Source organism: Rhizobium sp. CNPSo 3670 (assembly GCF_057784555.1).
Map to the genome: position 1 here is coordinate 1 of NZ_JBXSOL010000009.1, position 56,706 is coordinate 56,706.

Sequence of the window (56,706 nt, forward strand, 5' to 3'; positions counted from 1 at the left end):
TGAGCCTGGCAGGACCAAGAGCCGGGGCAGGACGCGATGGCAGCACCATTATCGTGAGGTCGTGAAGGAGGCAGAGCGGCAAATCCAAAGCTGATCACGTCGCTCGCATCGCAGATGAACCGCATTGAAGATCGATGCCTGCTTGGCCTCATGATGGCCGCGGGCGCGGCGACGCAACCAGTCCTCGACAAGGGCGGAAACAGATTTGGCACGCCGGTATAGGCTTGTCAGTGCCGTTCCGGAGGGTCCGTCCATCTCACGAAGCTTATGGCCGTAGTGCATTCCCCTCTGTGTTTCGGCGTGCAAATTTGGCTCTGACTCAGTTTTGATGCAGTTGTAACGATGCTGCCTTGCTGGTTTCCACAAAGGAATCAGCATGATGAGCACTAAGTTTCGCCCCTCTGATTTGGTACCGGCAGGCTTCATCGCCGAACGCATCACCCACATTGACGATGAAACCTGCATCTTGCTTTCCCGAGCCAGCGCTACCGCGGCTTGACCGGCATGCGGACGGATGTCGCAAACGGTTCGAAGTCGCTATTGCCGCCAAGTAGCGGACCTTCCCCTCTCTGGGAGACGCGTCAGGCTGCTCGTGCAGACACGAAGGTTCGCTTGTGATGCCGTGCTCTGCGGGAGGCAGATATTTACCGAGCGGTTTGGCGATGTGCTGCCGCCCTATGCCAGACGAACTGGGCGTCTTGAGCATGTCGTCCACCATTTGGCGCTCGCGCTTGGAGGACGCCCGGCGGCGCGTTTTGCCCAGCGGCTGATGCTTCCCGTCAGCAACGACACTTTGCTGCGCGTCATCCGCAGGCAAGGACTACCAACGTCGACCCCGCCCTCGGTGATTGGCGTCGACGACTGGGCCTGACGGCGCAATCATCGCTACGGCACGATCTTGTGTGACCTAGAACGTCGGCGGCCGGTTCGTCTGTTGCCGGATCGTGAGCCGTCGACGGCGGAAGCTTGGCTGCGGCAGAACCCCCAAGTCCAGATCATTGCCCGCGACCGTGGCGGTGCTTACGGGCTCGCAGTGGCAAAGGCGCTGCCGGATGCGTTGCAGGTCGCTGATCGATGGCATTTGATGGAGAATGCCAGCCGTGCGTTCCTGGACGCTGTCTGCAAATGGATGCGGAAATCCGCAAGACACTCGGAGCAACGCGCATCAATCCCAAGCTGCTGACCGCGGCCGAACGAATACGAAGGCTATCTTCGGCGCGAACAGACGAACGCGGCCGTCATTGCACTGGCGAAGGATGATGTCACGATCAAGGAAATCGTGCGCCGTACCGGTCATAGTCGCGGCTTGGTCCGCCAGGTGCCCAGAGGGCAACGAAACGATGTCTTTCGGCCCAGAAAAAGCTCGTTGGAGCCCTATCTCGAATGGCTCGACTTGCAATGGGCTGCCGGCAAGAGGAACGGCACTGAGCTATGGCGGCGTTTGAGAACACAGGGCTTTCGTGGTTCGTGCCGGGTCGCCAGTGAATGGGCCACACGACGGAAGCGAGCCGACAAGGCGGATGCGGACTCGTTGACCCGCATTCCCTCCGCCCGAACGATTGCCCGCCCTTTGTCAACCAGCAGAGACAACCTGACGAAATCCGAGACCGTCGCAATCGCCGCTATCGAAAGTGGTGTTCCCTTGCTCGTTACGGCTCGCGATATCATCGCCGAAGTCTATCTTATGATCCGGTGCAAGGCGGAAAACCATCTCGCGCCGTGGATCGACCGCGCCCATAACAGTGTGATTTCCTCCTTTGTCAATGGCGTGGCGAAAGACATACATGCAGTCCGGGCAGTGATCGTCTCACCATGGTCCAATGGACAAACCGAGGGGCAGATCACCAAGCTCAAGCTGGTAAAGCGCCAGATGTACGGACGCGGAAAGCTTGATCTTCTTCAAGCCCGCCTGATTGGCGCGACATGAGAGAATTGCACCAAATCTGCGTCAGAGCCAAAATTGGATGCCGATAAGGGTGAATTTTAGATGCTGATTAATTAGGCATCCTCCATCAGCGAGGGCATACGTTGCCTCCTGCGAATTATTTCGAAACCTATTACGTGTAGATGATGATCGGAAATAGACCGTCTGGCGATGAAGGAGGCGTCTGGTATGAACACAGGCTCGAGTGACCGGAGCGTCCCCGCATCAGGCCGTGCCGGCTGGAGCGACTATATCGCCATTGCGCGGCTCGATCACAGCACGAAGCACGTCTTCATCCTTCCCGGCATCATCCTCGCCTATCTTCTGCGCGGGGTCAGAAACGACGACCTGGCGTCTTCGGTCCTGCTTGGCCTTGTGACCGCGCTCTGCATCGCCTCTGCGAACTACTGCATCAACGAGTGGTTCGACCGGGAGTTTGACCGGCATCATCCGACGAAATCGCAGCGGTCCGCCGTGCAAAGCGCGATGAACGGCAGGCTGGTTCAGCTTGAGTGGAGCGTGCTGCTCATCGTCGGCCTCGGCTGCGCCATCCTCTCGAGCAAACTTCTCTTCTGCGTGGCCTGTCTGTTTGCGATTCAGGGAATCCTCTACAATCTCGACCCAATCAGAAGCAAGGACAAGGCCTATCTCGACGTCATCTCGGAATCGATCAACAATCCGATCCGGCTGGTTATCGGCTGGTCGATGATCGACCCAACGAGCCTGCCGCCTGGATCGATCATTCTCGCCTACTGGTTCGGCGGCGCGTTCCTTATGGCGGCCAAGCGCTTATCGGAATATGACGAGATCGTCGCGTCCCATGGCAAAGATCTGCTGTCGCGCTACCGGGCGAGTTTCGCGCACTATACGCAGGTCTCGCTGACTGCCTCATGCATTGCCTACTCACTCTTTTCGATTGCCTTCCTGTCCGTCTTCCTGGTCAAGTATCGCATCGAGTACATGCTCGTCCTGCCCTTCGTCGTTGTCCTGTTTACAGCCTACTTCGTGATGGCCACGAAACCGGGATCTACGGCGCAGAAACCGGAAAAGCTGTTCCGCGAGCCGGGGCTGATTGCAGTCGTCATGGCCCTGGTGGCGGCCTTCATCTTCACGACGTTCGTCGACATTCCTCTTTTAGTGACCCTGACCGAGCAGCACTACATCACCATCCAATGATCATGGCGAATGATATCGACTGGGGCAGTATCCGTTTCGTCGTCTTTGACGTCGACGGAACACTTTATAGCCAGAGAAGGCTGCGCCTTCGGATGGCGGGCGAATTGATCGCTCATGCGGTGGCGCGGGGCAGCCTGACCAATCTGCGGGTGCTGCGCGCTTACCGTTCCTTGCGTGAAACCATCGGCGAGGAGGAGATCGACGATTTTCAGGCGAACCTGATGGCGCGTATCGTCGCGCGAACCGGCGAGCCCGCGGAAAGGATAGAGGCAATCGTCAGCGAATGGATCGGCCGCCGTCCGCTCGCCCATCTCGCATCCTGCCGGTATGATGGGCTGGTGGAGTTGTTTGCCGGTCTCAGACGGCAGAATAAGGCGATCGGGATCTATTCTGATTATCCTGCCGACGAGAAGCTGCACAGGATGAACTTGTCGGCCGATTACATATTGGCTGCAAGCGATCCCGGCGTCGGCATCCAAAAACCTCATCCGCGGGGCCTGCAGATGCTGATGCAGCGCGCCGGTGTCGGTCCGGCGCAAACCGTGCTGATAGGCGACAGGCCGGAGCGGGACGGTCTTGCGGCGCGGCGCGCTGGTGTCCTGCCGCTCATTCGCTCCAACGTGCCGCGGGAGGACTGGCTGACCTTTTCAACCTATTCGGACCCAGTGTTCGCGGCGCTTCGGGCAGAGGAGACATCCGGATGATCTTTTCCAAAGCTATTCGTTATGTGTTCACTGGGGGTCTCGCTGCATTCGTCGACCTCACGATGTTTCATTGCATGCTGGTGCTCGGCGTGCCTCTCATCCTTTCGGCGACATCGAGCTGGCTGATCGCCGCCGCCGTCAATTACAGCGTCACCAGCCGGTATGTCTTCAATCAGGCAATAAGCCGCAAGCGCGCTTCACTGTTTTTGATCGGCGCGCTCGTCGGCCTGTCCATCAATGTCTGTGTGACGCTGAGTCTCGCACAACAGGTCGGGTTCTCGCCCTTATGGGCAAAGTTTTTCGGCATAGGGACGGCCTTCACCTTTAATTTCCTGATAAACCTTCTCTGGGTGTTCAGGTAAGGCCCGCGAGCGACGTGCGGGCCATATCTTTCCGTCCGAGGACCGGCCTGCAATAGGAGCAAGTCTCCGGCTGAAGTGTCATCGAGGTCAGTCGTCACCTCCTTCCGCTTTACCTAGTCGACCTGAAGAATCTGCCGCTCGTTTTCTGAGATGCAGCCTTTGGCGACCACTATGGAGGCGACGGCTGGTGTCACCTTCTCCACGGAGCCCGGCATGATTGCTATTTAGGCATCGATCGGTGGAACGACCAGAACCTTCGCTCATGCCCCTTTCACAAAGGCGACGAAGCGCTATGCTGTCATCATAGGGCGAGCGAGAGAATTCCATGCGACAATCACGGCGCAGCGAGTTACGCGAACGGATCACGATCATTGGCGACGTCAAATCCGCCTCGTTCGTCCCGTGGATTCGCTGTCATGCCGACAAGCTCGGTCTTTCCCATGATTTTTTGCATGCCGGCGCAGACCGGATCGAACTTGAAGTCGCGGGACCTGTCGAACTGATCGACATGCTGGAAGTGGGATGTTCACTTGGGCCGATCGATGTCTGGGTCGACGCGATTCAGCGCAGGATTGTATATGCCACAGACACACCGCAGCCGGAACAGCACCCGAGCTGATGCCCGTTATTTAACCATTGTTGCCAATGCGAATCTTTTATGCAAACCTCTGAAGCTGAGATTGCAAAGCTTGGAAAGCCGCGCTACGTCTGCAGTGTCAAGCCGCTGGTAAGATTGAGGAAATAACCGTCATGCCTTCCGATACGGCCGGCTCCTGGATGCCTGTCGCGCTTTCTGCCGATCTGCCGCCGGCAACCGTCATACCGGCCTGGACATCGGCAGGATCAATCGCTCTCTGGCGCAGCCAGTCCGGGCGCGTATCGGCCTCGTCCGACCGCTGCCCGCATCGCGGCATGCGATTGTCTCACGGCTTCGTGCGGGGCGAGGCCCTCTCATGCATTTATCACGGCTGGAGCTATTCTCCGGCGGGAGGATGTGTTCGCATTCCGGCTCATCCCGACCTTGTACCGCCGGAAACGATTCGCGTGGCGGTCCAGCGGGTCGAAGAATCAGATGGCATCGTCTGGGTGTCAGTCGGCGAGCCGGCAATACTGCCGCCACGCCTGGATCGTTTCGCGCCAATACGATCGCTAACGCTGGACGCCGGCATAGCGGCAATCGAAGCGGCAGCCGAAGGCAAACTCGATGCGGACGGGTTGATCCACGTCGCCGAATGTCCGTGGATCCGGCTGCTGCCGGCAGCGCAGATCGATCGCACGCTCATTCACGTCCTGGTCGAACAGGGTCGCAGCGTCATAGATCGAATTACGGCCTCCCGCATTGCCGAAGCCCTACGCCGCCGGGTGGAGACACGCCAGAAGGATGCGGCATGAAAGAAGCCGGCGCGATGCTCGACGAATGGTACCCGGTTGGCCTCTTGAGCCGACTCACCGAGGCAGGAAGCAAAACCGCTTTGATGGGCGAGCCCATAGAAGTTATGCGCACGGCTGACGGCGCAGCGCGGGTCACGTCGGGCGATGGACGTGTCCTGCCCGTTCGCGTCCGCTATGGTCATGTCTGGTCTTCTCTCGGCACCCCCGCCAAGGAGATCTTTGCCATTCCCGAAGCGGATCAGCCGGGCCGCCGCTTCATCGATGTCGGCGTCGTGCGGGTGCGCTGTTCCCCCTTGAGAGCAGTCGAGAACTTCCTCGATATCGCGCATTTTCCCTTCGTCCATACCGATATTCTCGGCGCCGAGCCGCATACGGAAGTCGAAAATTATAAAGTCGAGATCCGCGAGGAGGAGGATGAAGTCTGGGCGACACAGGTGAAGTTCTACCAGCCGCAGGCTGCAAAGTCGGCGACCGGCGGAATAACCACCGAATATATGTACCGCGTGCCGGCCCCGACCTGCTCGGTGCTTTACAAGACTTGCCCTCCCCGCCCCGCGGAATGGGATGTCATAACCCTCTTCGTCCAGCCGCTTGCGGAAGACCTTTGCGACGTGTGGCCGTGGATGGCCCTCTTCGACGACGTGACGCCAATGACGGACCTCATCCATTTTCAGCAAATGATTTTCCTGCAGGATCGGTCGATCCTCGAAAACCAGATCCCGGCGCTTCTCCCGCTCGATCCCGGCATGGAAATTCCGACAAGGGCCGACCTGACATCGATCGCTTACCGGCGCTGGCTGAAGCGCCACAACTATCTCTATGGCGCACAGCTGGTCGCACAATGAAGCTCTACGACTACGTCCTATCGCCGAGCTGTTACAAGATCCGCCTGATGGCCGCGATCCTCGGCATCGAGCTGGATATCCGGCCGGTCGATTTCCATCCCGGCCTAGAACATCGTGGTCCTGAGCTTCTCGTCCTCAATCCGGCAGGTTCGATCCCGATCCTCGTGGATGGCGATCTGGTGCTGACCGAATCTTCCGCCATTCTCGCATTTCTCGCCGCCCGGAGCGGTCCCGACTGGCTGGGTCTGAACGCGCCCGAGGAGACGGCGCGCGTGCAACAATGGCTCTCTTTTTCGCATCGGCTGACGACAAATCTCGGTGGGGCACGGCTGCATCAGATGCTGCTGCGCCCCGGCAATATCGAGACCCTGCAGGCACAGGGGATCGCGGCGCTGCGCGAACTCGAAGCCGGACTTTTTGAGCAGCGGCTCCGCGACATGCGGTTCCTGGCGTCGGAACGCGCAACGATCGCCGACATCGCCTGTTTCCCCTATGTCGCACTGGCGCCTGATGGCGGAATCTCGCTCGATCCCTATCCGAACATTCGGCTGTGGCTGCGCGCCATCCGCAGTCTTGAAGGTTTCATCGAAATGCCCGGCATCCACCGGCTGCACGAGTTGAAGCCCGACCCTCATCCCGCCAGGGAGGAGACGTGAGATGCCGGGGTACCTGCTGAAGAACTGCGCCGCCATAATCGTCGACAAAGGCAACGGGCCGACCGTGCGTCGGAACGCCGATCTGCTGACCAGCGGCCCGGCGATCCAGGCGATCGGGACGAACCTGTCGCAGGAGGCCCTGCCTGCCGACACGATCATTCAGGATGCGTCCGGCTGGTTTGTCTATCCGGGTCTCGTCAACACCCATCACCACTTCTTCCAATGCTTCGTGCGCAATCGGGCCGATCTCGACTGGACGAAGCTCTCCGTGATCGAATGGCTCGACCGGATCTATCCGATCTTCTCGCGGCTGAACGAGGATTGCTTCTATCATTCGTCGGTCACGGCCATGGCGGAGATGATCAAGCATGGCTGCACGACGGCCTTCGACCACCAGTATTGCTTCCCCCGGCACGCCGGAAAGCGTCTGATCGATCGTCAGTTCGAGGCGGCGGAACTTCTCGGTATGCGCTTCCACGCGGGACGAGGCGGCAATACGCTGCCGAAGTCCGAGGGCTCGACGATCCCGGACGCCATGCTGGAAACCACCGACGAGTTCATCGCCGATTGCGCCCGGCTGATCGACAGCTACCACGATTCCGGCGCCTTCAGCATGCGCCAGGTGGTCGTTGCCCCTTGTCAGCCCGTGAATTGTTACCGCGAAACCTTCGTCGAATCGGTCGCCCTTGCCCGTGATCGCGGCGTCCGGCTGCACACGCATGTCGGCGAAGGTGAAAGTCCCGTCATCCAAGCACGGCATGGAATGCGTACGGTCGACTATTGCGCCGAACTCGGCTTTGCCGGGCCTGACAGCTTTTATGCCCACTGCTGGGAGTTGACACACGAGGAACTGCGCAAGATGGCGGCAAGCGGCACGGGTGTCTCCCATTGCCCCGAACCGGTCTATCTGGTCGGCGCCGAAGTGACGGACATACCCGCGATGGCCGCTTTCGGCCTGCGTATTGGCCTCGGTTGCGATGGCGCGGCCTCGAACGACAATTCCAACCTCATGCACTGCATCCACTCTGCCTATATGCTGCAATGCCTGACGGCCTCGACGCGCGCCCATCCGGTTCCAGCGCCCATCGATTTCCTGAGCTACGCGACCACGGGTGGCGCAAGCCTGCTTGGCCGCAGCGATATCGGCCGGCTCGCTCCCGGCATGGCAGCCGACCTCTTCGCCATCGATACCAGGCGGATGGATTATGTCGGAACCCGCCACGACCCATTGAGCCTGATTGCCAAGGTGGGGATCGGCATGCCGACCGACCTGACCATGATCAACGGACGCATCGTCTGGCAAGCCGGCGAGTTTGTCGGGCTCGATGAGGCACAGCTCTTCGCCGCCGCGGAAGCGGCTCTCGAGGCAGTCGAATTCTAAAAACCAAAAGAGGGAACTGACATGTCCAGTAATTTCACCCGCAGAACACTGATGAAGAGCGCGGCAGCTGCAGGCCTCGCGACGGCCTTTGCCGGCCGCTCGGCGCTTGCCGCCGACGAACCGCTCGGCATCGCGCTCGTCGTTCCCTCGCCTATCGGCGACGTCGGCTGGGGCCATGCGCTTGCCGCCGGTATCGACCCGATCAAGGCCGCCTATGGTGACAAGGTGAAGGTCACGGTCATCGAAAACATCGCCGAAGGTCCGGATGCCGACCGCATCATGAACAAGACCGTCGCCGACGGAAACCATTTCCTGATCGCCGGCTCGTTTGGCTATCAGAATGGCGCGCTGCAGATCGCCCGCCGCAATCCGAAGGTGAGCGTCCTGCATGCTTCAGGCTTCCAGGTCGCACCGAATTTCTCGCCCTTCGCCGCTAAATATTTTCAGGGAACCTACCTGCTCGGCATGGCGGCGGCGGCCGTTTCCAAGACCGGCAAACTCGGTTCGGTGTCGGCCTTTGCCATTCCGGAGCTGATCACCTCCATCAACGCCTTCACGCTCGGCGCGCAGGCCGTCAAGCCGGATATCGAAGTGTCTGTCGTCTGGGTCAACTCCTGGTTCGATCCAGCCAAGGAGCAGGAAGCCGCCAAGGCGCTGATCTCGCAGGGCTGCGACGTGATCTTCTCGAATGCGCAGGATACACCCTCGGTAATCTCGGCCTGCGAGGAAGCCGGGGTTTATGCGTTCAACCTCAACTCGTCGATGAAGAAATATGCCGAGAAGACCTATCTGGGCTGCATCGCTACCGACTGGTCGCCCTTCTTCAAGGCGTCGGTTGACGCCCACCTTGCAGGCACCTTCAAGGGCGCCAATGCGTTCCTCGGTGTTGCCGACAAGGTTGTCCAGGTCGTCGACTGGAACCCGGCAATCCCCGCCGATACGATGACCAAGATCAAGGAAATCGAGGCCAAGATTGCCGATGGCAGCTTCTCGCCGTTTACCGGCCCGATCACCAAGGCTGATGGCAGTGAAGGTGTCGCTTCGGGGACCACGGCGACAGACGCAGAGATCGTCGCGATGGACTGGCACGTCAAGGGTGTCACGACGCCGCTGCCGAAGTAAGCCATGGTAAGCCCGCTCCTGTCGCTGCGCGGCATTACCAAGAGCTATGGCCCGGTCGATGCCAATCAGCAGATCGATCTCGACGTCGCTCCACGATCCATCCATGCCATCCTCGGAGAAAACGGGGCTGGCAAATCGACCCTGATGAAGCTGATCTACGGAGTCGAGCAGCCGGACAGCGGCACCGTCGCGTGGAACGGAAAAGCCCTCAGCCTTGCCTCTCCCGCAGAGGCAAGGCGCGCCGGTATCGGCATGGTGTTCCAGCATTTCTCGCTGTTCGAGAGCCTGACGGTCGTGGAGAACATCCGCCTGATCGTGTCCGGCAAGAAGAGCGATCTTGCGGAACGCGTTCGCAAGCTCGGGCATGAGTTCAGCCTCGAAGTCGATCCACACGCTCATGTCCATTCGCTTTCCGTCGGCGAAAGGCAGCGGGTGGAAATCATCCGATGCCTGATGACCGATCCGAAACTGCTCATTCTTGACGAGCCGACCTCGGTGCTGCCGCCGCAGGCGGTGGAAAAGCTGTTCGAAACATTGCGCCGCCTGCGGGATGGCGGCGTGTCCATCCTGTTCATCTCTCACAAGCTCGAAGAAATCCAGTCGCTCTGCGATCGCGCGACGATCCTGCGCGGCGGACGGGTGACCGGCCACGTCGATCCCCGCGAGCATGATGCCCACGAGCTTGCCCGCATGATGATCGGCCGCGACATGCCGGAACCGATGCCTGCGCTGCCTTCGGTCGAAGGTGAAAAGCGCTTGGAACTCGTCGGGCTCGATTACCGGGCAGATCCCTTCGCCATGCAGCTTTCCAATGTCAGCCTGGCCGTGCGCGCCGGCGAAATCCTCGGCATTGCCGGCATTTCGGGAAATGGTCAAAGCGAACTGGCGGCTCTGATTTCGGGTGAAACCCTGTTGCCGCGGGATCAGCGCGACCAGATCTTCATGATGGGCGAGGACGTCGGCACACTCGACACTGCCGCCCGCCGGCGGCTCGGTTTCGCCTTCGTACCGGAGGACCGGCTCGGCCGTGGTGCGGTTCCCGAGATGTCGCTCACCTATAATAGCCTGCTGACCGCCCACCCGCTGAACCTTGTGAAGCATGGCCTGCTCGACAAGGTCAAGGCGAAGGCCTTCACCGGTGATTGCATCCGGGACTTCGACGTGCGCACGCGCGGCCCAGGGGCAGAGGCCGGGTCGCTTTCCGGCGGCAACCTGCAGAAATTCATCGTCGGACGCGAAATCATGCTGGCGCCGAAGCTTCTTTTCCTCGCCCAGCCCACCTGGGGCGTCGATATCGGTGCGGCCGCGGCGATCCGCAAGCGGCTGATGCGCCTTCGCAACGAGGGCGTGGCGATCCTCGTCATTTCCGAGGAACTCGAGGAACTGTTCGAATTGAGTGATCATATCCAGGTCCTGCAGCACGGGACGCTGAGTGGGCCGCTGGTCACGCGTGACACCAACCCGGAAGAGATTGGCCGATACATGATCGGAGCCCAGCCGCAGCGCGAGAAAGCCACCGCATGAGCAGACCTTTCCTTGCCGCCCTGCCAATTCTGGTCCGTCGGGAGCGGGCATCGCTTGCCGCCACCCTTCTGGCGCCGCCCATCGCCCTCACCGTTACCATCGTACTCAATCTCGGACTTTACGTCGCCATGGGGCGCGATCCGGCTGCGGTCGTCTATGCAATGCTGATTGAGCCCTTTTTCTCGTGGGCATCGTTCTGCGAAGTGCTGTTGAAGACCGCTCCCCTGCTCCTCATCGCGCAGGGGCTTGCAATCGGCTTTCGCGCCAAGGTGTTCAACATCGGTGCCGAAGGACAATTCGTGCTCGGTGCGATCTTCGCCTCCGCCATTCCGATCTGGTGGCCCGAAGCGACCGGCCAATGGATCTGGCCGGCGATGCTGCTGCTCGGCATGATGGGCGGGGCAGTCTGGGCGTCCCTCACCGCCTTTTGGCGCGTCCGGCTCAATGCCAACGAAATTCTGGTTTCGCTGATGCTGAGTTTCGTTGCCGTGCAACTCCTCAATTATCTGCTGCTCGGTCCCTGGAAGGATCCGAACGGCTTCAATTTCCCGCAGTCCGTCATGTTCCAATATGACGCGATGGTGCCGATCCTGATCGAGGGAACGCGCGTCAATGTCGCGCTCGTCCTCGCCGTTCTCCTGTCGATCGCCGCATGGGTCTTCATGCAGAAGAGCTTCATCGGCTATAAATTGCAGGTCGGCGGACTGGCGCCGCGCGCGGCGAGCTATGCCGGATTCCGGGAAAGCTGGGCAATCTGGCTTTCCCTGCTGATCGGTGGAGCCGCAGCCGGTCTTGCCGGTGCCGCCGAAGTCGCCGGCCCGCTCGGTCAGCTGCAGCGCTCGATCTCAACCGGATACGGATATGCGGCAATTATCGTCGCCTATCTCGGCGGCCTGCACCCGATCGGCATCGTCGTTTCTGCAATCGTCATGGCGGCGCTCTACATCGGCGGCGACAACGCCATGGTCTCCGCCAATCTGCCGGTCGCGGCCGTCCGGGTTTTCCAGGGCAGCCTGCTCCTTGCCTACCTGGTGGCCATCGCCTTCGTGCGCCACCGTCTTGTCTGGCCGCCCGCAGCGAGCAGGAGCCCGGCATGAACGCCGTCGAGTTCGTTCTGGCCGGAATGCTGGCTGCTGCGACACCTTTCCTCCTCGCAGCGCTCGGAGAACTTATCGTCGAGCGTGCCGGCGTGCTCAATCTCGGCGTCGAGGGGCTGATGGCATTCGGCGCCGTCATCGCCTTCATCATCGTCTATCATGGCGGCGGCCATTTTCTGGCTTTTCTCGCCGCCGGCCTCGGCGGCGCGCTTTTGGCCCTGATCTTTGCGGCAATCGTCCTCGGCTTCAATGCAAACCAGGTCGCGACCGGGCTTGCGATCGGGATTCTCGGACAGGGCCTGTCGGCTCTGTTCGGCAAGACCTACGAGAGCCTGACGGTCAGGGCGCTGCCGAAGATCGCCATTCCCGGTCTTTCCGATATTCCGGTCATCGGCGGCCTGTTTACCCAGGATATCGTCGTCTGGCTTTCGCTGGCCGTGACCGTCGTTATCTGGGCGATGTTTGCCTACAGCAAGGTTGGTTTGATTATCCGCGCCGTCGGCGAAAATCCGAAGGCGGCCCATGCTATCGGCTACCCGGTCGTCGCAATCCGCTTCGCCGCAGCCGCTGTCGGCGGCGTCATGGCTGGCTTTGCCGGCGCCTATGCGGCGACGATCTACACGCCGCTCTGGGCGGATGGGATGATTGCCGGCCGCGGCTGGATCGCAATTGCGCTCGTCGTCTTCGGAACCTGGCTGACCGGCCGCATCTTTCTCGGGGCGTGCCTGTTCGGCGCAGTATCGCTGATGGGGCTTGCCGCCCAGGCGACCGGGCTCGACGTTCCCTCGCAGCTGCTCGCATGCCTGCCCTATCTGGTGACGATCATTGTGCTCGGTATCATTTCGGCGGATCGTCGCCTGCTCAAACTCAATGGCGTCGCCTCGCTCGGCGAGCCGTTCGAGCGATAATGACGACGCCTGTCGAGGCAGTGGCAATTGAGAGCCAACTTGCCTTCCGCCCCGCCACGAACGGTAATCAGAACGAGGAGCCCTACAATCCGATCAGCCGTGGTCAGACTTCTTCTGACCCCGCGGTTCAAATTCGACGAGCAGCGACTTGAGTTCGACCTCTCGAACACGTCGCGCCGCCTCATCAGGGCTGACCCATTCGAGAATGCGCTGGCCTTGTTCCTTGAAGTCGTTTCCGATCTCGGTGACTTCGATCTGAAACAGGTCGACGATACATGGCGCCACATCGCCGTCGTCGAATTCCTTCAGATAGGTATAGCGGCCGACAGGTTTCCTTCTCACCGCCCCGCGCACGCCTGCTTCCTCCCAGGCTTCGATCAGTGCCGCTTCGAAAGGCTTCTTCCCTTTCATCGGCCAGCCCTTCGGTATGACCCAGCGCGCGCTCTCGCGCGATGTGATCACGAGAATTTCGATCTTCGGCCCGCCATTGCAATAGCGGAAGCAGATGGCGCCGTACTGTTGGCGGAACGCGCCAGCGAACAGCTTCGCAGGAACTGCGGCGAGCTGCCGCAGCAATGGCTGAGACTTATCTGGTCGCGACTTGCCGCGTTTTTTAGTAGGCTTCATGACGCTCCGTCTTCAGCTCATCGTGCGCATGGCTGCGCAGGCGCGCAAGCTGATCGATACCCGCGAGCACGTTTCATCGAGTTGTTTTAGCACGACGAAATGGAATGCTGATGCTTGTTTCTTCCAAATGAACTAAACTCGTGCGCTAGCTTTCTCTAGCTGACATTCGTCGGATCATCATCATGAATATCAGTCAGATGACCGAGATCGCCGAGCAGTGGCTAACGACCTTCATTCTGAACGAATGGACGTTCTTTCAGCTTGCGATCATCGTGGCGGGCTTGGGTTTTGCCTCCTTACTTGCGTCACGCACAGAGCCTGCGATGGAGGCAAAGGCGCGCCAGATCAAGGGTAATCCAGACCTGCTTCGGGTCATCATTGCTCCTATGCGCCGGATGATGTGGCTTTTCCTTGTCGCTTGGTTATGGCTCGCCAACGTTGTGCTGAGCAAGAGCGCGTGGCCCTCACAACGCTGGCTTGTGTCCACGGCTCTGACGCTGGCAGCGGCATGGTTCGTCATCTCCGTCCTGACCAAGATCATCCGCAACCCAACCCTGTCACGCGCCGTCGCGATCGGCAGCTGGAGCTACATCGCTCTTTATGCAGTTGGTCTTGACGGCCCGGTTCTATCTGCCCTCGACGGACTCGCGGTTAATTTGGGTGCGGTGAGACTGTCGCTTCTACTTGTGCTCAAAGCCCTCGTGCTGGCGATCGCCTTGATCTGGATGGCCGTCCTCATCGGCAACATGCTTTCCCACTGGATTCAGCGCTCGGCCGACTTATCGCCTTCCATCAAGGTGTTGATCAGCAAATGCATCAAGATCAGCCTGATCATAATCGCTGGAGCCATCGCTTTGTCGGCGACCGGGGTCGACCTTACCGCGCTGACCATTTTCTCAGGCGCAGTCGGCGTCGGAATCGGCTTCGGCCTTCAAAAAGTGGTCTCGAACTTCATCTCCGGCATAATCATCTTGATCGACAAGTCAATCAAGCCGGGTGACACGATCACCCTTGGCGATACGTTCGGGTCGATCCGTGACCTGCGCTCGCGGTTTGTTTCCGTCATCACCCGCGATGGCAAGGAGTACCTCATTCCAAATGAAGACTTCATATCGCAGCAGGTCGTCAACTGGTCGTTTTCCAGTGATTATGTACGGATCGACGTTGACTTCGGGACGTCCTATAACAGCGATCCGCATCACGTCGTCAAGATTGCCATTGCGACAGCATCGACCGTGCCCCGGGTCGCAAACGAATATAAGCCACCCGTCTGCTGGCTGACCGCCTTTGGCGCTTCGTCGCTCGACTTTCGGCTCCGCTTCTGGATCTCGGATCCAGCGAACGGGCTTACAAATGTTCGCGGGCAAGTCCTCATGGCGCTGTGGGACGCCTTCAAGAAAGCTGGCATCTCTATTCCGTTTCCGCATCATGAAATCATCATGAAGAGCCCTATAGAGATCAAACAACAGGACTGATTTGCGAAGCCCCGTCGATCCGCCGAGCGGGTGTCGTTTTCGAACGCGTTGCTGGAAGGCGACATCGATCTGCGCCGAACAGGAGCCGGCCTTGACGAACAGGACGGCTGCGCCCGGACTGCTGACTGCCTGCCATCACGCCGATCCGGATCTTTCCACGGCCGCCGCCTGAGCCTTGTCGCAGCGGCCGACAGCGGCGCACCTCGCCCCCTGCTATCCGAGGAGACGACGCAGTTCCTCGTGCGGTCGGTCGGCGTTTTCCGTCACGCCGGTTTTCGGCATGCACAGGTATTCGCCAACACGTTCGCGGCCCATGGGTTTGCCGAACAAATAGCCCTGCAGCGTGGTGCAGCCCATTTCCAGCAAACACATCGCCTGCCGATGGCTCTCTACGCCTTCCGCCGTGACCTTCATATCGAGTTTCCGTGCCAGATTGAGCACCAGTTCGACGATTGCGAGGCTCGATTCATCCACGAGCATGGTGTCAATAAAGCTCTTGTCGATTTTGATGATGTCGACCGGCAGACTTCGCAGATGCGTCAGCGATGCATAACCTGTCCCGAAGTCATCGAGCGCCACTGTCAGGCCTTTCCTGCGCAGACGTTGCAGGGTTGTTGCAACGGCATCTTCCAGGCCCTGCAGGAAGACCGTTTCCGTCACCTCCAGCATAAGTTTATCCAGCGGAATACCTCTTGACGCAAAGGCGGCAACGATCCGGGTTTCCAAGTCGCCCCTCATGAAATCGGAGGCGCTTATGTTGAGGCTGACCCGCCCGAATTCCAGCCCGCGGTCGGTCCAGCCTCGAATGTCGGACGCGACCTGCTCGAGCATGCGGGTCGTAATGTGATAGGCAACGCTTGGGTCTGTGAACGCCTCGTGAAATTGCGCCGCCGACACGATTGAACCATCCGGACGCCGCATTCGCACAAGCGCTTCGAACGCCCGTACCTGACCGTCGGCACAGGCAACGATCGGCTGATAGTGCGGCACCATCCGATGTTCGGTAAGAGCCGACTCCACCTCCCGGATGATCTGAATGCGTCGCGCTATCCTCGAACGCAGGCTGGGCTCGTAGTGCACATAGCTGCCGCGCCGCGTTTCTTTGGCATGATAGAGAGCGAAGTCCGCGTTTTGCGAAAGTGTTGCGGCATCCATCTCGCCCTCCGAAATCGCGCCACCCACGGTTATCGCCGGATGTATCGTCGATCCCGCAACCTCCAGAGGGCGACCGATATATTCGATCAGATGGCGCGCGATTGAGCCCATGCGGCGTACGCTAGCGGGCGCATCCAGAATGACGGAGAACTCATCGCCGCCGAGGCGAAAGACCTTTCCTCGCTTTCCCAAGCGTTCATCCAGACGTGAGGCCACGCCTTTCAGCAGCAGGTCACCTGTCGCATGGCCAAGGATATCGTTCACTTGCTTCAGCCGGTCGACGTCGATCAGCAGCAAGCCGATGGAAGGAGCGTCGGCCGCTGTGAGCCGCTCCATATGAGCATTGTAGGCTGCCCGGTTGGCAAGTCCGGTCAGAGGATCGGCGTTGGCCGCCTGGAGCAGACGTTGCTCGTAACGCACTTTTTCGGAAACATCCTGAACAATGCCGAACAGACGACTGGGCTTGCCGCTTAAGCGCTCGATATCGCTGACCACGCGAACCCAGCGTTCCTCCCCGTCTGGCGTCATGATGCGATATTCCCTGTCGATGCCGGCCGCTGAACCATCGAGGACATCGCGGATCCTGCGTCTGACGCTTTCGCGCTCTTCGGGAGCATAACAGCCGATCACCTCCTCCGAGGTCATGCGTTTGCCGACCGGCAATCCGACGGTGCGGTAAATCTGGTCCGACCAAATGATCGTGCCGGTCTCGAGATCCATCTCGAAGCCGCCGACCTTGGCAGAGCGTTCGGTCTGCTCGAAGCGGGCCTGCTTCAATTCCAATTCGCGTTGCTGTTCTCTCAACAGGCTTTGCTGACGATGTTCCCGGATAAGGCCGACGACGACGCTTGCCAAACTGCGGAGCTGTTCGAGATCCCGATCGCCGAAGCGGCGGCTCTTCGTGTCGAGGACGCAGAAGCTGCCGTAGCAGGTCTCCCCTTCCGAAAGCGGCACTCCCGCATAGAACCGAACCGAACGCTCTCTGACGAAGATATTTCCGGAAAAGCGAGAATCCTTGTCGGCCTTTTCGACGACGAGCGGTGAGTTGGTTTGTACGATATGGCTGCAGAAGGAATGCTCGCGTGGCGCTTCTTTCAAAAAGAGACCGTGCTCGGCCTTGAACCACTGCCGATCCCCGTCGACGAACGAAACCATCGCCATCGGCATGTCGAAGACGCTGCAAGCCAGCCGCACGATTGCATCGAACTCTTCCGTCGGCGGCGTATCGAGAATGCTGGCCTGGTGAAGGAGATTCAATCTCTTATCTTCTGAAAGGGACATGCGACCGTGAGCTCCTCGCAGCGCTTGATGACGCGGAGTGAAACCCTTCATGGGTCGTAGAAGCGGAAGAACTAACCGCTGACGATAGAATGGCACGATCTGATTGCCAAATATTGAAGCGGCCGACATTAGTTTGGTCGTAAGACGCTGGCCGCGAGCGACCTTCAAAAAAACATGGGCCACGCGGCTCGCATCCGTGTAACGCGCTTAGCCAACTTCGCCTTTACGAGCGCGTAAGACGGCTTGAACATTAAGCCTTTGACGCCTTCGTCTTTTACTTTGTAATTTCCGACATACATTAAATACTATGTACGTTCCGCCGATTGGCACGCGGGGATTGAGGTGTTGGCGATGGCAACCGCCAATCTTCACTTTGTTGTTTTTGCTGCTTTCAGCTTGGGGCTTCGGCGTACCGTCGGCGTCTGACCGCGCGTCTGTCGTCCTCAAGGTAAATGGCGCCATTGGGCCTGCTATAGCTGACTACGTGGTTCGAGGCATTCAGCGTGCTGGCGAACGTGAAGCGGTCTTGATCGTCCTGCAAATGGATACACCAGGCGGCCTTGACACCTCCATGCGGGAAATCATCCGCGCGATCCTTGCCTCGCCGGTGCCTGTCGCGAGTTTCGTCGCGCCAAGCGGGGCACGGGCTGCCAGCGCCGGCACCTATATTCTCTACGCAAGCCACATTGCGGTGATGGCCCCTGGCACCAATTTGGGTGCGGCGACACCAATCGCGCTCGGCGTGAAGCCTTTTGGCGGTGATGAGGAACCCGAAAAGAAGCCGAGCGAACCTGGTGGCAAGCAGCCGGTAGCTCCAGGCAATGCCCACGAAGCAAAAGCCGTTAACGACGCAGTCGCTTACATCCGTGGACTGGCGGAATTGCGCAATCGCAACGCCGACTGGGCAGAGCTTGCTGTCCGCGAAGCTGCAAGCCTTTCATCCACAGCGGCAGTGCGCGAACATGCCATCGATTTCACGGCAGTTGATGTCAACGATCTCCTTGCAAAGGCACAGGGCCGCATGGTGCGGGTCGGTCAAACGGAGGTCCGGCTCGATACCGCCGGTTTGGCCGTGCAGGAATTCGAGCCTGACTGGCGAACGCGCCTGCTTTCCGTCATTACCGATCCGAACATCGCAATCATCCTGATGATGGTCGGTATCTATGGCCTGATCTTCGAATTTCTTGCACCCGGGACAATGCTTCCTGGCACGATCGGCGGCATCTGCCTCCTCCTTGGTCTCTATGCCCTGGCATTGCTGCCGGTAAGTTTTGCCGCCCTTGGGCTTATTTTCCTCGGCGTGGGATTGACTGTGGCTGAGGCGCATTCGCCAAGTTTCGGCGCTTTGGGCATCGGCGGCGGGGTAGCCGTGATCCTCGGAGCCACCATCTTGTTTGATACCGACATACCCGGCCTGCAAGTGTCGCGCCCCTTACTGGGAGCAATTGCATTTGCGACTCTTGCCTTTAGCCTTGTCGTTGCCCGCCTGGCATTCACCTCGCGAATGCGCCAGGTAGCCACCGGTGCAGAGGAGATGATTGGCATTTCCGGAAAAGTTGAGAGCTGGACGGGGCTCACGGGGTACGTCATCGCGCATGGCGAACGCTGGAAGGCAGTTTCCGCCGAACCGCTTGTTGCTGGTGACCCTGTCAGGGTGACGGGCCGCAATGGGCTGGCGCTCGAGGTCGCCAGCCGCCCTGAGAACACCTAGCGGCGCTCAAGGACGCAGGAGGAGAAGTCATGGATATGTTTGCAGATCTTGTCTTCTATTTGGTGGCCACTGTCATTGCGGTCGCCATCCTCGCATCCGCGGTTAAGATCCTGAGGGAATATGAACGCGGCGTCGTGTTCACACTTGGCCGCTTTACCGGAGTCAAAGGACCCGGCTTGATTCTGCTCATCCCCTATGTCCAGCAGATGATCCGGGTCGACTTGCGCACGCGCGTACTCGATGTCCCTAGCCAGGACGTCATCTCACATGACAATGTCTCGGTTCGTGTCAGCGCGGTGATCTACTTCAGGGTCATTGACCCCGAAAAGTCGACGATACAGGTCGAGGATTTCATGATGGCAACAAGCCAGCTTGCTCAGACGACGTTGCGCTCCGTGCTCGGCAAGCATGACCTCGATGAAATGCTGGCAGAACGTGACAGGCTCAACTCCGATATTCAGGAAATCCTTGACTCTCAGACGGACGCTTGGGGAATTAAAGTAGCCACTGTCGAGATCAAACATGTGGACATCAACGAGTCGATGATACGCGCGATTGCTCGCCAAGCGGAAGCTGAACGCGAACGCCGCGCAAAGGTTATCAATGCCGAGGGCGAACAGCAAGCTGCAGCGAAGCTACTGGAAGCGGCGGAAATTCTGGCCAAACAGCCGGAGGCGATGCAACTTCGTTACTTGAGCACTTTGAACGTCATCGCCAGCGAGAAGACTTCGACGATTTTATTCCCCTTCCCGATGGAGTTGGGCAATCTAATGGCCATTAAGCCGAAGTGATCGAACGGCACTGACGTTGGTGATTGATCCAGCTTCTGTGTCCGCCAAAATGAGGCCACGCCCCAGAGAAACAGTCGGCCGTGGTTGCGTGAGTGAGACTCCGGAGGGCGTAGCCAGGGATCACATGCACCCGCGGCGATTGTCGCGTGGGTTTCAGCCGTCCTTCGGGATCGCTCGGCGTTCTCTTAACAGGCTTTGCTGACGATATTCCCGGGGCCTATTGCCCCATGCAACTGTGCTTGTTCATTCACTCAGCCAGGCCTAAGCGGGATCGCTGGCCCAGTCTTCATGTCCATGGCGTATTCGGATCACGAATATAGTTCCGTGCTCCTCGATGCGGTAGACAATGAGATGGGCTTTGAACGGATGAACTCTGACTGGCGGCGAAATCTCTTCTCGCTCACGCGCCATTCGCGGATTGGCCGCAATCAGATCAAGCACGGTAAACGACTCGTCATGATACTGCCTAGCCTGTGCGGCTCCGAACATGCGCACTCCTTGTTCGGCAATCGCAATGATGTCCTCTTCCGCTTCGACTAAAAGGTCAAAGCGCATTATCTACTGTCGCGCGTTGTTTCTGCACGTGCCACTGCCGCGGCAAAGAGTTCGTCCTTTGAGCGGCTGCCACTACCGCTTTTAAAACCGTCATCAACGAACCGTTGCATGGCGGCAACCTTGTCACCGTGAATTTGGTCCCTCCGGATCAGGTCGCGCACATAGTCACTGGCATTGGAATATCGCCCGCTCTTTGCTTGTGCCTCAACCCAATCTTTCATCGGGTCCGGAAGAGATACGTTCATCGTAGCCATTCGAGCCTCCATGGTGCGAGTAGGTTAGCTGGACTAAGTTTGTCAATCGGCTCCACGAACGGCGATCTATGTCATATCCGGGGGTTGCCGCCTACGCGATGACGAAGTCAGCGCTTCAGGGGGTAGTCGGCCTGTCGATCAATGTCCGTGTGACGCTGATCCTATTGCGACAGGTCGGGCTCTTGCCCTTGTGGGCAAAGCTTTTCGGCATCGGCACGGCCTTATTCCGGTCTCCGTTGATGGGATCCGAACCGGCAGACGTCATGCGTGATCCGGGTCCATTCGGCTCAGATGTGCAAAGCGTTTCCCAACGCTTTCAGCGCTGCCTCCATGAACGCTTCGCTGCGGGTCGGATGGGCGTGGATGGTGCCGGCGATGTCTTCCAGGCGTGCTCCCATCTCGATCGCCAGCGCAAAAGCTGCCGAAAGCTCGGAGACTCCGGCTCCCACCGCCTGCAGGCCGAGGACGAGATTGGTGTCGGCGCGGGCCACCACGCGCACGAAACCTTCCTCAGAGACCATCGTCATCGCCCGCCCGTTGGCGCTGAACGGAAATTGGGCGGTGCGGATCTCATATCCTTGCGCGCGCGCCTCCGCCGGCGACAGGCCGACGCTGACGATCTCAGGATCGGTAAAGCAGATGGCGGGAATGCATCTTTTGTCCCAGCCCCGCTTCTTGCCTGCAATAATTTCTGCCACCATCTCCCCTTGCGCCATCGCCCGATGCGCCAGCATCGGCTCGCCGGTCACGTCGCCGATCGCATAGATGCCGCGCATCGAGGTGCGGCATTGATCGTCGATCCTCAGATACGGACCGGCGCGGTCGAGATCGAGTTCTTCGAGGCCGGAGCCCGCCGTTCGCGGGCGGCGGCCGACAGTGACAAGGATGCGATCCGCCGGCAGTGTCTCACGCCGGCTGTCCGACGTTTCAACGATCAATGCCTCGCCATTATCGGCAAGACCCATCGCCTTTGCACCCGTCAGTACCCGGATGCCGCTCTCGGTCAGCTTGCGCATGACGGGACGCACCAATTCTGCATCATAGAGCGGCAGTACCTGCGGCGTTGCCTCGACGACGCTCACCTCCGAGCCCATCTTCGAAAAGGCCATTCCGAGTTCCAGCCCGATATAACCGCCGCCGACCACGACGAGCTCTTTCGGCAATTCCGTCAGCGACAGCGCCTCTGTCGAGGAAATGACCCGGCCGCCGAAAGGCAGATCGGCAAGCTCCACCGGATCGGAACCGGTGGCGATCACTACGGTCTCGGCGCGGATGATTTGCTGGCCGGTTTCGGTCTCCACCTCCACCGTCTTGCCGTCACGGAAACGGGCGCGGCCATGGACGATCTTGACCCGCGCCTTCTGTAAGAGCCCCTGGACGCCGCCTGTTAGCCGGCCGACAATGCCGTCCTTCCAGGCGATCGTCCTTGCGAGATCGATCGATGCGCCTTCGACTCGGATGCCCATCGGGTTCTTGCCGGCCAGCATTTTTTGCATGGCGTCGAATTCTTCGGCTGCATGGATCAGCGCTTTTGAGGGAATGCAGCCGACCGTCAGACAGGTGCCGCCCGGCTTGCCAGCTTCGACGATGACGGTATCGATGCCGAGCTGTCCGGCGCGGATGGCACAGACATAGCCGCCCGGGCCGGCGCCGATGACGAGGAGCTTGCAGACAATTTCTTTCATGGCTCAGCCTTCGATGAAAATGAGCGCCGGCGTTTCGAGGAGCGTGCGGATGCGCTGGACGAAGGTCGCCGCATCCCAGCCGTCGATGATGCGATGATCGAAACTCGAAGAGAGGTTCATCATCTTGCGCGGCACGAACTGCGTGCCGTCCCAGGCCGGTCGCGTAGCGATCTTGTTGACGCCGATGATCGCCACCTCGGGGTGATTGATCACAGGCGTCGAGACGATGCCGCCAAGCGCACCGAGCGAGCTGATGGTGATGGTGGAGCCGGAAAGCTCATCGCGCGTCGCCGTGCCCGAACGCGCCGCATCCGCCAGCCGGGCCATCTCGGCGGCGCAATCCCAGATGCCGCGCGCTTCCGCATGCCGCACGACAGGCACGGTCAGGCCGGCCGGCGTCTGCGTGGCGATGCCGATGTGGACGGCGCTATAACGCGTGATAATGCCGGCATCGTCGTCGAAGGTGGCGTTGACCTCCGGCTGCTCGGCAATGGCTTTGACCAGCGCCCGCATGAGGAACGGCAGAACCGTCAGCTTCGGATGACCTGCCCTGCGGTCACCGTTCATGGTGGCGCGCAGTTCCTCCAGCGCCGTCATGTCCACTTCCTCCACATAGGTGATGTGGGGAATGCGCGAGGTGGAAAGCACCATCTTTTCGGCGATGCGCCGCCGCAGTCCGGTGAGCTTGATCTCCTCGGTAGCCGTCTTCCTGGCGAGACCGTTCTTTGCCGCCGCGGGAGCGGTGCCCTGGGCCAGGAACTGCTCGATATCCTCGCGCAGGATGCGCCCGGCCGGTCCTGTTCCCGGCACCTGCCTCAGATCGACGCCGCTTTCCCTGGCAAAGAGCCGCACGGAGGGAGCCGCAAGCGGCTTCTCGACGGGCGGCACGGCAGGAGCCGGCGCTACGGGAGCAGGCTTGGCGATCTCGACTTTCGTCGTCTCTGCAATCGGCGCCTGCGAAATCCGCACGGGCGGAGTCTCGACGGCGTCTCCAGCCGTCTCGATCCGCACCAGTGGCGCCTTGACCGCGATCCGGTCTCCGACCCCACCGGCGAGCCAGATGACGGTGCCGTTGACCGGAGAGGGAATTTCGACGGTCGCCTTGTCGGTCATCACGGCGGCGATCACCATGTCCTCGCGGACCGGATCTCCGGTCTTCACGTGCCATTCGACAAGTTCAGCCTCGGCCACCCCTTCCCCGACATCGGGCATCTTGATGATGAATTCGCCCATGGCTCAGGCCTCCATGACTTCGGCAAGCGCCCGCCCGACCCGGCCGGGACCCGGGAAATAGTCCCACTCCTGCGCATGCGGATAGGGCGTATCCCAGCCGGCGACGCGCACAACAGGCGCTTCGAGATGAAAGAAGCAATGTTCCTGCACCAGCGCCACGACCTCGGCGCCGAAGCCCGACGTCAAGGTCGCCTCATGCACGACGACGCAGCGCCCGGTCTTAGTGACTGATTTGACGATCGTATCGAGATCGAGCGGCAGCAGGCTTCTCAAATCGATCACCTCGGCATCGATGCCCGTGTCTTCGGCCGCAGCGAGCGCCACATGCACCATAGTGCCATAGGCGACTACTGTTACCGCCGAACCCACGCGCCGCACCTCGGCCTTGCCGATCGGGATCGTGTAATGGCCGTCGGGCACCTCGCCGAGATCGTGTTTCGACCAGGGCGTCACCGGCCGCTCGTGATGGCCGTCGAAAGGGCCGTTATAGAGCCGCTTCGGCTCGAGGAACATCACCGGATCGGGATCCTCGATCGCCGCGATCAGCAGGCCCTTGGCGTCGTAGGGATTGGACGGCACGATCACCTTCAGCCCGCAGACATGGGTGAAGAGCGCCTCCGGGCTCTGGCTGTGCGTCTGGCCGCCGAAGATGCCGCCGCCTGTCGGCATACGCACGACGATCGGGCAGGTGAAATCGCCGTTCGAGCGATAGCGGATGCGCGCCGCCTCCTGTGTCAGCTGGTCATAGGCCGGATACATGTAATCGGCGAATTGGATCTCGACGCATGGCTTCAGCCCGTAGGCCGCCATGCCGATCGCTGTGCCCACGATGCCGGATTCGCTGATCGGCGTATCGAAGCAGCGCGTCCTGCCGTATTTTGCCTGCAGGCCCTGGGTGCAGCGGAAGACACCGCCGAAATAGCCGACATCCTCGCCGAAGATCACGACATTGTCGTCCTTCGCCATCGACACGTCCATGGCGCTGCGCACCGCCTCGATCATCGTCATCCTGGCCATGTCAGTATCCTGCCTTCTGCCGCTGACGCCGGATATGCGCCGGCATCTCGGCATAGACCCCCTCGAAAATATCGCGCACCGAAGGCTTGCCGCCGGCATGCAGCGTGCCGTGCGTCTCCGCCTGGCGCTGCGCCTCGATCACCTCGTCCATGATTTCGGCTTCCGCCTGCACATGCCGCTCCTCCGACCATACGCCCTTGACGATCAGATGTTTCTTCAGCCGCAGCACGGGGTCGCCGAGCGGCCAGGCTTCCGATTCCGTCTTTGGCCGATAGGCGCTCGGATCGTCGGAGGTCGAATGCGCGCCGACGCGGTAGGTGACATGTTCGATCAGCGTCGGCCCGAGATTGCGCCGCGCGCGTTCGGCCGCCCAGCGGGCGACCGCATGGACGGCGAGATAGTCGTTGCCGTCGACCCGCAGCGCCGGAATGCCAAAGCCGAGGCCGCGGGCGGCGAAGGTGCCGGAACCGCCGCGGGCAATGCCCTGGAAGGTGGAGATCGCCCACTGATTGTTGACGATGTTGAGGATCACAGGGGCCTTGTAGGTCGAGGCGAAAACAAGCGCCGAATGGAAATCCGATTCCGCCGTCGATCCGTCGCCGATCCAGGCCGCGGCAATGCGGCTGTCGTTCTTGATCGCTGAAGCCATCGCCCAGCCGACGGCCTGCACATATTGGGTGGCGAGATTACCCGAGATGGTGAAAAAGCCGTGTTCCTTGGAGGAATACATGATCGGCAGCTGCCGGCCGTGCAGCGGGTCGCTCTCGTTCGAGTAGATCTGGTTCATCATCTCGACCATCGGATAGTCGTCGGCAATCAGCAGGCCTGCCTGCCGATAGGTCGGAAAATTCATGTCGCCTTTGTTGAGCGCCTTGCGGAAGGCGCAGCTGACGGCCTCTTCGCCGAGATGCTGCATGTAGAAGGAGGTCTTGCCCTGACGCTGCGCCATCAGCATGCGGGCGTCGAAGGCGCGCAGCTTCATCATGTTGCGAAGCCCGGTCAGCAGCTCCTCGTCGGTGAGCGACCCGGCCCAGGGACCAACCGCCTCGCCATCACGGTTCAAGACGCGGATGATCGAATAGGCGAGATCGCGCATATCCTCGGATGCGACATCGACCTCCGGCCGCGGCACGGAACCGGCCTTGGCGATCTTGACGTTGGAAAAATCGGGCTGGCCGCCCGGGCGGACGGCAGGTTCGGGGACGTGCAGGCTCAAACGAGCGGAATCCACCATATTTTTTCTTTCCTCCCTGTGCCGGCCGTGCTCCCCTCCCCGGAAGCAGGGCCGGATGTGGTTCTCATAGATTGCGGGCGATCACCATGCGCTGCACGTCGCTCGTCCCCTCATAGATCTGGCAGATGCGCACGTCCCGGTAGATGCGCTCAACCGGATAATTGGCCATGTAGCCGTAGCCACCATGGATCTGGATCGCGTCCGAGCAGACGCGTTCGGCCATCTCCGAGGCAAAGAGCTTCGCCATCGAGGCTTCCGACAGGCAGGGCGACCCGGCTTCCCTGAGGGCGGCGGCGTGAAAGACGAGCTGGCGCGCCGCCTCGATCCGCACCGCCATATCGGCAAGACGGAACGCGACGGCCTGGTGCTCGAAAATTGGCTTGCCGAAGGCGGTGCGCTCACTGGCATAGTCGCGCGCCGCCTCGAAAGCCGCCCGCGCCATGCCGACGGCCTGTGCGGCAATGCCGATCCGCCCGCCCTCGAGATTTGCAAGTGCGATGCGATAGCCTTCGCCTTCCGCACCCAGCCGCAAATCCGCAGGGATGCGCATCGCATTGAAGGCGATCTGGCAGGTATCGGTGGAATGCAGCCCGAGCTTTTCCTCAACACGGATCACCTCGTAACCCGGCGTGTCTGTCGGCACGATGAAGGCGGTGATGCCCTTCTTGCCGGCATCGGGATCGGTGACGGCAAAGACGATGATGATATTGCCGTTCTTTCCCGAGGTGATGAACTGCTTGGCGCCGTCGACCACGTAGTGATCGCCGTCACGCTGGGCGCGAGTCTTCAGGTTCGAGGCATCGGAACCCGCCTGCGGCTCGGTGAGCGCAAAGCCGCCGATCCATTCGCCGGTCGCAAGCTTCGGCAGGAAACGCTGCCGCTGCTCCTCGGTGCCGAATTTCAGGATCGGCACGCAGCCGACGGAACTGTGTACGCTCATGATCGTCGAACAGGGTCCATCGCCGGCGGCAATCTCCTCGAGTGCCGCGGCATAGGCGACGACGCCCGTATCCGAGCCGCCATAGGCTTCGGGCACCAGCATGCCGAGCAGCCCGAGTTCGCCCATCTCTTTAAGCTCCTCACGCGGGAAGAGATGCTCCCGGTCGCGCCTGGCCGCTCCCGGCGCCAGCCGGTCGCGGGCAAAGTCGCGGGCGAGATCTGATATCTGCTGCTGAAGGTCGGAAAGGATCATCGGCTTGCCTCCCCTAGTGCCGCTCGATGGCAACGGCCGTCGCCTCGCCGCCGCCGATGCAGAGCGCGGCCATGCCGCGCTTCAGATCGTAAAGCTCCAATGCTGAAAGCAGGGTCACCAGAATGCGGGCGCCCGATGCGCCGATCGGATGGCCGAGCGCGCAGGCGCCGCCATGCACGTTCACCTTTTCATGCGGCAGGTCGAGATCGCGCATCGCCGCCATGGCGACGACGGCGAAAGCCTCGTTGATCTCGAAGAGGTCAACATCCGAAAGCGCCAGGCCGGTCCGGTCGGAAAGCTTCTGCAGCGCGCCGATCGGCGCGGTGGCGAAAAGATTGGGCGCCTGCGAATGGGTGGCATGGCCGAGGATGGTGGCGAGCGGGGCAAGGCCGCGACGCTCGGCCTCGGAGCGGCGCATCAGCACGAGCGCTGCCGCGCCATCGGAGATCGAGCTGGAATTGGCAGCGGTCACCGTGCCGCCTTCTCGGAAGGCGGGCTTCAGCGTCGTAATCTTGTCGAGCTTCGCCCGGCCCGGCTGCTCGTCGCGGCTCGCCACCTGCTCGGCTTTCCCTGATTTTACCGTGACCGGCACGATCTCGTCGTCGAAACAACCTTCCGCGATCGCCTTCTGCGCCCGCGTCAGAGAGGCGATGGCGTAATTATCCTGCGCTTCGCGCGTGAACTGATAGACTTCGGCGCAATCCTCCGCGAAGCTGCCCATCAAGCGCCCTTTGTCATACGCATCCTCCAGCCCGTCGAGAAACATATGATCCACGACACGCCCATGGCCGAGCCTGTAGCCACCACGGGCCCTGTCGAGGAGATAGGGCGCATTCGTCATGCTTTCCATGCCACCCGCGACTGCCACAGAAGCACTGCCGGCGGCGATCAGGTCGTGCGCCATCATGACAGCCTTCATGCCCGAGCCACACATCTTGTTGACGGTGCTGGCGCCGGCCGCAAAGGGCAGCCCGGCGTGGATCGCCGCTTGCCGGGCCGGCGCCTGCCCTTGCCCCGCAGGCAACACGCAGCCGAAGACGACCTCCTCGATCGCCTCGGCCTCAACCCCGCTGCGCTGGAGCGCCGCACCGATCGCCGCCGCTCCAAGCTCGGGTGCGGTCGCGTCCTTCAGTTCGCCTTGAAAGCTGCCGATGGGCGTGCGCGCCGCACCGACGATGACGATGGGATCCTGCAATGCCATCTTTCCTCCTCGGGCATCACGCTTAACGCGCGCCCATTCGCAATGCCCCGTCGAGGCGGATGACCTCGCCGTTCAGCATGTTGTTTTCAAAGATATGGCGCACCAGCGCAGCAAATTCCGCCGGCCGGCCGAGCCGCGGCGGAAAAGGCATGCTCTGGCCGAGTGCTGCCTGAACCTCGGCCGGCATGCCTGCGATCATCGGCGTCTCGAAGATGCCGGGCGCAATCGAAACGACGCGGATGCCGTGACGGGCGAGCTCGCGGGCGATCGGCAAGGTCATCGCCGCCACTCCGCCCTTGGAGGCGGCATAGGCGGCCTGGCCGATCTGGCCGTCGAAGGCGGCGACCGAAGCCGTATTGACGATCACGCCGCGCTCGCCTTCACCATCCGGTTCCACGTTCTGGATCGCGGCCGCGGCAAGCCGGATCATGTTGAACGTGCCGATCAGATTGATGCTGATGGTGCGTACGAAACTCTCCAGGCGGTGCGGCCCATCGCGGCCGACCACCTTTTCGGCCGGCGCCACGCCAGCGCAATTGACCAGCCCGCGCAGGCTGCCGAAGGCTTCGAGCGCCGCGGCGACCACCGCAGCTCCCGCCTCGCCGTCGGTCACGTCAGCCTCGACGAAGCGGGCGTCTCTGCCGAATTCCCGAGCCATCCCCACTCCCGCCTCGACATTGAGATCGGCAATCATCACGCGCCCGCCGGCCTCGACGAGCATGCGCGCTGTCGCGGCACCGAGCCCGGAACCGCCTCCGGTCACGATGAAACTTGCTCCACGGATCAGCATGAATCTGTTCCTCCCTGTCGGCCGCGTCCTCCTCCGAGCGCCACCGACACCCACGATTCTATTCATTCCCCCTATTGCAAGCGATGACAGAACTGCTCCATTATTTCGGCCAGTTTTGCCATAGCGGGGATGGGATGGCCGAGATCGAGCGACGGATGATCGCGCCGGGTTTCATCGAGGAGGCGCTCGACAGCCTACGGCGGCTCGGCAAGCCGACAGCGCCGATCCTCGCACGCGTGGGTCTATCGGCGGTCGACCAGCCGGTGTCGGCCGAAACCTATGGCGCGCTCTGGCTGGCAATCGCCGCCGAGCTCGACGACGAATTCTTCGGCATGAGCGGCCGACCGATGCGCAGCGGCAGTTTCACGCTGCTTTGCCATTGCGTGCTGCACGCGCCGACGCTGGGGCACGCGCTGCGCCGGGCGCTGCGTTTCCTCGACGTCGTGCTCGAAGATCCCAGAGGGCGGCTCGTTATCCGCGACGGCCTTGCCGAGATCGAGCTCAGGGACAAGGGCGACACGCGCTCGGCCTTCGCCTACCGCACCTACTGGATCATCCTGCACGGCATCACCTGTTGGCTGGTCGGCCGACGCATCCCGATCCGGCTTGTCGATTTCCGCTGCGCCGAGCCGAAACAGGGCGCCGACTACCGGCTGTTCTTCGGCGCGCCTGTGCGCTTCTCGCAACCGATCAGCCGCCTCGGCTTCGACAGCGCTCTGCTCGACCTGCCGATTTCGCGCAGCGAGCAGGCATTGAAACAGTTCCTGCGCGGCGCGCCCGCCAATATTCTCGTGCGCTACCGCTACGACGCCGGCATCGCCGCCGCCGTCCGCCGGCGCTTGAACCAGGCGACACCGGCCGCGTGGCGAAGCTTCGCCGAACTCGCCGCCGATATGCGCATGCGCCCTTCGACGTTGCGCCATCGCCTGCACGACGAGGGGCAGAGTTATGCCGCCATCAAGGACGACATCCGCCGGGATCTCGCCGTCGAATTGCTGCTGAACACCTCGAAAACAATCGGCGAGATTGCCGTCCAGCTCGGCTATTCCGAACCGAGCGCCTTCTTTCGCGCCTTCCGCAAATGGATGGGCAAGAGTCCCGAGGCCTTCCGTCGAGAGGAAGCCGGGGAACTCAACGTAGGTTAGTCGAACCGCTTAACCCGACCCGACTGACTTCGCGCTTTCGAGAACATAGCGGCAATCTTCATCACAAAGGATTTGCTGAAGCGACCGAGGACCGCTTGATGAGGCTCAATGTACCAGGAGTGCTCGACGATATCGTGATTGTATTCGTCAACGACGATCCAGCTCTGTTTGAGATCTCCAAGACCGGCCCGTCGCCGCTCGATATCGGGAATTTTTAAGGCGGTCCTGCCCGCCTGTGGCGGCGGCGTGGTAATTGCCAGCAGGACGAGGTGTGTATTTCCATCACTGGCACTGCGGATTGCAATCACGACACAGACGGGCCGCTGTTTTCGTCCCTCGGTCTCGCCACGTTGCTGCTGCCATGCCCAGAGATAGGGATAGGTTATTCAGCTCGCCAGGACGAAACTCACGGCTCATGGTCGTAGCCTTCGCCCTGTGACAATCGCTCAATCGCCGCGCCAAAAAATTCGCCATGCTCGTCCGGCATCTGCGAGGTGCTATGCGCGCGGCGTGGATCTGTGCCACTGCGCATGCGTTCAAAGTGCTCATAGCTCATCAGCACGAAACGCGGCTTGTTGTGACGAGTGAGAACGACCGGCTCGCGGCTCGCGGCATCGGTGACGTCCCCGACCTGTTTGTTGAGATCACCTGTCGTAAACTGTCGCATCGAATGGCGTCTCCTGTTCGATTTCCATATATTCCATGTTTTCCATATTTTCAAGAAAATGAAGTTCTCATACGCTTCATTCGGGGCACTTTGAACCTGCCGCAACCCGCGCTACATATCTCAGCGGGAGGAGTGCCATGTTTGATTTTTCGCTCGGCGAAACCGCGGATGCGATCCGCGAAACGACGGCGCGATTTGCCGCCGATCATATTGCTCCGCTCGCCGCGGAGATCGACGAAAGCAACACGTTTCCGCGCCAGCTCTGGCCTCAGATGGGCGCACTCGGCCTACATGGCATCACCGTCGAGGAAGAATTCGGCGGCGCCGGTCTCGGTTATCTCGAGCACGTTGTCGCCATGGAGGAGGTCTCGCGCGCCTCGGCTTCAGTTGGCCTCAGCTACGGCGCCCATTCCAATCTCTGCGTCAATCAAATCCGCCGCTGGGCCTCGGCGGAGCAGAAACGCCGCCATCTGCCGAAGCTGATCTCCGGCGAACATGTCGGCTCGCTTGCGATGTCGGAGGTCGGCTCCGGTTCCGATGTTGTCTCCATGCGGCTGCGGGCCGAGAAAAAAGGCGACCGCTATATTCTGAACGGCACCAAGTTCTGGATCACCAATGCACCGCATGCCGACGTACTCGTCGTCTATGCCAAGACCGATGCGGCAGCCGGACCGAAAGGCATTTCCGCCTTCATCATCGAAAAAGCCCTGCCCGGCTTCAGCGTCTCTAAGAAGCTCTCCAAGCTCGGCATGCGCGGCAGCGATACGGCCGAACTGGTCTTTCAGGATTGCGAGGTGCCGGCCGAGGCGCTGATGGGCCGGGAGGGAGAAGGCGTGAAGATCCTGATGTCCGGCCTCGATTACGAACGCGCCGTGCTCGCCGCCGGCCCGCTCGGCATCATGCAGGCCTGCCTCGACGTGGTGCTGCCCTATGTGCGCGAGCGCAAACAATTCGGCAAGGCGATTGGCGAATTCCAGCTGATGCAGGGCAAGATCGCCGACATGTATGTCGCGCTGAATTCGGCGCGCGCCTATGTCTATTCCGTGGCGCGGGCCTGCGATGCCGGCTGCGCAACACGCACCGATGCGGCCGCCGCGATCCTCCTTGCCAGCGAGAATGCCGTGAAGGTGTCGCTGGAGGCAATTCAGGCGCTCGGCGGCGCGGGCTATACCAAGGAATGGCCGGTCGAGCGCTTTTTGCGCGACGCCAAGCTCTACGATATCGGCGCCGGCACCAACGAGATCCGCCGCTATCTGATCGGGCGGGAGCTCATCGCATCATGACGGTGATTTCCACTGCGATCGATCGCGATAGCGAAAGCTTCAAAGCCAATACCGCCAAAAACCGAGCCCTTATCGACGAACTCTACGAGCGTTCGGCGAAAGCGCGTGAGGGCGGATCGCAGGCGGCGCGCGAGCGCCACACGGCCAAGGGCAAGCTCGTGCCGCGCGACCGCATTCAGCTGCTGCTCGATGCCGGCAGCCCTTTCCTGGAGATCGGCACGCTGGCGGGGAACGGCATGTATCGCGACGAGGCGCCCGGTGCGGGCATCATATCGGGCATCGGCCGCGTTTGCGGCCGCGAGGTGATGATCGTCGCCAATGACGCGACGGTGAAGGGCGGCGCCTATTTTCCGATGACGGTGAAGAAACATCTCAGGGCGCAGGAGATCGCCCTGCAGAACCGGCTGCCCTGCATCTACCTCGTCGATAGCGGCGGCGCCAATCTTCCGCATCAGGCCGAGGTCTTTCCCGACCGCGATCATTTCGGTGCGATCTTCTACAATCAGGCGCAGATGTCGGCCGAAGGCATTCCGCAGATCGCCTGCGTCATGGGAAGCTGCACGGCTGGCGGCGCCTACGTGCCCGCCATGTCCGACGAGACGGTGATCGTACGCAATCAGGGCACGATCTTCCTCGCGGGTCCGCCCCTGGTCAAAGCCGCGACCGGCGAGATCATCTCGGCCGAAGAACTCGGCGGCGCCGAAACCCATGGCCGCCGATCCGGCGTAGTCGATCATGTCGCCGAGAACGACGAGCATGCGCTGCTTCTGGTGCGCGACATCGTCGCCAGCCTCAACAGCGTCAAATCGGTCGATATCGACATCCAGCCTTCGCGGTCGCTGAAGCTCGATCCCGACGACCTCTTTGGCCTCATTCCCGATGACGTGCGCTCGCCCTATGACGTGCGCGAGGTGATCGGCCGGATCGTCGACGGCTCGGAACTGCATGAGTTCAAACCTCTCTACGGCTCTACGCTGGTCTGCGGCTTCGCCCGCATCTGGGGCATGCCGGTCGCCGTCATCGCCAACAACGGCGTGCTCTTTTCCGAAAGCGCGCTGAAGGGTGCGCATTTCATCGAGCTCGCCTGCCAGCGCCGCGTGCCGCTGCTGTTCCTGCAGAATATCTCCGGTTTCATGGTCGGCGGCCGTTATGAGGCCGGCGGCATCGCCAAGGATGGGGCAAAGCTGGTGACGGCGGTAGCGACAGCGACCGTGCCGAAGGTCACCGTCATCATCGGCGGCAGCTTTGGCGCCGGCAATTACGGCATGTGCGGCCGCGCCTATCGCCCGCGCTTCCTCTTCACCTGGCCGAACAGCCGCATCAGCGTCATGGGCGGCGAACAGGCCGCCTCCGTGCTCGCCACCATCCGCCGCGACGCGATGGAGGCGCGCGGTGAGAATTGGTCTGTCCACGAGGAGGAGGCCTTCAAGGCGCCGATCCGCGCCGGCTACGAGGCTGAAGGCAATCCCTATTATGCTACGGCCCGCCTTTGGGACGACGGCATCATCGACCCGCGCCAGACACGCGATGTGCTGGGCCTTGCCTTTTCCGCCTGCCTGAATGCGCCGATCCCGAAAGGGCCGCGCTTCGGCCTGTTTCGGATGTGAGGCGGCAATGATGGAAAGCCTTCTCATTGCCAACCGGGGCGAAATTGCCCGCCGCATCATCCGCACGGCAAAGACTGCCGGCATCCGTACGATCGCCGTCTATTCCGAAGCCGATGCCGGCCTGCCCTTCGTCGGAGAAGCGGACGAGGCAATCGCCATCGGCCCGCCGCCGGCCCGCGAAAGCTATCTTTCCGAGGCACGGATCCTGGAGGCCGCCCGCAAAACCGGCGCGGCCGCGATCCATCCCGGTTATGGCTTCCTGTCGGAAAATGCCGAATTTGCCGAAGCGGTCGAGAAGGCCGGCGTCATCTGGGTCGGGGCACCGCCGGCCGCAATCCGGGCGATGGGACTGAAGGACGCCGCGAAAGAATTGATGCAGGCGGCAGGCGTGCCCGTCACCCCCGGCTATCTCGGGCCGGACCAGAGCGAAGCCAGGCTCGCGGCCGAGGCCGATGCCATCGGTTATCCCGTGCTCATCAAGGCGGTTGCCGGCGGCGGCGGCAAGGGTATGCGACGTGTCGACTGCGCGCAAGATTTCGCCGAACTTCTCGCCTCCTGCCGCCGTGAGGCCGCCGCCGCCTTCGGCGACGACCGCGTCCTGCTTGAACGCTATATCGCCAATCCGCGTCATATCGAGGTGCAGGTCTTCGCCGACCAGCACGGCAACTGCGTCCACCTCTTCGAGCGCGATTGCTCGCTGCAGCGCCGTCACCAGAAGGTCATCGAGGAAGCCCCTGCTCCGGGGCTCGATGCCGCCACGCGCGCGGCGATCTGCGATGCGGCGGTGAAGGCCGCAAAAGCGGTGAATTACGTCGGCGCCGGCACCATCGAATTCATTGCCGACGCCTCGCAAGGCCTGCATCCCGACCGTATCTGGTTCATGGAGATGAACACGCGCCTGCAGGTGGAACATCCCGTCACTGAAGCCATAACAGGCGAGGATCTGGTGCTCTGGCAACTGAAGGTCGCGACCGGCGAGCCGCTGCCGAAGAGCCAGGACGAGATCGCCATGAAGGGCTGGGCATTCGAGGCACGGCTCTATGCCGAAAATCCCGCCGCGGGTTACCTGCCCTCGACCGGCCGGCTCGAACATCTCAGACTCCCCACGACCGTCCGCATCGACAGCGGCGTCGAACAGGGCGATGAGATCACCGCCTTTTACGATCCGATGATCGCCAAGATCATCGCGCATGGACCGACCCGAGAGACAGCTCTTTCGAAGCTCGCAGCCGCCTGCGCCGAGATCGAGGTCTGGCCGGTTCGATCCAATGCGGGCCTACTCGCCCGCGTCGCCACCGACCCCGATTTCTCCGCCGCCCGGATCGACACCGGTTTCCTCGACCGCCACGGTGAAAGCCTTGTGGAGGAGGAGCCGGCTGTGACGACAATCGACAAAGCGGCCACCGCACTTTCGAAGACCGCGAATGTGGATCCCTGGTCGGCGCTGACCGGTTTTCGCATCGCCGGGCCAGGCGACGGCCGCGTGCGGGTGCGCATCGACGGCCATCTCCACTGGGGGCGCGTGCGCCCCGGCCTTGAGGCGAATGCCGTCGAGGTCGACGCGAAGACCGTGCTTTTCGACGCCGGGAATGCCTGGACGATCGGCCTGCCCCATGCGGGCGAAGTCGAGGCAAGCCAGGGTTCGGGCGACGGCGCCATTCTTTCGCCCATGCCCGGCCTCGTCATAGCGGTCGATGTCGCCGAAGGCGACACTGTTGCCAAGGGGGATCGCCTGCTGACGGTCGAAGCAATGAAGATGGAACATACGCTGCGCGCGCCCTTCGACGGCATCGTTGGCAAATTACAGGTTTCCACGGGGGTCCGGGTTTCGGAAAACCAGCTTGTTGTCACCGTAATGAAGGAGCAAGCGTGATGGCTGGCCGCTATTTCGACGAATGGACAGTCGGCGAGCGCATCGCCCACGAGATCCGCCGCACGGTCACCGAGACCGACAACCTGCTGTTCACGACGCTGTCCCACAATCCGCAGCCGCTGCATCTCGATGCCGACTACGCCGCCGGAACGGAATTCGGCCGCATCGTCGTCAACGGGACCTTCACCTTTGCCCTCACAGTCGGCCTTTCGGTCGGCGACACTACGCTCGGCACGCTCGTCGCCAATCTCGGCTATGACAAGGTGACGATGCCGAAGCCGGTCTTCATCGGAGATACGCTGCGGGTGGAAACCGAGGTGACGGAGCTGCGCCGCTCAAACTCCCGCCCCGATGCTGGCATCGTCACTTTCCGGCATGTCACGTTGAACCAGCGTGACGAGATCGTCTGCCAGTGCCTGCGCACGGCAATGCTGAAGGTCAAACCGTCATGAGGCTGCGCTCGCTGCTCTTCGTGCCCGGCGACCGGCCGGAGCGCTTCGAGAAAGCGCTCGCCTCCGGCGCCGATGCTGTCATTCTCGATCTGGAAGATTCGGTTGCGCCCCCAAACAAGCCGCGAGCCCGGGAAGCCGTGCACGAATTCACCCTGCGCCATGCCGGCGAGGCCGCTCTGCTGATCCGCGTCAATCCGCTGACCTCCCCCGAATTCGAAGCCGATCTTGCCTCTCTGAACGGCCTTCATCCTTTCGCCGTCATGCTGCCGAAGGCCGAGGGTGCCGCTTCCGTGCTGACGCTCGCAGGCGCTCTCGCCTCCACCATTCCCATTCTGCCCATCGCGACAGAAACGCCGTCGGCGATCTTCGAGATCGGCAGCTACCGCGACGTCTCGGGGAACCTTTGCGGCCTGACCTGGGGCGCCGAGGACCTGCCGGCCGCGATCGGGGCTTCGACCGCACGCAGAACCGACGGTCGTTATACGCCGCCTTACGAGCTTGCCCGCTCGCTCACGCTGTTCGCAGCCCATGCCGCCGCCGTTCCTGCAATCGATACGGTCTATCCCGATTTCCGCGATCTCAACGGTCTCAGGGCCTATGCCGGCCGCGGCCGGCGCGACGGCTTTTCCGCTATGATGGCCATTCATCCGAGCCAGGTCGAAGCGATCAATCACGCCTTCACACCTGACACCTCCGAGATCGCCTGGGCCGAGAAGGTGGCCGCCGCCTTTGCCGCCAGGCCTGATGCCGGCGTCATCCAGCTTGACGGACGCATGCTTGACCTGCCGCACCTCAAACTTGCGCTGCGCATTCTGGAAAGCGCAGGCCGATAGGCCCGACCTCTCAGCGAATCAGCCCGGCTTTGCGGTTTGCTCGGAAGTGACCTGTTCCGGCTCGAGGTAACCGGCGCCGATGGCGACATAGAGGTCCACATAATCCTTCGCGACCTGCTGCACGGTGGCAGCGAGGCTTTCCTGAGCATCTGAGACCGACCGCTGCGCGTCCAGAACGTCGAGCAGCGACGAGGCGCCGTCCTTGTAGCTCGTGGTCGAAAGCGCCAGCGATTCCTGCGCCGTCTGCACCTGTCTGCGCAACGGCCCCAGCGTCTGCGTATCGTGGCGAACGGCCGAAAGCGCGTTTTCGACCTCTTCCACCCCGTTCAGCACCGCCGCATTCCACGCCAGATATTGCGTTCTGGCATCGGATTTCTCGATGTCGACGTTGGCCCGCAACTTGCCGCCGTCGAAAATCGGCAGGTTGAGCGTCGGTCCGAACGACCAGCTGGTGAGGCTGGCGCCGCTGGCGCCCGATGCTTTGACCCAGCTCGGCGAAATCGAGCCGGAGAGCGAGATTGACGGGTACAGCTGGGCTTGCGCTGCACCGATATCGGCCACAGCTGCCGCAAGCTCGCGTTCGGCCTTCCTTATATCGGGACGATTGCGAATGAGATCGGCCGGAATGCCGGCACGAATGTCGCCGCGGAACACCGGCTGACCTGTATTCTTGCGCAGCTCGTCCGTCAGCGAAGCCGCCGGCATTCCGAGCAGAGTAGCAATGTGATGGGCCGATTCGGTAAAACTCTGTTCAAGGCCGGGAATGTCGGCCTTTGTCGACTGTACCAGGCCCTCGGCCCGGACGACGTCGAGGCGGGAGGCCGCACCGGCTTTCAGCTGCAGCTGCGTGAGTTCGTAAGTCTGCTGGCGGGATTTCAAACTCGCCTGGGAGAGCGCAATCCGCTCCTGATAGTAGCGGGCGTCGATATAGCTCTCGACCAGGTCTTTCAGAAAGGTGAGCTTCGCATTGTCGGCCGTCGCATAAGCGGCCCCAAGCGAGGCGATCGCGCTCTCCTTCGAGCGGCGATACTGGCCGAAGACGTCGAGCAGCCAGGACAGGCTGACATCGCCTCCCGTCGTGTTCGTGGTGCCGACCGTCGTGCGCAGCCGCCCCTTTTCGCCTGATACCGTGTGCGATGCGTCCACGCTCAGACTCGGCAGAGCGCCTGCACCGGCAACCGTCACGTTGGCGGAAGCCGAGTTGATGCTCTCGAGCGCCTGCAGCACATCGAGATTGTCGCTGAGGCCGTGAGCGACCAGCCCGTCGAGCTTCTTGTCGCGATAGGCTCTCCACCACTCTACCGTCACGACATCGCCGTTGCTCTTGTTACCCCCCGCTTCGAATTTCGCGGGAAGCGGCATCTCTGGGGGAACGTGATCCGGGCCGCTGACGCAGCCTGCGAGCAGCAGTGTGAACCCGGATGCGGCGTAGCGGAGGGACGATAATCTTGTGTGAAGCGACGTACTCACGGGGGAGCCTCTGAACGGGAATCGTGGGTTCAGGCTTAGCGACGCCAGCGTTAATGGCGGTTAAGAAACTGTAAAGTTAGGTAAAACCCGGCAGAAGGGATCAGCGCTTTCTGGGAAGCTCCAATGTGATCGCCAGTCCGCCCGCCTCCGGCAACGATGCATGCACACGCCCGCCATGGCGTTCGATAGCCTGCCTGGTGATGGCGAGGCCGAGGCCGTATCCGCCTCTCGGCACCGCCTCTTTCCCGCGTGAGAACGGCTGGAAGATCCGTTCGAGTTCGTCCCTTTTTACGCCTGGCCCCTGATCTGTGACGCAGATCTTGATGCGGTCGGCAGCTGTCTCGCAGGACACGGATATGAACGAATGCTCGGCCGTGTATTTGACCGCGTTGCGAACGACGTTTTCCAGCGCCCGGTAGATTAGCTCGCCTTCGACCTCGGCTCGGAAGACCCCCTCGACGCTCGTCGTGATCGAGACCTCCCGTGCCTGGGCTTCGAAGGCCGCATCACCGAGGATTTCGTTCAACAACTCGATGACATCGACGGTCTGCGTCTTCAGCGGCAGGCCGGATCCTGCCGTCAGCCTGGCAAGGGTCAGGACCTCGCCCACCAGCACGTCGACCCGTTCGACCTCCCGGTCCATGCGATCCAGCATGGCGCCGAGTTTGGCCGGGCTTTGCCGGAGCACGCCGACGGCGGCCTGCAGCCGGGACAAAGGCGAACGCAGTTCATGAGAAACGTCGTGAAACAACCTCTGCTGCGCGTCCTGAAGTTCCTGAAGCCGTGCGGCGCTCGAATCGAAGTCATGGGCAAGCGCTGTCACCTCGTCCTTCCGGCCGGCCATCTTTTCGCCGATGCGGAAGTCGAAGCGGCCATGCGCAAGCGCGCTCAAGCCATCGCGCAAATGCACCACGGGGCGGATGAGGTATCGTGCCAGTGCCCAGGCGGATATCGTGCTGGAGATCAGGATCGTGAGCCACGGCATAAACGGGCCAAAATTTTCGAAGGTGAAAGTGGGAGGGGCTGGCAGGAATATCCGATAGCAGATCCCCTCCTTCAGAACGGATCGCGTATCAGCCGCCTTCGGATCCGAACAGGCATCGGGTTTTGCGGTTTTGGAGATGGTCAGACCGTGCGGCAGCGTCTCTTCACTTGAACGCACGAAATATGCTGCCGCTTCCTCGCCGTCCCTCGCAAGCACATTTGCGGTTAGGTTCAACGCGATCGACCGTCGCTCCTGTTCCAGTTCCCGCGCAAAAGGAACGCCTTGGAGAAGGTTTACGAGCAGGATGATCACGCCGAGGGTCGTGGTCAGCGTCAGCCAGATGATCGCGAAGAACTTCCAGAAAAGCCGGGGCATGGTCAATCCACGAGAAGTTGATAGCCCTGACCGCGAACGGACTGGATCCAGGATTGTCCGTCCTCCCTCAGTCCGAGCTTCTGGCGAACGCTGCTGATATGGACGTCGATCCGGCGATCGAACGGGGTGAGCGGCTTGCCGAAGGCGCGCTTGGAAATATCCTGCTTCGACACCAGCTGGCCGGCGCTGCGGGCGAGAACTTCGAGCAGGCTGAACTCCGTGCCGGTCAGCTCCAAAGCTTCGCCGCGCCATTCGGCGCTTCTGCTGCCGGAATGGATCACGAGCTCTCCTGCCCTCACCGTATCAGTCGATACGCCGGCCGCCGGCTGACCCGCCCGGCGCAGGATGGCCCGCAGCCTCGCCGCAAGTTCGCCCGGCGAGCACGGCTTCGGCACATAGTCGTCGGCGCCGAGATTGAGACCGGATATCCTGTCCACGTCATCGCCTCTTGCCGTCAGCATCAGTACCGGAACCTGACTGAGCTTCCTGATCCGCTGCAGCACTTCGATGCCGTTCATGCGGGGCATCATGATGTCGAGCACGATGATGTCGACCGTATTGCCGGCAGCCGCGGCAATGGCGGCGCGGCCGTCCGTATCCGTTATGACGTCATATCCTTCCTCGACCAGATATTCCTGCAGAAGTGTCGTCAGCTCCGCATCGTCGTCGATCAGGAGAACCTTGTTCATTCGCGTTATCCGTTATCAATCCGGGCATGCCATACAGCACAATCGCACTCATGCGGGTAAGTTTTACTCAACTTAACACTAACTTGACCGCACTTAACGTTCGCCCCGTTACATACCTGCGATGACATCGTCGCGCGCTGAAAGCCGGTTGCCGTGGATGAGCGGCAATCCTTCAGTCGATTGCGCCGATCGGGAAAGGCACCGATGCCTTGACCACAAGGAGTGCGTCGTTGAGAAAAACCTCCAGACTATTCGCCTCCGCCTTCGTTGCGATGGCGCTGTTTGCTCCCCTCCGCAACGCCATGGCGCAACAGGCTGCGGCAACCGCCCTCACCGTCTCTCTGACGGCGCCGGCTCAGCGGGACTGGCCTGAGACCGTTCCCGCGAGCGGGTGGCTGAAACCATGGCAGGAAGCGGTCATCGCCTCCGAGACGAGCGGGCTGCGCATAACCGATGTTCTGGCCGATGTCGGTTCCGTCGTCACCAAGGGCCAGACGCTCGTGCGGCTTTCCCAGGAGAGCGTGCTCGCCGATCTTCGCAAGCAGGAGGCGGCCGTCGCGACCGCCAAGGCGAGCCTTTCGAAGGCCAATGCCAATGCCGACCGGGCGCGGCAGCTCCAGCCTTCGGGTGCGCTCTCCGATGAGAAGATCGTCGAGTATCTCGCCAACGAGCAGACCGCGACGGCAAGTCTTGCATCCGAAGAGGCCGTACTCGACAGCGAAAAGATCAAGCTTGCGCAGACGACCATTACCGCCGTCGACGACGGCCTCATCACCTCGCGTTCCGCCGATCTCGGCGCCGTCGTCTCCGCCGGCACAGAACTGTTCCGCATGGTTCGCCAGCAGCGGATCGAATGGCAGGCCGAGGTTTCGGCACGTTATCTCCCGCGTATTTCGCAAGGCCTGAACGTCCAGGTCAACGGGCCTGAAGGTCACGTCATCGAGGGCAAGGTGAGGCTTGTCGGGCCGTCGGTCAGCACCGATACCAGCCGGGCAATCGTCTATGTCACGCTGCCGGACGACGCCCGTCCGCGCACGGGCCTTTACGTCACAGGCAACATCGAGCTGCAGACCTCCCCGGCGCTGACCGTGCCCGAGACGGCAATCGTGTTCCGGGACGGGATCAGTTACGTCTTCACCGCGAGCGAGGATCAACGGGTGCAAAGGGTGCGGGTGGAAACCGGCCGTCGCAACGACGGCGAGGTGGAAATCGTCTCCGGCATAGACCGGACGTCGAAGGTGGTGACGTCGGGCGGCGCATTCCTCTCGGACAATGACCTCGTGAAGATCGCGGAGAAAAACTGATGAACTTCTCGGCATGGTCGATCCGCAACCCCGTCCCGGCAATATTGCTGTTTGCGATGCTGACGGTCGGGGGACTCTTGGCCTTCAAGACCCTGGCGGTCCAGAACTTCCCCGATATGGACCTTCCGACGATCAGCGTCACGGCGATGCTCGACGGTGCGGCGCCAACACAGCTCGAAACCGAGGTCGCCCGCACAATAGAAGACAGTTTGGCTTCGCTCAGCTATCTCGACCACATCACCACGACCATCACCGACGGCACCGTCTCGATCAAGGTTTCTTTCAAGCTGGAGAAAAACAGCGAAGCGGCCCTGAACGAAGTCCGCAACGCCGTCGACAGCGTCAAGGGCGATCTTCCAGCGCAGATGGAGACACCAAGCGTCACCAAGGTTACGGTCCAAAGCTCCGCGCTGGTCACCTATGCCGTCCGCTCGACTGCTCTCAACGAAACCGAGCTTTCCTGGTTTGTCGATAATGATCTCACCAAGGCGCTGCTCTCGGTGTCCGGCGTCGGTCAAGTCAACCGCATCGGCGGGATCGACCGCGAGGTTCACGTCGATCTCGATCCCGCGACGATGGCGTCGCTCGGGGTCACTGCGGCGACCGTATCGTCGCAGCTGAAGGCGGTGCAGGCGGATACATCGGGCGGCCTCGGCGAAATCGGCGGCACCCGTCAAACGCTGCGCACGCTCGGCGCTCTTCCATCGGTCGAGGCTCTGAAAGGACTGAGAATTCCCTTGGCCAACGGCCAGCAGGTTCGCCTCGACGAAGTCGCATCGGTGACGGACAGCTTCGCGGAGCGGTCCTCGATGGCTTATCTCGACGGCAAACCGGTGATCGCGGTCGAGATCAAGCGCTCGAACGGCTTTTCGGACAGCGGTGTCGCCGGCGATGTCGACAAGGCGATCAAACAGTTCGCCGCCAAACATTCCAATGTGCAGATCGACGAAGCCTACAGCACGATCGGGCCGATCATCGACAATTATGACGGTTCGATGCACATGCTGTTCGAAGGGGCGATCCTGGCGATCATCGTCGTCTGGCTCTTCCTGCGGGACTGGCGCGCAACGATCCTGTCGGCCGTGGCGCTGCCCTTGTCCGTGATCCCGACCTTCCTGGTCATGTACCTCTCTGGCTTCAGCCTGAACATCATCACGCTGCTGGCACTGTCGCTGGTGGTCGGCATCCTCGTCGACGACGCCATCGTCGAGATCGAGAACATCGCCCGCCACCTGCAGATGGGCAAGCGGCCGATCGATGCCGCCCTCGAAGCCGCCAACGAGATCGGGCTTGCCGTCATCGCAACCACCTTCACGCTGGTCGCCGTCTTTCTGCCGACCGCCTTTATGAGTGGCATTCCGGGACTTCTGTTCCGGCAGTTCGGGGTCACGGCCGCCGTCGCCGTACTCGCCTCGCTCGTCGTTGCCCGCCTGCTGACGCCGATGATGGCAGCCTATTTCATGAAGGCCGCCCCTCCCACGGAGGAAAAAGACGGCCGCATCATGCGCGCCTATCTGGCAATCGTGAAGGCTGCCATGACCCGCCGCAAGACCACGGTGGCCGTGACCGCCGTCATCGTAGCGCTTTCCCTTTCCACCATTCCCCTGCTGAAATCCGGCTTCCTGCCCGCTTCCGACGATGCGCGGACCCAGATCACGCTCACCATGCAGCCGGGCGCCACCATCGAGCAGACGGACGCCGCAACCAGGAAAGCCGCCGATATCGTCGGCAAGCTTCAGGACGTCACCCGTGTCTTCTCCTCGGTCGGCTCCACATCTTCAGGCGGTGGCGGCCCCGACGCCAGCACCACGAGCAGCGTCAATTCCGCCACGATCGTCGCCGTGCTGACGGCGATCGGCGAGCGTGACCGCAAGCAGTCGGGAATCGAAAACGATATCCGGCAGGCGTTGTCGGTTCTATCAGGCGTGCGCGTTGCCGTCGGCGGCGGCGCCAACGGCACGAAGCTCGAAATCACCCTTGCCAGTGACGATGCCAACGCCCTCGACAGCGCGAGCACCGCGCTCGAAGAACAGCTCCGCACGCTGAACGGCATCGGAGCGGTGACGTCGACGGCGGCAAGGCAGGCGCCCGAGATCCAGATCACCCCCGATTTTGCGCGCGCAGCCGCATTGGGGGTGACGTCGAGCGCCATCGCCGAGGCCGCGCGCGTAGCGACGAACGGCGAATACTCCGCCAGCCTGCCGAAGCTCAACCTGCCGCAGCGCCAGGTTCCGATCGTCGTCCGATTCAGCCCGGAGTCGCGCACCAGTCTGGACGATATCAAGAACATGCGGGTGGCGGGCACGAACGGCAATGTTGATCTCGGATCGGCCGCCGATATCCGGATCGGCGGCAGCCCCTCCGAAATCGACCGCATCGACCGGATGCGCAATGTTACCGTGTCGGTCGAACTCAACGGCCGTATCCTCGGCGACGTCAACCGCGAGGCACAGGCGCTGCCGGCGCTCCAGCATCTGCCGTCGGGCGTGACACTCGTCGAACAGGGCGAACTTCAGCGCAGCTCGGAACTGTTCCAGAGCTTCGCGCTGGCAATGGCGATCGGCGTGTTCTGCATCTATGCGGTCCTCGTCCTGCTCTTCCATGATTTCCTGCAGCCGCTCACGCTGCTGATGGCTTTGCCGCTCTCGCTCGGCGGCGCGCTCGTGCCACTGGTGGTGACCGGGACCAGCTTCTCGCTGGCCGCCGTCATCGGGCTGCTCATGCTGATGGGCGTGGTGACGAAGAACTCCATCCTCCTCATCGAATACGCGATCATGTCGCGCCGCCAGGGCATGTCCAGGTTCGATGCCGTCGTCGACGCTTGCCATAAGCGCGCCCGGCCGATCGTCATGACCACCATCGCGATGGCTTGCGGCATGCTTCCGGTCGCCCTCAGTCTGACCGGCGGCGATTCGAGCTTCCGGCAGCCGATGGCGATCGTGGTAATCGGAGGCGTGATGATGTCGACGCTGCTCAGCCTCGTCGTCATCCCCGTCATCTTCACCTTCGTGGATGACCTGGACGAGGCGCTCAAGCGTCTTTTCCGTCGAGCCGCACCGGAAACCACCGAGAGCGCACCGGAAGCTTCAAACGATCACGCGGCAATCACCTTCCAGCCCGAGCAATCGCGGCGAGGGGGAGGTCGACGATGATCGCCTTCCGCCGAGCGATCAGCCGGATAGTCCCACGCCCGCTGCGGGCGAGGCTCGGTGAATCTTGATGGCAAGCTCTTCGGTCGAGTTCCCTCCCCCGGAACAAGACCGCGGGACGTGTTCCCCCGCAGGCGGCATCCTGCCGCCTGCGCGTCCTGCCATGCGTTCGACAACGGCTCCATCGCTTCCAAATCGGGCAAGGTGCCGCTGGTGGCCGACCGCCCCCGAGCGAAGCGACAACAATCGGGCTGTCGCGGATTGAATAGCAGCTGCCGCGCCGCCCCGTGCTCGCGAAAATTCATAGAGGCCTGCTTCGTCGCGGCCCTTTTTCACTGCTGGCCTGGCGGCCCGCGCCCGTGCAATTCCATTAATTCGAAGTGGCTAATATATCGAACAACTTCATCGTGATATTCAGTCCTTTACGGCTGCGAGCGGCTGTAGCACGGAGGGTAAAATGTTTCGATTGAGCGTTCGGCTTGGATTTTTAGCCGCTTGTGCGTTGGAGCTACCGTTGAGCATGGCAGCAGCGGCCGATGATCCGCAGATTGCGCGCGGCGAATATCTCGTCACGGTCGGCGGGTGCAACGACTGCCACACACCGGGATATCTCTTTGGAAAGCCGGACACCTCGCGATTTCTCGGTGGATCGGATGTTGGCTTTGAGATCCCGGGCGAGGGCGTTTTTGTCGGCCGCAACATTACGCCTGACAAGGAGACCGGCATCGGCAGCTGGACCAGGGAACAGATTGTGACTGCTCTTCAGACCGGGCAGCGGCCTGATGGTCGCGTCCTGGCGCCGATCATGCCATGGCAAGCATTCGCGCAGCTCACCGACGAGGACGTGACATCAATCGCAGCGTACCTTCAAAGCTTGAAACCGGTAGCTAATCAGGTCCCCGGACCTTTCAAACCGGGGGAGAAGGTTTCAACCTTTTTGTTCCGGATCTTGCCACCGGGTGAAACCGCAGCCAGCGCGCCAAACTAGAAAGTGACGGATGCTGCGAGTCACCGGCCGTGTTTGCCGCGCCAGGCGGCGAATTCCTCGAGATTGCGCGGCTGCGTTGCCGGATAGAGACCGATGATCGACTGGCCAGCCAGCACGCGCTCGGTGACGAAATCCTCATAGGCGGTCATTTCCACAGCCTCCTCGGCAATCTCGTCGGCGAGTTCGGCCGGAATGACGATCACCGCTTCATCGTCGCCGACCATGATATCGCCCGGCCAGACCGCCACGTCGCCGCAACCAATCGGCACGTTGATGTCGAGCGCCTGGTGCAGCGTCAGGTTCGTCGGCGCCGAGGGCCGATTGTGATAAGCAGGGATCGACAGCCCGGCTATTTCGGGACTGTCGCGGAATCCGCCATCGGTGACGACACCTGCCACGCCGCGCACCATCAGCCGCGTGACGAGGATTGAGCCGGCGGAGGCGGCGCGCGGATTCTTGCGGCTGTCCATCACCAGCACGGCGCCCGGCGGGCAGCTTTCGACGCAGGCGCGCTGCGGGTGTTCGGGATTGCGGAAAACCTCGAGCTTGTTCAGGTCTTCGCGCGCCGGAATGTAGCGCAGCGTATAGGCCGGCCCGACCATGTTGCGGCCTTTACGGGCGACCGGCTGCACGTCCTGGATGGTCTGGTTGCGCAGGCCGCGCTTGAAGAGCGCCGTGCTGATGGTGGCGACGCTGACCCGCATGAGTTTGTCGCGCGTGCTGTCAGAAAGTGTCGTCATGCATGTCCTCCTAGAAAATGTCCGGTTCTCCGGCTGCCGCACCGAATTCGGGCAGCAGATAATCGAAATCGCAACCCTTGTCGGCCTGGCTGACATGGGAGGCGTACATCCAGCCGTAGCCGCGGCCGAAACGATCGGCCGGCTTCGTCCAGGCGGCGCGGCGCCGGATCAGCTCCTCCTCGTCGACCAGCATATCCAGCCGGCGGTTCGGAATATCGATCCTGACGATGTCGCCGTTGCGCAGCAGAGCGAGCGGGCCACCGACATGGGCTTCGGGCGCCACGTGCAGCACGCAGGCGCCATAGCTGGTGCCGCTCATGCGCGCATCCGACAGCCGCAGCATGTCGCGATGTCCTTGCTTCAGCAGCGCCTTGGGCATCGGCAGCATGCCCCATTCCGGCATGCCGGGACCGCCGAGCGGTCCGGCATTGCGCAGCACCATCACATGATCAGGCGTCACATCAAGCGTTTCGTCCTCGACCGCCGCCTTCATGTCGGGGTAACTGTCGAAGACCAGAGCCGGGCCTTGATGGACATGGAAGCGCGGGTCGCAGGCCACTGGCTTGATCACCGCACCATCGGGCGCCAGATTGCCCTTGAGCACGGCAAGTGAGCCCTCCGGATAGATCGGATTGGAAGGCGGCCGGATCACGTCGTCATTATAAATCTTGGCATCGGCCAGCGCTGCGCCCAGCGTTTCGCCCGAGACCGTCAATGCGTCGAGATCGAGCCGCTCGCGGACCTGCGACATCAGCGCCAGAAGACCGCCGGCATAGTAGAAATCCTCCATCAGATATGTCTTTCCGGACGGACGGACATTGGCGATGACCGGAGTGACGCGGCCCAGCGCGTCGAGATCGTCAAGCGTCAGCTCGATCCCTCCCCTGCGCGCCATGGAGAGGAGATGGATGACCGCGTTGGTGGAACAGCCGGTCGCCATGGCGACCGTCGCGGCATTGCGAATGGCCGCCGGGGTGACGATCCGGTCCGGCGTCAGATCTTCCCAGACCATCTCGACGATCCGCCGGCCAGTCTGGGCCGACATGCGGATATGATTGGCATCGGCTGCGGGAATCGAAGAGACCCCTGTCAGCGTCAGTCCCATCGCATCGGCAATCGCCGTCATCGTCGAGGCGGTGCCCATCGTCATGCAATGGCCGTAGGAGCGCGCGATGCCGGCTTCGATGCCGGCCCATTCTTTGTCCGATATCGTTCCCGCGCGCCGCTCATCCCAGTATTTCCAGGCGTCCGAACCGGAACCAAGCTGCTGGCCCGCATAATTGCCCCGCAGCATCGGCCCGGCCGGCAGGTAGATCATCGGCAGGCCGGCGCTGAGCGCGCCCATAATGAGGCCCGGCGTGGTCTTGTCGCACCCTCCCATCAACACCACGCCATCGACGGGGTGGGCGCGGATCTGCTCTTCGGTCTCCATCGCCAGGAGGTTGCGGTAGAGCATGGTCGTGGGCTTCATGAAGTTTTCCGACAGCGCCAGCGCCGGCATCTCCACCGGAAAGCCGCCGGCCTGCAGCACGCCGCGCTTCACGTCTTCGACGCGATGCTTGAAATGGGCGTGGCAGGGATTGAGGTCCGACCAGGTGGAGAGGATGCCGATCAGCGGCTTGCCGGCCCAGTCGCCGGCATCGTAGCCCATCTGCATCAGGCGCGAGCGATGGCCGAAGCCGCGCAGGTCCTCGGATGCGAACCAGCGGGCCGATCGCAGCTCCCCCGGTGTCTTGACGGTTTTCAACGACATGCCGATCTGCCTCCACAATTGACATAGCTTGAAGTGTCCGAGGCCAGCAAGATACAGGCTCCCGGCTGAACGTCCACGGATGTCAAGAGAGTCGCTCAATCGCTTCGAAATCAGGCAAGGCGCCAAGCTGCTCGGCTGTGCCGAACTGTTCGTTGCCGTCAACCGTCACCCGGTAGTCGGGCCAGGGGTCAAGCGTGCCCGACATAGAAATATGTCGGTTTATCTGGCCGTGTCGGTCATGATCTCGGTCGGCTGAGGATCGGTCTCCTGCTCCAGCACGATCGCGAGCAGATTGAGGCTGTCGCGCAGAGTACCAGGAATGGTAATGGCGTTGAGGCCGGTAAACCCGACATTAGGAAGGGACCGACCGACGTTTAGGCCTCACCGCAAAGCTGATTCAACGACAATCGCAGGTCGGAACCGCTCTGAATAGTTACTCCCATCGTGTGGAGCGATTTTTTGACTGGTTCAACCAGCTTCGCGTTTGCCTCCGCCAACATACCACCCGGTTGCCAAAGATTATTCTCGAAACCCACCCGAACGTGTCCACCGAGGAGCGCGCCTGCTGCCACACAAGCCGCCTCATGACGTCCGAAGGCACATACGCTCCAATGGGCAAAGCGTGGCATCTCGGCCCCCAGAAACGGTAGCAGATCTCGCGGCTGAGACAACTGATTGACCGTATAGCGGCCGAGCACGAATAAAGTCGGTATGTCGTTCCATGGAACAAGTCCGCGTCGCATCATGTCGGCAAGACGGAGAGCCTCTGCGCGGTCGTAAAGAATAATCTGGGGCAGGACCCGTTCCTTTTTCATCCATGACAAAAGGTTCGCAAACTCTGATTCATATGTTTCATCAGGAACAAGTTCGCGCAGGGCCAGAGACGCTGCTTCCGGTTTGACGGTCTTGACGATCGCTATCTGCTCCTGCGGTCGATACACTCCAAGCGCTTCGCTGGTGATCTGAACAATCATCCGATCGCCCACCTCAGCCTCTATGGCGGCGATGACGGCGTGATAGGCGTCGGCGTCAAGCAGATGCGAGCCATCCGGCTTGCGGACATGCACGTGGATCATGGCGGCGCCAGCCTCAAGGCATTCCGCCGCCGTTTGTGCCAACTCGGCCGGCGTCAGGGGTATGGCTGGATGATCAACCTTCGTACGGCGCCCTCCGTTCGGCGCGACGGCTATTGCAATTGAATTCAAAGCAGTTTCTGCATTCATCTTCGTCAACTTGCCTATGTGTGATCCATATAGATCATTATATCACATACTGAAACATACGTTGCAATTTAAATCGAACCCATGTAGGTAACGACCATGAACCAGGGACCTTTGGCAGGAGCGATCGTCAAGGCATTCGACGGCATGTCGGCCCAGCTGCAAGCGGCCGCACGTTACGTGCTCGACCATCCAAGCGATGTCGCCCTGCTGTCCATGCGGGAACAAGCGCGCCAAGCTGGCGTACAGCCGGCAACCATGACGCGCTTTGCGAAATATCTTGGCCTGGCTGGCTATGACAATGTCCGGGATCTCTATGCCGAGGCGATGCGCGGTGCGGATGGTGGTTTTGCGGGCAAGGCCGGAGCCCAGGCCTTGAGCCAGAAGCTGAAGGGCGACCACGCTCTTGCGGCGGAAATGCTGAATTCGATCGGCGGGCAGATCGCCCGGCTTGCCGAGCCGCGATCCCTCGATCGGATCGTCAACGCCGCGTCGACATTGGCAAAGGCTCGCCGCGTCTACTGCCTGGGGCTGCGCGCCAGCCACTCTATCGCTTGGCATCTTTATTATATCCTGACGCTGATCGGCGAAAAATCGACCATGCTCGATGGCATCGCCGGGACAGGCGCGGATGCGATCGGCACGGCAACGGCGGAAGACGTTTTGCTCGTCGCAAGCGTTCTGCCTTACACCCGGGCAACAATCGAAATTGCCGAATACTCCCAAAGCCGCGGCATCAAGGTCGTCGCCATCACCGACAGCGAAGTCGCGCCGCTCGCACAATTCGCAACGGCGACCATTCTGGTCTCGACTGAGGGTCCATCTTTCTTTCATACCATGTCACCAGCCTTCGCCGTTGCCGAGGTTTTGGGCGCGCTGCTGGCGGGCCAGGGGGGAGAAGAGGCCGTCCAGGCACTCCGCCGTTTCGACGAGCAGCTGGCCGCATTCAAAATCCACCTAAAGCCAAGAAACATGAAGAGATCGCCATGACGCACCTTCTCCACCGGGCTATTCACGCGCAGCTCCCCGTCGCCGTCGCCGGCAAGGGTATCGAACTCTTCGACGCCGATGGAAAAGCCTATATCGACGCGTCCGGAGGCGCTGCCGTATCCTGCCTCGGGCACGGACATCCCGATGTGATCAAGGCGCTGCATGAGCAGCTGGACAAAATGGCCTATGCGCATACCGGCTTCTTCACCACCGAAGTGGCGGAGAAACTTGCGGATCGGCTTGTTGCTGATGCGCCCGCCGGGCTCGATCACGTCTATCTCGTCAGTGGTGGTTCGGAAGCCGTCGAAGCAGCGCTGAAGATGGCACGGCAATATTTCGTGGAAAAAGGCGAGACACAGCGACGTCACGTCATCGCACGCCGTCAGAGCTATCACGGCAACACGCTGGGCGCGCTTGCCACCGGCGGCAACGAATGGCGCCGGTCACAATTTAAACCGCTGCTGATCGAGACGCATCATATCGACCCCTGCTACGCCTATCGCTTCCAGAGAGAAGGGGAGAGCGACGAAACATACGCAGCCCGCGCCGCACAACAGCTGGAAGACAAGATTCTGGAGCTGGGCGGCGACCAGGTTATCGCGTTCGTCGCCGAAACGGTCGTCGGCGCCACGATCGGCGCCGTTCCGCCGGTCCCCGACTATTTCAAGCGCATCCGGGCGATCTGCGACAAATATGGCGTTCTGCTGATCCTTGACGAGGTGATGTGCGGGATGGGCCGCACCGGCACATTGCACGCCTGCGAGCAGGACGGCATTGCGCCGGACCTGATGACGATCGCCAAGGGGCTTGGCGGCGGATATCAGCCGGTCGGCGCGGTGCTTTTATCCGGCGCGATCTTCGAGGCCTTCGCCGGCGGCTCCGGCTTCTTTCAGCATGGACACACCTATATGGGCCATCCGATGGCGGCGGCCGCCGGCCTTGCCGTGCAGGAGATTCTGAAGCGCGATGGCTTGCTCGCCAACGTCATCGAAATGGGCAGCCATCTTGAAACGAGGCTAAACGAACGGTTTGGCAACCACCATCATGTTGGTGACATCCGGGGGCGTGGCCTATTCCAGGGTATCGAGCTCGTCAGCGACCGGGCGACGAAGGCCCCCTTCGACCCGGCGCTGAAACTCAATGCGCGCATCAAGAAGGAAGCCATGGCTCGCGGGCTGATGGTCTATCCGATGGGTGGAACGATCGACGGGAAGACGGGCGATCACGTCCTGATGGCGCCGCCTTTCATCGTGAACCGGCAGGATATCGATACCATCGTCGAACGTCTTGGCGATGCCGTCGATGCGTCCATCCGGTGAGGTGACGCGCTAAAAAGCGCGCGCCCAGGTCATTCAGAGAGACTAAAACAGCCATGATGAACATCTTCAGGGCCTCGCGGCCTCATGCCTTCTGCTGACCTGCACGATCCCAGCAGCCGGCGCCTCAGATGTTGGCCCCGACGCTTCAAAAGAGCAAGGATACCGCGACAATCACGATCGGGCTCGAAGGTTAGCGCCCTTCAAGCGAGCTGTGTAACAATCTGTGATCTATTTGTTTCCTGATTAAATTTTATGATCTAAGTGGATCATATTTGATCGAGTTGGATATTTTCCAGGCGCAGCCAGCAAGCGGCGATTTCGCATCAGTATTTTCGCATTCCGCTAACTAATTGAAATCGCTTGACATCCGCGCGATCGACGTCCTGCAGACCCTTAATTTGCGGTTTTCCTTAACTGCGAACGGCATCTCGCTGCTGGGCTACTCATACATACCCTGTCAGCGTATCGCGCAAATTTTGAATGCGACAACACAATAAAAGCATTCTATATTTGCAATCGTTGACCAAAGGCAAAGGCCGATGCTTTTTGCCCAAAAAGGGGAACTCACATGAAACTGAGATTTGCATACCTGCTTGGAGCCGCCGTCACGGCGACAATCGCACTCTCGCTTCCGGCACAGGCCGCCGATCTGATCGTGGCCACCGATACGGCATTCGTGCCGTTCGAATTCAAGGAAGGCGACAAGTATGTCGGCTTCGATATCGACCTCTGGGATGCCGTCGCCAAGGACATAGGCGTCACTTACACGTTGCAGCCGATGGACTTTAACGGCATCATCCCCGCCCTTCAAACCAAGCAGGTCGATGTCGGCCTCGCCGGCATCACAATCAAGGACGAGCGCAAGAAGGTCATCGATTTCTCGGACGGCTATTATGACAGCGGCTTCCTATTGATGGTTCCGACGGACAGCACCATCCAGGGGCCGGAGGATCTCAAGGGCAAGACGCTCGCCGTCAAGACGGGAACATCAGCAACCGACTACGCCAAGGAAAACTTCAAGGGTACGGAGCTTCGCCTATTCCCCAATAGCGACAATGCCTATCTGGAAGTCGCGACCGGTCGCGCCGACGCCGCGATGCACGACACGCCGAACGTGCTCTATTACATCAAGACCAACGGTCAGGGTAAAGTGAAGACCGTCGGTTCCCAGATGATGGCACAGCAGTACGGCATGGCCTTTCCCAAGGGAAGCGAGCTTGTCGCCAAGGTAAACGTCTCGCTGGCCAAGTTGAAGGCCAACGGCACCTACAGCGCCATTTACAAGAAATGGTTCGGCACCGAACCACCGAAGAGCTGATCTCCAAACGAGTTTACCAGCGCGGGCCCTGCCGGCGCTCCTTTCCCGCTTGGAGATGCTTCGCATGGAATTCGATTGGTCTGTCGTTTGGCAAGCACTGCCGGAACTGTTCAGGGGCGCACAACTCACGGTCATGATCGCGCTCGCCGGGCTTGTCGGCGGCCTCGTTATCGGCCTTGTTGCCGGCCTGATGCGCGCCTATGGCAATATCGTCGTGAATGGCATCGCATTGATATATGTCGAACTCATCCGTGGCACGCCGATCGTCGTGCAGGTGATGTTCATCTACTTCGCACTACCGCTGATCGCCGACATCAGGATCAATCCGATGACGGCGGCGATCACTTCGATCATCGTCAACGCGAGCGCCTACATCGCCGAAATCGTCCGGGGATCGTTCCTGTCCATTCACAAGGGGTTGAGGGAAGCAGGCCTCGCGCTGGGTCTGCCCCTCTGGAAGGTGCTGTTCTACGTTGTCGGGCCACTGGCCTTCCGGCGCATGATCCCGGCGCTCGGAAATCAGTTCATCGTCAGTTTGAAGGACACATCCCTGTTCATCGTCATCGGCGTCGGCGAACTGACCCGCCAAGGTCAGGAAATCATGGCGGCGAACTTTCGCGCCGTCGAGATCTGGTCGGCCGTTGCCGTGTTCTATCTGATTATGACCGGAGCGCTGACCCTCCTCCTGCGCGTAACCGAGAAGAGGATGCGAATCCTATGAGCCTCGTCGAATTTAAAAAAGTCACCAAGAATTTTGGGCCGGTTTCAGTCTTGAAAGATGTCGACCTCGAGATTGGCAAGGGCGAAGTCGTCGTGCTGATCGGCCCGTCAGGATCGGGAAAATCCACCCTGCTGCGCTGTATAAACGCGCTTGAGGAGATCAGCGGCGGCGATCTAATCGTCGATGGAATAAGCGTCCGGGAAAGCCGTTCTAAGGTCCGGCTGATCCGGCAGGAGGCCGGGATGGTGTTTCAGCAGTTCAATCTGTTCCCGCAGATGACCGCGCTTGAGAATGTTGCGTTCGGTCCACGCAGGGTTCGCAAACTCGGCAAGGCAGAGGCAACCGAGCAGGCATCGGCCCTGCTTGCGAAGGTCGGACTTGCCGATCGCGGCCATCACTATCCATCGGAGTTATCCGGCGGCCAGCAGCAACGTGTCGCCATTGCGCGTGCCCTGGCGGTGAAACCGAAGTTGATGCTGTTCGACGAGCCCACCTCGGCGCTCGATCCGGAGCTGCGCCATGAAGTGCTGCGCGTCATGCAATCGCTGGCCGAAGAGGGCATGACGATGATCGTGGTGACACACGAAATCGGTTTCGCCCGCCAAGTCGGAACAAGGCTGATCTTCATGGAAAACGGCGACATCGCCGTCGACGGTGATCCGGCCCTTCTTCTCGACAACCCCGAAAACCCACGTCTCCGCGAGTTCCTGCAGCATGTCCACTGATACCGCCCATCGCCTTGCCAGCCTGACCCTGAGGGGTAGCCACTACGACATCGGTCAAGGTCTCGGGCGCCAGGGCGCTGCCCTCGTTCACGCTCATCTCGTCAAGACCTATGCCTGGGCAACGGTGATGGCATTCAAGCACGACGACCGGGTACGGATGGCAAGATCGCTGGTCGAACAGCACTATCCGCACTATTGGCAGGAGCTCTCCGGCCTGGCGGACGGACTGGGGCTGCCCTTCGACGACGTCCTTGCGTGGAACTGTAGAGGCGACCTCTGGGCAATGGCGCCGGATGGCTGCACCACCGTTCAGATGCCGGGCCGGTTCCCGGTCGTCGCCCATAATGAGGACGGTGATCCAGGCTTGCGACCGGGATGCGCACTGGCAACCATCGTCCCGGAACAAGGCCAGCCGTTCACGGCATTCGTCTATCCGGGCTCCATACCCGGACATACATTCGCGATCAATGGCAGCGGCCTCGTGCTGACCGTGAACAACATCCGCTCAAAACTTGGCGGAGACGGGTTGCCGCGCATGGTGCTGACCCGCGCGATCCTCGACTGCCCGACGATCGATGCTGCGCTGACTTTGCTTTCCGGTGCGCCCCGCTCCGGTGCGTTTCACCTGACGCTGGCGCAGGCAGGGCAATCCCGACTGGCCAGTGTCGAATTCACCCACAGGAATTGTTCGATCGCGGACATCACCAGCCCATCCATCCACGCGAACCATCTTGTGCATGCGGAGATGGCATCCGAGCCGCAAATCATAACAGGGTCGTCGAACTCACGTCAGGATCGCGGACAGGATATGCTCAACGCAAGCGATGAATCATTGGACCCACTGTCCATCCTTTGGGATCGAAAACGTCACGCGCTTCCGATCTATCGCTCCCAGCCCGACGATCCCGACAACGAGAACACGCTGGCGACCGCCGTGTTCAAGATCGGCAAGGACAGCATCGATTGGGCCGTTTATGATGGAGCGGGATCGGTGGCTCGTTTTGAGAATATGGGCCTAAAGATCGCGACAATGTGACATCGAGGCGGGGCATGACTGTGACGGATGAGGCTGCCGGATTTGCGAAGCCGGCGACAATTGAGGAGCTTCGGAACCTCACCGTGAGGATCAATCGTGAGAATGCCAATATCTCGCTCGGCAACAAGGCGCTCGATGTGCTGGCGAAGCTGGTGGACACGCCAGAGCAAACCGCGGTTCGCACCATATCCGAATTGGCCGACGCTCTCGGGGTGAATGCTTCGACATTGACACGGCTTTCGCAAAAGCTCGGTTTTGCCGGATTCAGCGATTTCCAGAGTGTTTTCCGCCAGGCGTTTTCCTCTGACGACAGGTACTTTTACAGCCGCCAGGCGGGTCGTCTGCTTTCCACGAAGGAAGACAGCGAGGAGGAATTGCATATCTTTGACCGACTTGGCCTGGAGACCAAGAACAACATCGACGGCTTTCTGGCTCAGATCGAGCCGAATTCGCTGCTTGAAGCCGCCGGTTTGCTTGCAAACGCCCGCCGCGTCAGGATCCATGGCGTCCGCCAATTCCATGCCTTCGCAAGCTTTCTGACCTATGGACTGGGGATGCTGCGCAGCGATGTCTCGCTGCTGGATGCGCCTCGTCTTGGCGTCGCCGAGGCCTTGGCCCAACTGGAGAAAGGCGATGTCGTCGTCGTTGCGAGCTGCGCGCCATACACACGCAGCGTCGCAAATGTGGCCGAAATCGCGGCGAAGCTCGGCCTCATCGTCATAGCGGTGACGGACACGCGCGCCTCCCCTCTCGTCGGCCCCTCGCGGCACGC

The 56,706-nt window shown here is 61.2% G+C and carries 52 protein-coding genes and 3 pseudogenes (1 of these 55 only partly in view); 35 read left to right on the plus strand and 20 right to left on the minus strand.

Features of this window, described 5'->3' with window-relative positions; translation table 11 throughout:
* Positions 1–48: 48 nt before the first annotated feature.
* Entirely contained in the window at positions 49–465 is a 417-nt protein-coding gene (locus AC13QO_RS11165; RefSeq protein WP_488540659.1) for a hypothetical protein, read from the minus strand.
* Positions 466–511: 46 nt separating this feature from the next.
* On the opposite strand from AC13QO_RS11165, the pseudogene AC13QO_RS11170 reads away from it, so the two are divergent.
* The 15 genes and pseudogenes from AC13QO_RS11170 to AC13QO_RS11240 form a co-directional block, all read left to right on the plus strand.
* Positions 512–871, plus strand: a pseudogene (locus tag AC13QO_RS11170) (ISL3 family transposase); the annotation flags it as partial.
* Positions 872–886: 15 nt separating this feature from the next.
* Positions 887–1,183: pseudogene (locus AC13QO_RS11175) on the plus strand (transposase); the annotation flags it as partial.
* 183 nt (positions 1,184–1,366) lie between these two features.
* The gene (locus tag AC13QO_RS11180; RefSeq protein ID WP_488540660.1) at positions 1,367–1,927 is read left to right on the plus strand and encodes a transposase; all 561 of its coding nucleotides are present in this window, start codon (positions 1,367–1,369) and stop codon (positions 1,925–1,927) included.
* 186 nt (positions 1,928–2,113) lie between these two features.
* A complete protein-coding gene (locus AC13QO_RS11185; protein ID WP_085780888.1) occupies positions 2,114–3,100 on the plus strand; it encodes a UbiA prenyltransferase family protein in 987 nt (328 codons plus the stop codon).
* 2 nt (positions 3,101–3,102) lie between these two features.
* Positions 3,103–3,804, plus strand: a complete 702-nt coding sequence (locus tag AC13QO_RS11190; protein ID WP_488540661.1) for an HAD family hydrolase — start codon at positions 3,103–3,105, stop codon at positions 3,802–3,804.
* On the plus strand, positions 3,801–4,166 hold the full coding sequence (locus tag AC13QO_RS11195) for a GtrA family protein (RefSeq protein ID WP_488540662.1): 366 nt from the start codon (positions 3,801–3,803) through the stop codon (positions 4,164–4,166). The genes AC13QO_RS11190 and AC13QO_RS11195 overlap by 4 nt, the downstream gene beginning before the upstream one ends.
* A gap of 325 nt (positions 4,167–4,491) precedes the next feature.
* A complete protein-coding gene (locus AC13QO_RS11200) occupies positions 4,492–4,785 on the plus strand; it encodes an acylphosphatase (protein WP_488540663.1) in 294 nt (97 codons plus the stop codon).
* A gap of 131 nt (positions 4,786–4,916) precedes the next feature.
* A complete protein-coding gene (locus AC13QO_RS11205; protein ID WP_488540664.1) occupies positions 4,917–5,558 on the plus strand; it encodes a Rieske 2Fe-2S domain-containing protein in 642 nt (213 codons plus the stop codon).
* A complete protein-coding gene (locus AC13QO_RS11210) occupies positions 5,555–6,403 on the plus strand; it encodes an aromatic ring-hydroxylating oxygenase subunit alpha (protein WP_285193863.1) in 849 nt (282 codons plus the stop codon). Before AC13QO_RS11205 ends, AC13QO_RS11210 begins: the two co-directional genes overlap by 4 nt.
* Positions 6,400–7,059, plus strand: a complete 660-nt coding sequence (locus tag AC13QO_RS11215) for a glutathione S-transferase family protein (protein WP_488540665.1) — start codon at positions 6,400–6,402, stop codon at positions 7,057–7,059. Before AC13QO_RS11210 ends, AC13QO_RS11215 begins: the two co-directional genes overlap by 4 nt.
* 1 nt (position 7,060) lies before the next feature.
* Complete coding sequence (locus AC13QO_RS11220) at positions 7,061–8,440, plus strand: amidohydrolase (RefSeq protein ID WP_488540666.1); 1,380 nt, start codon at positions 7,061–7,063, stop codon at positions 8,438–8,440.
* Between the two features lie 21 nt (positions 8,441–8,461).
* Positions 8,462–9,562, plus strand: coding sequence for a BMP family ABC transporter substrate-binding protein (locus AC13QO_RS11225; RefSeq protein ID WP_488540667.1), 1,101 nt, complete (start codon positions 8,462–8,464; stop codon positions 9,560–9,562).
* Between the two features lie 3 nt (positions 9,563–9,565).
* Positions 9,566–11,086 (plus strand): ABC transporter ATP-binding protein, encoded by a 1,521-nt coding sequence (locus AC13QO_RS11230; RefSeq protein ID WP_488540668.1) that lies wholly within the window; start codon positions 9,566–9,568, stop codon positions 11,084–11,086.
* The gene (locus AC13QO_RS11235) at positions 11,083–12,183 is read left to right on the plus strand and encodes an ABC transporter permease (protein ID WP_488540669.1); all 1,101 of its coding nucleotides are present in this window, start codon (positions 11,083–11,085) and stop codon (positions 12,181–12,183) included. The genes AC13QO_RS11230 and AC13QO_RS11235 overlap by 4 nt, the downstream gene beginning before the upstream one ends.
* Positions 12,180–13,091 carry an ABC transporter permease gene (locus AC13QO_RS11240; protein ID WP_488540670.1) on the plus strand — a complete coding sequence of 304 codons (912 nt, stop codon included), beginning with the start codon at positions 12,180–12,182 and terminating at the stop codon, positions 13,089–13,091. The genes AC13QO_RS11235 and AC13QO_RS11240 overlap by 4 nt, the downstream gene beginning before the upstream one ends.
* Before the next feature lie 93 nt (positions 13,092–13,184).
* Here the strand turns inward: AC13QO_RS11240 and AC13QO_RS11245 are convergent, their stop codons facing one another.
* Positions 13,185–13,718 (minus strand): NUDIX hydrolase, encoded by a 534-nt coding sequence (locus AC13QO_RS11245; RefSeq protein WP_285193870.1) that lies wholly within the window; start codon positions 13,716–13,718, stop codon positions 13,185–13,187.
* A gap of 182 nt (positions 13,719–13,900) precedes the next feature.
* On the opposite strand from AC13QO_RS11245, the gene AC13QO_RS11250 reads away from it, so the two are divergent.
* A complete protein-coding gene (locus AC13QO_RS11250) occupies positions 13,901–15,193 on the plus strand; it encodes a mechanosensitive ion channel family protein (protein WP_488540671.1) in 1,293 nt (430 codons plus the stop codon).
* A gap of 213 nt (positions 15,194–15,406) precedes the next feature.
* Here AC13QO_RS11250 and AC13QO_RS11255 read toward each other — a convergent pair whose 3' ends face one another.
* Positions 15,407–17,812, minus strand: a complete 2,406-nt coding sequence (locus AC13QO_RS11255; RefSeq protein WP_488540672.1) for an EAL domain-containing protein — start codon at positions 17,810–17,812, stop codon at positions 15,407–15,409.
* Positions 17,813–17,936: 124 nt separating this feature from the next.
* Between AC13QO_RS11255 and AC13QO_RS11260 the strand changes: the two genes are divergently transcribed.
* Positions 17,937–19,340 (plus strand): NfeD family protein, encoded by a 1,404-nt coding sequence (locus AC13QO_RS11260; RefSeq protein WP_488540673.1) that lies wholly within the window; start codon positions 17,937–17,939, stop codon positions 19,338–19,340.
* 29 nt (positions 19,341–19,369) lie between these two features.
* Positions 19,370–20,131: a slipin family protein gene (locus AC13QO_RS11265; protein ID WP_285193873.1), complete on the plus strand. Its 762-nt coding sequence runs from the start codon at positions 19,370–19,372 to the stop codon at positions 20,129–20,131.
* A 261-nt stretch (positions 20,132–20,392) separates the two neighbouring features.
* On the opposite strand, the gene AC13QO_RS11270 is transcribed toward AC13QO_RS11265, so the two are convergent.
* The 9 genes from AC13QO_RS11270 to AC13QO_RS11310 form a co-directional block, all read right to left on the minus strand.
* Positions 20,393–20,686 (minus strand): type II toxin-antitoxin system RelE/ParE family toxin, encoded by a 294-nt coding sequence (locus AC13QO_RS11270; RefSeq protein WP_285193874.1) that lies wholly within the window; start codon positions 20,684–20,686, stop codon positions 20,393–20,395.
* Entirely contained in the window at positions 20,686–20,940 is a 255-nt protein-coding gene (locus AC13QO_RS11275; protein WP_285193875.1) for a type II toxin-antitoxin system ParD family antitoxin, read from the minus strand. Before AC13QO_RS11275 ends, AC13QO_RS11270 begins: the two co-directional genes overlap by 1 nt.
* A 287-nt stretch (positions 20,941–21,227) precedes the next feature.
* A complete protein-coding gene (gene lpdA, locus AC13QO_RS11280; RefSeq protein ID WP_285193876.1) occupies positions 21,228–22,625 on the minus strand; it encodes a dihydrolipoyl dehydrogenase in 1,398 nt (465 codons plus the stop codon).
* A gap of 3 nt (positions 22,626–22,628) precedes the next feature.
* Positions 22,629–23,858 (minus strand): dihydrolipoamide acetyltransferase family protein, encoded by a 1,230-nt coding sequence (locus AC13QO_RS11285; protein ID WP_488540674.1) that lies wholly within the window; start codon positions 23,856–23,858, stop codon positions 22,629–22,631.
* A gap of 3 nt (positions 23,859–23,861) precedes the next feature.
* Positions 23,862–24,875 (minus strand): alpha-ketoacid dehydrogenase subunit beta, encoded by a 1,014-nt coding sequence (locus AC13QO_RS11290; RefSeq protein ID WP_488540675.1) that lies wholly within the window; start codon positions 24,873–24,875, stop codon positions 23,862–23,864.
* 1 nt (position 24,876) lies between these two features.
* A complete protein-coding gene (locus tag AC13QO_RS11295) occupies positions 24,877–26,109 on the minus strand; it encodes a thiamine pyrophosphate-dependent enzyme (RefSeq protein ID WP_488540676.1) in 1,233 nt (410 codons plus the stop codon).
* Positions 26,110–26,173: 64 nt separating this feature from the next.
* Positions 26,174–27,301, minus strand: coding sequence for an acyl-CoA dehydrogenase family protein (locus AC13QO_RS11300; RefSeq protein ID WP_488540677.1), 1,128 nt, complete (start codon positions 27,299–27,301; stop codon positions 26,174–26,176).
* A 13-nt stretch (positions 27,302–27,314) separates the two neighbouring features.
* Positions 27,315–28,502, minus strand: a complete 1,188-nt coding sequence (locus AC13QO_RS11305; protein WP_285193881.1) for an acetyl-CoA C-acyltransferase — start codon at positions 28,500–28,502, stop codon at positions 27,315–27,317.
* A 22-nt stretch (positions 28,503–28,524) separates the two neighbouring features.
* Positions 28,525–29,292, minus strand: coding sequence for an SDR family NAD(P)-dependent oxidoreductase (locus AC13QO_RS11310; RefSeq protein ID WP_488540678.1), 768 nt, complete (start codon positions 29,290–29,292; stop codon positions 28,525–28,527).
* 83 nt (positions 29,293–29,375) lie between these two features.
* Between AC13QO_RS11310 and AC13QO_RS11315 the strand changes: the two genes are divergently transcribed.
* A complete protein-coding gene (locus AC13QO_RS11315) occupies positions 29,376–30,437 on the plus strand; it encodes an AraC family transcriptional regulator (RefSeq protein ID WP_488540679.1) in 1,062 nt (353 codons plus the stop codon).
* On the opposite strand, the pseudogene AC13QO_RS11320 reads toward AC13QO_RS11315, so the two are convergent.
* Positions 30,434–30,854: pseudogene (locus tag AC13QO_RS11320) on the minus strand (hypothetical protein). The gene AC13QO_RS11315 and the pseudogene AC13QO_RS11320 sit on opposite strands and share 4 nt — an antisense overlap.
* Complete coding sequence (locus tag AC13QO_RS11325; RefSeq protein ID WP_285193884.1) at positions 30,844–31,104, minus strand: type II toxin-antitoxin system Phd/YefM family antitoxin; 261 nt, start codon at positions 31,102–31,104, stop codon at positions 30,844–30,846. Before AC13QO_RS11325 ends, AC13QO_RS11320 begins: the two are co-directional and overlap by 11 nt.
* 137 nt (positions 31,105–31,241) lie before the next feature.
* On the opposite strand from AC13QO_RS11325, the gene AC13QO_RS11330 reads away from it, so the two are divergent.
* From AC13QO_RS11330 to AC13QO_RS11350, 5 genes are read left to right on the plus strand one after another with little or no spacing between them, the layout of a single operon-like run.
* Positions 31,242–32,387: an isovaleryl-CoA dehydrogenase gene (locus AC13QO_RS11330; RefSeq protein ID WP_285193885.1), complete on the plus strand. Its 1,146-nt coding sequence runs from the start codon at positions 31,242–31,244 to the stop codon at positions 32,385–32,387.
* Positions 32,384–33,994: a carboxyl transferase domain-containing protein gene (locus tag AC13QO_RS11335; protein WP_488540680.1), complete on the plus strand. Its 1,611-nt coding sequence runs from the start codon at positions 32,384–32,386 to the stop codon at positions 33,992–33,994. Before AC13QO_RS11330 ends, AC13QO_RS11335 begins: the two co-directional genes overlap by 4 nt.
* Positions 33,995–34,001: 7 nt before the next feature.
* Complete coding sequence (locus tag AC13QO_RS11340; RefSeq protein WP_488540681.1) at positions 34,002–35,867, plus strand: acetyl/propionyl/methylcrotonyl-CoA carboxylase subunit alpha; 1,866 nt, start codon at positions 34,002–34,004, stop codon at positions 35,865–35,867.
* A complete protein-coding gene (locus AC13QO_RS11345; protein ID WP_285193888.1) occupies positions 35,867–36,319 on the plus strand; it encodes a MaoC family dehydratase in 453 nt (150 codons plus the stop codon). Before AC13QO_RS11340 ends, AC13QO_RS11345 begins: the two co-directional genes overlap by 1 nt.
* Positions 36,316–37,152: an HpcH/HpaI aldolase/citrate lyase family protein gene (locus tag AC13QO_RS11350; RefSeq protein WP_488540682.1), complete on the plus strand. Its 837-nt coding sequence runs from the start codon at positions 36,316–36,318 to the stop codon at positions 37,150–37,152. Before AC13QO_RS11345 ends, AC13QO_RS11350 begins: the two co-directional genes overlap by 4 nt.
* Before the next feature lie 18 nt (positions 37,153–37,170).
* Here AC13QO_RS11350 and AC13QO_RS11355 read toward each other — a convergent pair whose 3' ends face one another.
* From AC13QO_RS11355 to AC13QO_RS11365, 3 genes are all read right to left on the minus strand, one after another.
* Positions 37,171–38,622 (minus strand): efflux transporter outer membrane subunit, encoded by a 1,452-nt coding sequence (locus AC13QO_RS11355; RefSeq protein ID WP_488540683.1) that lies wholly within the window; start codon positions 38,620–38,622, stop codon positions 37,171–37,173.
* Between the two features lie 100 nt (positions 38,623–38,722).
* On the minus strand, positions 38,723–39,982 hold the full coding sequence (locus AC13QO_RS11360; RefSeq protein ID WP_085780856.1) for a HAMP domain-containing sensor histidine kinase: 1,260 nt from the start codon (positions 39,980–39,982) through the stop codon (positions 38,723–38,725).
* Between the two features lie 2 nt (positions 39,983–39,984).
* Positions 39,985–40,671 (minus strand): response regulator, encoded by a 687-nt coding sequence (locus AC13QO_RS11365; RefSeq protein WP_085780855.1) that lies wholly within the window; start codon positions 40,669–40,671, stop codon positions 39,985–39,987.
* 272 nt (positions 40,672–40,943) lie between these two features.
* Here AC13QO_RS11365 and AC13QO_RS11370 point away from each other — a divergent pair, with 272 nt between their 5' ends.
* The 3 genes from AC13QO_RS11370 to AC13QO_RS11380 all read left to right on the plus strand — a co-directional run bounded on the left by AC13QO_RS11370 (position 40,944) and on the right by AC13QO_RS11380 (position 46,112).
* Entirely contained in the window at positions 40,944–41,975 is a 1,032-nt protein-coding gene (locus AC13QO_RS11370) for an efflux RND transporter periplasmic adaptor subunit (RefSeq protein WP_245362232.1), read from the plus strand.
* Positions 41,975–45,127 carry an efflux RND transporter permease subunit gene (locus AC13QO_RS11375; protein WP_488540684.1) on the plus strand — a complete coding sequence of 1,051 codons (3,153 nt, stop codon included), beginning with the start codon at positions 41,975–41,977 and terminating at the stop codon, positions 45,125–45,127. The genes AC13QO_RS11370 and AC13QO_RS11375 overlap by 1 nt, the downstream gene beginning before the upstream one ends.
* A gap of 454 nt (positions 45,128–45,581) precedes the next feature.
* Positions 45,582–46,112, plus strand: a complete 531-nt coding sequence (locus tag AC13QO_RS11380; protein ID WP_488540685.1) for a c-type cytochrome — start codon at positions 45,582–45,584, stop codon at positions 46,110–46,112.
* Positions 46,113–46,132: 20 nt separating this feature from the next.
* Here AC13QO_RS11380 and AC13QO_RS11385 read toward each other — a convergent pair whose 3' ends face one another.
* Together AC13QO_RS11385 and araD are read right to left on the minus strand one after the other, a co-directional pair.
* Complete coding sequence (locus AC13QO_RS11385; RefSeq protein ID WP_488540686.1) at positions 46,133–46,852, minus strand: ribonuclease activity regulator RraA; 720 nt, start codon at positions 46,850–46,852, stop codon at positions 46,133–46,135.
* A 10-nt stretch (positions 46,853–46,862) separates the two neighbouring features.
* The gene (araD, locus tag AC13QO_RS11390; protein ID WP_488540687.1) at positions 46,863–48,605 is read right to left on the minus strand and encodes an L-arabinonate dehydratase; all 1,743 of its coding nucleotides are present in this window, start codon (positions 48,603–48,605) and stop codon (positions 46,863–46,865) included.
* 79 nt (positions 48,606–48,684) lie between these two features.
* Here araD and AC13QO_RS11395 point away from each other — a divergent pair, with 79 nt between their 5' ends.
* Positions 48,685–48,861 carry a hypothetical protein gene (locus AC13QO_RS11395; RefSeq protein ID WP_488540799.1) on the plus strand — a complete coding sequence of 59 codons (177 nt, stop codon included), beginning with the start codon at positions 48,685–48,687 and terminating at the stop codon, positions 48,859–48,861.
* A gap of 118 nt (positions 48,862–48,979) precedes the next feature.
* Here AC13QO_RS11395 and AC13QO_RS11400 read toward each other — a convergent pair whose 3' ends face one another.
* A complete protein-coding gene (locus tag AC13QO_RS11400; protein WP_488540688.1) occupies positions 48,980–49,828 on the minus strand; it encodes a beta-keto acid cleavage family enzyme in 849 nt (282 codons plus the stop codon).
* Between the two features lie 96 nt (positions 49,829–49,924).
* On the opposite strand from AC13QO_RS11400, the gene AC13QO_RS11405 reads away from it, so the two are divergent.
* From AC13QO_RS11405 to AC13QO_RS11435, 7 genes are all read left to right on the plus strand, one after another.
* A complete protein-coding gene (locus AC13QO_RS11405; RefSeq protein ID WP_488540689.1) occupies positions 49,925–50,815 on the plus strand; it encodes a MurR/RpiR family transcriptional regulator in 891 nt (296 codons plus the stop codon).
* Positions 50,812–52,134 (plus strand): aspartate aminotransferase family protein, encoded by a 1,323-nt coding sequence (locus AC13QO_RS11410; RefSeq protein WP_285193899.1) that lies wholly within the window; start codon positions 50,812–50,814, stop codon positions 52,132–52,134. Before AC13QO_RS11405 ends, AC13QO_RS11410 begins: the two co-directional genes overlap by 4 nt.
* A gap of 568 nt (positions 52,135–52,702) precedes the next feature.
* Positions 52,703–53,452: a glutamine ABC transporter substrate-binding protein GlnH gene (gene glnH, locus AC13QO_RS11415; protein ID WP_488540690.1), complete on the plus strand. Its 750-nt coding sequence runs from the start codon at positions 52,703–52,705 to the stop codon at positions 53,450–53,452.
* Between the two features lie 64 nt (positions 53,453–53,516).
* Positions 53,517–54,173: a glutamine ABC transporter permease GlnP gene (gene glnP, locus AC13QO_RS11420; protein ID WP_085780845.1), complete on the plus strand. Its 657-nt coding sequence runs from the start codon at positions 53,517–53,519 to the stop codon at positions 54,171–54,173.
* On the plus strand, positions 54,170–54,898 hold the full coding sequence (glnQ, locus tag AC13QO_RS11425) for a glutamine ABC transporter ATP-binding protein GlnQ (RefSeq protein ID WP_085780844.1): 729 nt from the start codon (positions 54,170–54,172) through the stop codon (positions 54,896–54,898). Before glnP ends, glnQ begins: the two co-directional genes overlap by 4 nt.
* Positions 54,888–55,934, plus strand: a complete 1,047-nt coding sequence (locus AC13QO_RS11430) for a C45 family autoproteolytic acyltransferase/hydrolase (RefSeq protein WP_085780843.1) — start codon at positions 54,888–54,890, stop codon at positions 55,932–55,934. Before glnQ ends, AC13QO_RS11430 begins: the two co-directional genes overlap by 11 nt.
* A 14-nt stretch (positions 55,935–55,948) precedes the next feature.
* On the plus strand, positions 55,949–56,706 hold the 5' portion of the coding sequence (locus tag AC13QO_RS11435) for a MurR/RpiR family transcriptional regulator (RefSeq protein ID WP_085780842.1). The gene runs 166 nt beyond the window's last position; 758 of the gene's 924 nt are visible here — the first part of the coding sequence; its start codon is at positions 55,949–55,951; the stop codon falls past the right edge of the window.

Bases quoted from the DNA above. Each gene is read 5' to 3' on its own strand.
- AC13QO_RS11165 (WP_488540659.1), bottom strand. From the start codon at position 465: ATGCAGGTTTCATCGTCAATGTGGGTGATGCGTTCGGCGATGAAGCCT.
- AC13QO_RS11185 (WP_085780888.1), top strand. From the start codon at position 2,114: ATGAACACAGGCTCGAGTGACCGGAGCGTCCCCGCATCAGGCCGTGCC.
- AC13QO_RS11190 (WP_488540661.1), top strand. From the start codon at position 3,103: ATGGCGAATGATATCGACTGGGGCAGTATCCGTTTCGTCGTCTTTGAC.
- AC13QO_RS11195 (WP_488540662.1), top strand. From the start codon at position 3,801: ATGATCTTTTCCAAAGCTATTCGTTATGTGTTCACTGGGGGTCTCGCT.
- AC13QO_RS11200 (WP_488540663.1), top strand. From the start codon at position 4,492: ATGCGACAATCACGGCGCAGCGAGTTACGCGAACGGATCACGATCATT.
- AC13QO_RS11205 (WP_488540664.1), top strand. From the start codon at position 4,917: ATGCCTTCCGATACGGCCGGCTCCTGGATGCCTGTCGCGCTTTCTGCC.
- AC13QO_RS11210 (WP_285193863.1), top strand. From the start codon at position 5,555: ATGAAAGAAGCCGGCGCGATGCTCGACGAATGGTACCCGGTTGGCCTC.
- AC13QO_RS11215 (WP_488540665.1), top strand. From the start codon at position 6,400: ATGAAGCTCTACGACTACGTCCTATCGCCGAGCTGTTACAAGATCCGC.
- AC13QO_RS11220 (WP_488540666.1), top strand. From the start codon at position 7,061: ATGCCGGGGTACCTGCTGAAGAACTGCGCCGCCATAATCGTCGACAAA.
- AC13QO_RS11225 (WP_488540667.1), top strand. From the start codon at position 8,462: ATGTCCAGTAATTTCACCCGCAGAACACTGATGAAGAGCGCGGCAGCT.
- AC13QO_RS11230 (WP_488540668.1), top strand. From the start codon at position 9,566: ATGGTAAGCCCGCTCCTGTCGCTGCGCGGCATTACCAAGAGCTATGGC.
- AC13QO_RS11235 (WP_488540669.1), top strand. From the start codon at position 11,083: ATGAGCAGACCTTTCCTTGCCGCCCTGCCAATTCTGGTCCGTCGGGAG.
- AC13QO_RS11240 (WP_488540670.1), top strand. From the start codon at position 12,180: ATGAACGCCGTCGAGTTCGTTCTGGCCGGAATGCTGGCTGCTGCGACA.
- AC13QO_RS11245 (WP_285193870.1), bottom strand. From the start codon at position 13,718: ATGAAGCCTACTAAAAAACGCGGCAAGTCGCGACCAGATAAGTCTCAG.
- AC13QO_RS11250 (WP_488540671.1), top strand. From the start codon at position 13,901: ATGAATATCAGTCAGATGACCGAGATCGCCGAGCAGTGGCTAACGACC.
- AC13QO_RS11260 (WP_488540673.1), top strand. From the start codon at position 17,937: ATGTACGTTCCGCCGATTGGCACGCGGGGATTGAGGTGTTGGCGATGG.
- AC13QO_RS11265 (WP_285193873.1), top strand. From the start codon at position 19,370: ATGGATATGTTTGCAGATCTTGTCTTCTATTTGGTGGCCACTGTCATT.
- AC13QO_RS11270 (WP_285193874.1), bottom strand. From the start codon at position 20,686: ATGCGCTTTGACCTTTTAGTCGAAGCGGAAGAGGACATCATTGCGATT.
- AC13QO_RS11275 (WP_285193875.1), bottom strand. From the start codon at position 20,940: ATGGCTACGATGAACGTATCTCTTCCGGACCCGATGAAAGATTGGGTT.
- lpdA (WP_285193876.1), bottom strand. From the start codon at position 22,625: ATGAAAGAAATTGTCTGCAAGCTCCTCGTCATCGGCGCCGGCCCGGGC.
- AC13QO_RS11285 (WP_488540674.1), bottom strand. From the start codon at position 23,858: ATGGGCGAATTCATCATCAAGATGCCCGATGTCGGGGAAGGGGTGGCC.
- AC13QO_RS11290 (WP_488540675.1), bottom strand. From the start codon at position 24,875: ATGGCCAGGATGACGATGATCGAGGCGGTGCGCAGCGCCATGGACGTG.
- AC13QO_RS11295 (WP_488540676.1), bottom strand. From the start codon at position 26,109: ATGGTGGATTCCGCTCGTTTGAGCCTGCACGTCCCCGAACCTGCCGTC.
- AC13QO_RS11300 (WP_488540677.1), bottom strand. From the start codon at position 27,301: ATGATCCTTTCCGACCTTCAGCAGCAGATATCAGATCTCGCCCGCGAC.
- AC13QO_RS11305 (WP_285193881.1), bottom strand. From the start codon at position 28,502: ATGGCATTGCAGGATCCCATCGTCATCGTCGGTGCGGCGCGCACGCCC.
- AC13QO_RS11310 (WP_488540678.1), bottom strand. From the start codon at position 29,292: ATGCTGATCCGTGGAGCAAGTTTCATCGTGACCGGAGGCGGTTCCGGG.
- AC13QO_RS11315 (WP_488540679.1), top strand. From the start codon at position 29,376: ATGACAGAACTGCTCCATTATTTCGGCCAGTTTTGCCATAGCGGGGAT.
- AC13QO_RS11325 (WP_285193884.1), bottom strand. From the start codon at position 31,104: ATGCGACAGTTTACGACAGGTGATCTCAACAAACAGGTCGGGGACGTC.
- AC13QO_RS11330 (WP_285193885.1), top strand. From the start codon at position 31,242: ATGTTTGATTTTTCGCTCGGCGAAACCGCGGATGCGATCCGCGAAACG.
- AC13QO_RS11335 (WP_488540680.1), top strand. From the start codon at position 32,384: ATGACGGTGATTTCCACTGCGATCGATCGCGATAGCGAAAGCTTCAAA.
- AC13QO_RS11340 (WP_488540681.1), top strand. From the start codon at position 34,002: ATGATGGAAAGCCTTCTCATTGCCAACCGGGGCGAAATTGCCCGCCGC.
- AC13QO_RS11345 (WP_285193888.1), top strand. From the start codon at position 35,867: ATGGCTGGCCGCTATTTCGACGAATGGACAGTCGGCGAGCGCATCGCC.
- AC13QO_RS11350 (WP_488540682.1), top strand. From the start codon at position 36,316: ATGAGGCTGCGCTCGCTGCTCTTCGTGCCCGGCGACCGGCCGGAGCGC.
- AC13QO_RS11360 (WP_085780856.1), bottom strand. From the start codon at position 39,982: ATGCCCCGGCTTTTCTGGAAGTTCTTCGCGATCATCTGGCTGACGCTG.
- AC13QO_RS11365 (WP_085780855.1), bottom strand. From the start codon at position 40,671: ATGAACAAGGTTCTCCTGATCGACGACGATGCGGAGCTGACGACACTT.
- AC13QO_RS11370 (WP_245362232.1), top strand. From the start codon at position 40,944: ATGGCGCTGTTTGCTCCCCTCCGCAACGCCATGGCGCAACAGGCTGCG.
- AC13QO_RS11375 (WP_488540684.1), top strand. From the start codon at position 41,975: ATGAACTTCTCGGCATGGTCGATCCGCAACCCCGTCCCGGCAATATTG.
- AC13QO_RS11380 (WP_488540685.1), top strand. From the start codon at position 45,582: ATGTTTCGATTGAGCGTTCGGCTTGGATTTTTAGCCGCTTGTGCGTTG.
- AC13QO_RS11385 (WP_488540686.1), bottom strand. From the start codon at position 46,852: ATGACGACACTTTCTGACAGCACGCGCGACAAACTCATGCGGGTCAGC.
- araD (WP_488540687.1), bottom strand. From the start codon at position 48,605: ATGTCGTTGAAAACCGTCAAGACACCGGGGGAGCTGCGATCGGCCCGC.
- AC13QO_RS11395 (WP_488540799.1), top strand. From the start codon at position 48,685: ATGTCAAGAGAGTCGCTCAATCGCTTCGAAATCAGGCAAGGCGCCAAG.
- AC13QO_RS11400 (WP_488540688.1), bottom strand. From the start codon at position 49,828: ATGAATGCAGAAACTGCTTTGAATTCAATTGCAATAGCCGTCGCGCCG.
- AC13QO_RS11405 (WP_488540689.1), top strand. From the start codon at position 49,925: ATGAACCAGGGACCTTTGGCAGGAGCGATCGTCAAGGCATTCGACGGC.
- AC13QO_RS11410 (WP_285193899.1), top strand. From the start codon at position 50,812: ATGACGCACCTTCTCCACCGGGCTATTCACGCGCAGCTCCCCGTCGCC.
- glnH (WP_488540690.1), top strand. From the start codon at position 52,703: ATGAAACTGAGATTTGCATACCTGCTTGGAGCCGCCGTCACGGCGACA.
- glnP (WP_085780845.1), top strand. From the start codon at position 53,517: ATGGAATTCGATTGGTCTGTCGTTTGGCAAGCACTGCCGGAACTGTTC.
- glnQ (WP_085780844.1), top strand. From the start codon at position 54,170: ATGAGCCTCGTCGAATTTAAAAAAGTCACCAAGAATTTTGGGCCGGTT.
- AC13QO_RS11430 (WP_085780843.1), top strand. From the start codon at position 54,888: ATGTCCACTGATACCGCCCATCGCCTTGCCAGCCTGACCCTGAGGGGT.